This is a genomic window from Candidatus Bathyarchaeia archaeon, assembly GCA_035935655.1.
GTDB lineage: Archaea > Thermoproteota > Bathyarchaeia > 40CM-2-53-6 > 40CM-2-53-6 > 40CM-2-53-6.
On record DASYWW010000015.1, the window covers coordinates 57672 to 115342 of the forward strand.

The 57671-nt window shown below is 51.6% G+C and carries 63 protein-coding genes (2 of these 63 cut by a window edge); 25 read left to right on the forward strand and 38 right to left on the reverse strand.

What is annotated here, in order from left to right; translation table 11 throughout:
- Positions 1–907, reverse strand: partial view of a hypothetical protein gene (locus VGS11_03515; protein HEV2119165.1) — the 5' portion only. The gene continues 215 nt to the left of window position 1, outside the view; only the first 907 of its 1122 coding nucleotides appear in the window; it begins with the start codon at positions 905–907; the stop codon falls past the left edge of the window.
- Positions 908–1013: 106 nt separating this feature from the next.
- On the reverse strand, positions 1014–1949 hold the full coding sequence (locus VGS11_03520; protein ID HEV2119166.1) for an LLM class flavin-dependent oxidoreductase: 936 nt from the start codon (positions 1947–1949) through the stop codon (positions 1014–1016).
- A 166-nt stretch (positions 1950–2115) separates the two neighbouring features.
- Between VGS11_03520 and VGS11_03525 the strand changes: the two genes are divergently transcribed.
- Together VGS11_03525 and VGS11_03530 are read left to right on the forward strand one after the other, a co-directional pair.
- Entirely contained in the window at positions 2116–3228 is a 1113-nt protein-coding gene (locus VGS11_03525) for a hypothetical protein (GenBank protein HEV2119167.1), read from the forward strand.
- Between the two features lie 412 nt (positions 3229–3640).
- A complete protein-coding gene (locus VGS11_03530; GenBank protein ID HEV2119168.1) occupies positions 3641–3982 on the forward strand; it encodes a hypothetical protein in 342 nt (113 codons plus the stop codon).
- Positions 3983–4048: 66 nt separating this feature from the next.
- On the opposite strand, the gene VGS11_03535 is transcribed toward VGS11_03530, so the two are convergent.
- On the reverse strand, positions 4049–4915 hold the full coding sequence (locus VGS11_03535; GenBank protein HEV2119169.1) for a sugar phosphate nucleotidyltransferase: 867 nt from the start codon (positions 4913–4915) through the stop codon (positions 4049–4051).
- 174 nt (positions 4916–5089) lie between these two features.
- Between VGS11_03535 and VGS11_03540 the strand changes: the two genes are divergently transcribed.
- Positions 5090–6859 carry an ABC transporter ATP-binding protein gene (locus VGS11_03540; GenBank protein ID HEV2119170.1) on the forward strand — a complete coding sequence of 590 codons (1770 nt, stop codon included), beginning with the start codon at positions 5090–5092 and terminating at the stop codon, positions 6857–6859.
- Positions 6860–6909: 50 nt separating this feature from the next.
- Here VGS11_03540 and VGS11_03545 read toward each other — a convergent pair whose 3' ends face one another.
- Both VGS11_03545 and VGS11_03550 read right to left on the reverse strand, forming a co-directional pair.
- Positions 6910–7959, reverse strand: a complete 1050-nt coding sequence (locus VGS11_03545; protein HEV2119171.1) for a serine hydrolase domain-containing protein — start codon at positions 7957–7959, stop codon at positions 6910–6912.
- Positions 7960–8000: 41 nt separating this feature from the next.
- Positions 8001–8213, reverse strand: a complete 213-nt coding sequence (locus VGS11_03550; GenBank protein HEV2119172.1) for an AbrB/MazE/SpoVT family DNA-binding domain-containing protein — start codon at positions 8211–8213, stop codon at positions 8001–8003.
- A gap of 281 nt (positions 8214–8494) precedes the next feature.
- Here VGS11_03550 and VGS11_03555 point away from each other — a divergent pair, with 281 nt between their 5' ends.
- The 4 genes from VGS11_03555 (at position 8495) to VGS11_03570 (ending at position 10906) form a co-directional block, all read left to right on the forward strand.
- Positions 8495–9844 carry a UDP-glucose/GDP-mannose dehydrogenase family protein gene (locus tag VGS11_03555; protein HEV2119173.1) on the forward strand — a complete coding sequence of 450 codons (1350 nt, stop codon included), beginning with the start codon at positions 8495–8497 and terminating at the stop codon, positions 9842–9844.
- Positions 9845–10101: 257 nt separating this feature from the next.
- On the forward strand, positions 10102–10251 hold the full coding sequence (locus tag VGS11_03560; GenBank protein HEV2119174.1) for a hypothetical protein: 150 nt from the start codon (positions 10102–10104) through the stop codon (positions 10249–10251).
- A complete protein-coding gene (locus VGS11_03565; GenBank protein HEV2119175.1) occupies positions 10238–10366 on the forward strand; it encodes a hypothetical protein in 129 nt (42 codons plus the stop codon). The genes VGS11_03560 and VGS11_03565 overlap by 14 nt, the downstream gene beginning before the upstream one ends.
- Before the next feature lie 201 nt (positions 10367–10567).
- Positions 10568–10906: a hypothetical protein gene (locus VGS11_03570; GenBank protein HEV2119176.1), complete on the forward strand. Its 339-nt coding sequence runs from the start codon at positions 10568–10570 to the stop codon at positions 10904–10906.
- A 53-nt stretch (positions 10907–10959) separates the two neighbouring features.
- On the opposite strand, the gene VGS11_03575 is transcribed toward VGS11_03570, so the two are convergent.
- Positions 10960–11610, reverse strand: a complete 651-nt coding sequence (locus tag VGS11_03575; protein HEV2119177.1) for a hypothetical protein — start codon at positions 11608–11610, stop codon at positions 10960–10962.
- Between the two features lie 294 nt (positions 11611–11904).
- On the opposite strand from VGS11_03575, the gene VGS11_03580 reads away from it, so the two are divergent.
- The gene (locus tag VGS11_03580; protein HEV2119178.1) at positions 11905–12108 is read left to right on the forward strand and encodes a hypothetical protein; all 204 of its coding nucleotides are present in this window, start codon (positions 11905–11907) and stop codon (positions 12106–12108) included.
- 9 nt (positions 12109–12117) lie between these two features.
- Here the strand turns inward: VGS11_03580 and VGS11_03585 are convergent, their stop codons facing one another.
- Positions 12118–12546 (reverse strand): hypothetical protein, encoded by a 429-nt coding sequence (locus VGS11_03585; GenBank protein ID HEV2119179.1) that lies wholly within the window; start codon positions 12544–12546, stop codon positions 12118–12120.
- A gap of 382 nt (positions 12547–12928) precedes the next feature.
- Here VGS11_03585 and VGS11_03590 point away from each other — a divergent pair, with 382 nt between their 5' ends.
- Positions 12929–13141: a hypothetical protein gene (locus VGS11_03590; GenBank protein HEV2119180.1), complete on the forward strand. Its 213-nt coding sequence runs from the start codon at positions 12929–12931 to the stop codon at positions 13139–13141.
- Positions 13142–13546: 405 nt separating this feature from the next.
- Positions 13547–17437, forward strand: a complete 3891-nt coding sequence (locus VGS11_03595; GenBank protein HEV2119181.1) for a PKD domain-containing protein — start codon at positions 13547–13549, stop codon at positions 17435–17437.
- 138 nt (positions 17438–17575) lie between these two features.
- Here the strand turns inward: VGS11_03595 and VGS11_03600 are convergent, their stop codons facing one another.
- Positions 17576–17905 (reverse strand): hypothetical protein, encoded by a 330-nt coding sequence (locus VGS11_03600; GenBank protein HEV2119182.1) that lies wholly within the window; start codon positions 17903–17905, stop codon positions 17576–17578.
- 280 nt (positions 17906–18185) lie between these two features.
- Here VGS11_03600 and VGS11_03605 point away from each other — a divergent pair, with 280 nt between their 5' ends.
- Positions 18186–18542, forward strand: a complete 357-nt coding sequence (locus VGS11_03605; GenBank protein HEV2119183.1) for a nitroreductase/quinone reductase family protein — start codon at positions 18186–18188, stop codon at positions 18540–18542.
- 103 nt (positions 18543–18645) lie between these two features.
- Here the strand turns inward: VGS11_03605 and VGS11_03610 are convergent, their stop codons facing one another.
- Positions 18646–18768, reverse strand: a complete 123-nt coding sequence (locus VGS11_03610; GenBank protein ID HEV2119184.1) for a hypothetical protein — start codon at positions 18766–18768, stop codon at positions 18646–18648.
- A gap of 107 nt (positions 18769–18875) precedes the next feature.
- On the opposite strand from VGS11_03610, the gene VGS11_03615 reads away from it, so the two are divergent.
- Together VGS11_03615 and VGS11_03620 are read left to right on the forward strand one after the other, a co-directional pair.
- Positions 18876–19571 (forward strand): DedA family protein, encoded by a 696-nt coding sequence (locus VGS11_03615; GenBank protein HEV2119185.1) that lies wholly within the window; start codon positions 18876–18878, stop codon positions 19569–19571.
- A 420-nt stretch (positions 19572–19991) separates the two neighbouring features.
- Positions 19992–21116: a hypothetical protein gene (locus VGS11_03620; GenBank protein ID HEV2119186.1), complete on the forward strand. Its 1125-nt coding sequence runs from the start codon at positions 19992–19994 to the stop codon at positions 21114–21116.
- Positions 21117–21171: 55 nt separating this feature from the next.
- Here the strand turns inward: VGS11_03620 and VGS11_03625 are convergent, their stop codons facing one another.
- Positions 21172–21414 carry a hypothetical protein gene (locus VGS11_03625; GenBank protein HEV2119187.1) on the reverse strand — a complete coding sequence of 81 codons (243 nt, stop codon included), beginning with the start codon at positions 21412–21414 and terminating at the stop codon, positions 21172–21174.
- Positions 21415–22266: 852 nt separating this feature from the next.
- On the opposite strand from VGS11_03625, the gene VGS11_03630 reads away from it, so the two are divergent.
- Positions 22267–23196 carry a hypothetical protein gene (locus VGS11_03630; GenBank protein ID HEV2119188.1) on the forward strand — a complete coding sequence of 310 codons (930 nt, stop codon included), beginning with the start codon at positions 22267–22269 and terminating at the stop codon, positions 23194–23196.
- Positions 23197–23265: 69 nt separating this feature from the next.
- On the opposite strand, the gene VGS11_03635 is transcribed toward VGS11_03630, so the two are convergent.
- Complete coding sequence (locus tag VGS11_03635; protein HEV2119189.1) at positions 23266–25521, reverse strand: hypothetical protein; 2256 nt, start codon at positions 25519–25521, stop codon at positions 23266–23268.
- A gap of 394 nt (positions 25522–25915) precedes the next feature.
- Between VGS11_03635 and VGS11_03640 the strand changes: the two genes are divergently transcribed.
- From VGS11_03640 to VGS11_03650, 3 genes are all read left to right on the forward strand, one after another.
- Positions 25916–26899 carry an NAD-dependent epimerase/dehydratase family protein gene (locus tag VGS11_03640; protein ID HEV2119190.1) on the forward strand — a complete coding sequence of 328 codons (984 nt, stop codon included), beginning with the start codon at positions 25916–25918 and terminating at the stop codon, positions 26897–26899.
- A gap of 74 nt (positions 26900–26973) precedes the next feature.
- Positions 26974–27660 (forward strand): metal-dependent hydrolase, encoded by a 687-nt coding sequence (locus tag VGS11_03645; GenBank protein HEV2119191.1) that lies wholly within the window; start codon positions 26974–26976, stop codon positions 27658–27660.
- Between the two features lie 90 nt (positions 27661–27750).
- On the forward strand, positions 27751–28206 hold the full coding sequence (locus VGS11_03650) for a hypothetical protein (GenBank protein HEV2119192.1): 456 nt from the start codon (positions 27751–27753) through the stop codon (positions 28204–28206).
- A gap of 100 nt (positions 28207–28306) precedes the next feature.
- On the opposite strand, the gene VGS11_03655 is transcribed toward VGS11_03650, so the two are convergent.
- Positions 28307–29347, reverse strand: a complete 1041-nt coding sequence (locus VGS11_03655) for an NAD-dependent epimerase/dehydratase family protein (protein HEV2119193.1) — start codon at positions 29345–29347, stop codon at positions 28307–28309.
- Between the two features lie 354 nt (positions 29348–29701).
- Here VGS11_03655 and VGS11_03660 point away from each other — a divergent pair, with 354 nt between their 5' ends.
- From VGS11_03660 to VGS11_03670, 3 genes are all read left to right on the forward strand, one after another.
- Positions 29702–30919, forward strand: coding sequence for a hypothetical protein (locus VGS11_03660; protein HEV2119194.1), 1218 nt, complete (start codon positions 29702–29704; stop codon positions 30917–30919).
- A gap of 119 nt (positions 30920–31038) precedes the next feature.
- Positions 31039–33240 carry a hypothetical protein gene (locus tag VGS11_03665; protein ID HEV2119195.1) on the forward strand — a complete coding sequence of 734 codons (2202 nt, stop codon included), beginning with the start codon at positions 31039–31041 and terminating at the stop codon, positions 33238–33240.
- 120 nt (positions 33241–33360) lie between these two features.
- Complete coding sequence (locus tag VGS11_03670; protein ID HEV2119196.1) at positions 33361–34164, forward strand: FkbM family methyltransferase; 804 nt, start codon at positions 33361–33363, stop codon at positions 34162–34164.
- A 64-nt stretch (positions 34165–34228) separates the two neighbouring features.
- On the opposite strand, the gene VGS11_03675 is transcribed toward VGS11_03670, so the two are convergent.
- The 25 genes from VGS11_03675 to rplV all read right to left on the reverse strand — a co-directional run bounded on the left by VGS11_03675 (position 34229) and on the right by rplV (position 51815).
- Positions 34229–34846, reverse strand: coding sequence for an FkbM family methyltransferase (locus tag VGS11_03675; GenBank protein HEV2119197.1), 618 nt, complete (start codon positions 34844–34846; stop codon positions 34229–34231).
- A 456-nt stretch (positions 34847–35302) separates the two neighbouring features.
- Entirely contained in the window at positions 35303–36532 is a 1230-nt protein-coding gene (locus VGS11_03680) for a glycosyltransferase (GenBank protein HEV2119198.1), read from the reverse strand.
- A gap of 28 nt (positions 36533–36560) precedes the next feature.
- Positions 36561–37649 (reverse strand): glycosyltransferase family 4 protein, encoded by a 1089-nt coding sequence (locus VGS11_03685; GenBank protein HEV2119199.1) that lies wholly within the window; start codon positions 37647–37649, stop codon positions 36561–36563.
- Positions 37650–37694: 45 nt separating this feature from the next.
- On the reverse strand, positions 37695–39614 hold the full coding sequence (locus VGS11_03690; protein HEV2119200.1) for a hypothetical protein: 1920 nt from the start codon (positions 39612–39614) through the stop codon (positions 37695–37697).
- Between the two features lie 12 nt (positions 39615–39626).
- On the reverse strand, positions 39627–40658 hold the full coding sequence (locus VGS11_03695; protein ID HEV2119201.1) for a glycosyltransferase: 1032 nt from the start codon (positions 40656–40658) through the stop codon (positions 39627–39629).
- 5 nt (positions 40659–40663) lie between these two features.
- Positions 40664–41353, reverse strand: coding sequence for a glycosyltransferase family 2 protein (locus VGS11_03700; protein HEV2119202.1), 690 nt, complete (start codon positions 41351–41353; stop codon positions 40664–40666).
- 273 nt (positions 41354–41626) lie between these two features.
- On the reverse strand, positions 41627–43108 hold the full coding sequence (locus VGS11_03705) for a glycosyltransferase family 2 protein (protein HEV2119203.1): 1482 nt from the start codon (positions 43106–43108) through the stop codon (positions 41627–41629).
- 134 nt (positions 43109–43242) lie between these two features.
- A complete protein-coding gene (hsp20, locus tag VGS11_03710) occupies positions 43243–43779 on the reverse strand; it encodes an archaeal heat shock protein Hsp20 (GenBank protein ID HEV2119204.1) in 537 nt (178 codons plus the stop codon).
- Positions 43780–43839: 60 nt separating this feature from the next.
- Entirely contained in the window at positions 43840–44334 is a 495-nt protein-coding gene (locus VGS11_03715) for a 50S ribosomal protein L30 (protein ID HEV2119205.1), read from the reverse strand.
- A gap of 2 nt (positions 44335–44336) precedes the next feature.
- Positions 44337–44993: a 30S ribosomal protein S5 gene (locus VGS11_03720; protein ID HEV2119206.1), complete on the reverse strand. Its 657-nt coding sequence runs from the start codon at positions 44991–44993 to the stop codon at positions 44337–44339.
- On the reverse strand, positions 44990–45589 hold the full coding sequence (locus VGS11_03725) for a 50S ribosomal protein L18 (protein HEV2119207.1): 600 nt from the start codon (positions 45587–45589) through the stop codon (positions 44990–44992). The genes VGS11_03720 and VGS11_03725 overlap by 4 nt, the downstream gene beginning before the upstream one ends.
- Before the next feature lie 3 nt (positions 45590–45592).
- On the reverse strand, positions 45593–46021 hold the full coding sequence (locus VGS11_03730) for a 50S ribosomal protein L19e (GenBank protein ID HEV2119208.1): 429 nt from the start codon (positions 46019–46021) through the stop codon (positions 45593–45595).
- Positions 46018–46536 carry a 50S ribosomal protein L32e gene (locus VGS11_03735; protein ID HEV2119209.1) on the reverse strand — a complete coding sequence of 173 codons (519 nt, stop codon included), beginning with the start codon at positions 46534–46536 and terminating at the stop codon, positions 46018–46020. Before VGS11_03735 ends, VGS11_03730 begins: the two co-directional genes overlap by 4 nt.
- Before the next feature lies 1 nt (position 46537).
- A complete protein-coding gene (locus VGS11_03740; protein HEV2119210.1) occupies positions 46538–47116 on the reverse strand; it encodes a 50S ribosomal protein L6 in 579 nt (192 codons plus the stop codon).
- A 9-nt stretch (positions 47117–47125) separates the two neighbouring features.
- Positions 47126–47509 (reverse strand): 30S ribosomal protein S8, encoded by a 384-nt coding sequence (locus VGS11_03745; GenBank protein ID HEV2119211.1) that lies wholly within the window; start codon positions 47507–47509, stop codon positions 47126–47128.
- A gap of 7 nt (positions 47510–47516) precedes the next feature.
- Entirely contained in the window at positions 47517–47681 is a 165-nt protein-coding gene (locus VGS11_03750; protein HEV2119212.1) for a 30S ribosomal protein S14, read from the reverse strand.
- A 7-nt stretch (positions 47682–47688) separates the two neighbouring features.
- Entirely contained in the window at positions 47689–48225 is a 537-nt protein-coding gene (locus tag VGS11_03755) for a 50S ribosomal protein L5 (GenBank protein ID HEV2119213.1), read from the reverse strand.
- Between the two features lie 5 nt (positions 48226–48230).
- A complete protein-coding gene (locus VGS11_03760; protein ID HEV2119214.1) occupies positions 48231–48974 on the reverse strand; it encodes a 30S ribosomal protein S4e in 744 nt (247 codons plus the stop codon).
- 3 nt (positions 48975–48977) lie between these two features.
- Positions 48978–49349: a 50S ribosomal protein L24 gene (gene rplX, locus VGS11_03765; GenBank protein HEV2119215.1), complete on the reverse strand. Its 372-nt coding sequence runs from the start codon at positions 49347–49349 to the stop codon at positions 48978–48980.
- A 1-nt stretch (position 49350) separates the two neighbouring features.
- Positions 49351–49749 carry a 50S ribosomal protein L14 gene (locus VGS11_03770; protein ID HEV2119216.1) on the reverse strand — a complete coding sequence of 133 codons (399 nt, stop codon included), beginning with the start codon at positions 49747–49749 and terminating at the stop codon, positions 49351–49353.
- Between the two features lie 38 nt (positions 49750–49787).
- A complete protein-coding gene (locus VGS11_03775) occupies positions 49788–50123 on the reverse strand; it encodes a 30S ribosomal protein S17 (protein ID HEV2119217.1) in 336 nt (111 codons plus the stop codon).
- Positions 50117–50392 (reverse strand): ribonuclease P protein subunit, encoded by a 276-nt coding sequence (locus VGS11_03780; protein ID HEV2119218.1) that lies wholly within the window; start codon positions 50390–50392, stop codon positions 50117–50119. Before VGS11_03780 ends, VGS11_03775 begins: the two co-directional genes overlap by 7 nt.
- A 3-nt stretch (positions 50393–50395) precedes the next feature.
- Complete coding sequence (rpmC, locus tag VGS11_03785) at positions 50396–50614, reverse strand: 50S ribosomal protein L29 (GenBank protein HEV2119219.1); 219 nt, start codon at positions 50612–50614, stop codon at positions 50396–50398.
- Positions 50592–51344, reverse strand: coding sequence for a 30S ribosomal protein S3 (locus VGS11_03790; protein HEV2119220.1), 753 nt, complete (start codon positions 51342–51344; stop codon positions 50592–50594). The genes rpmC and VGS11_03790 overlap by 23 nt, the downstream gene beginning before the upstream one ends.
- Positions 51345–51347: 3 nt before the next feature.
- Entirely contained in the window at positions 51348–51815 is a 468-nt protein-coding gene (gene rplV / locus VGS11_03795; GenBank protein HEV2119221.1) for a 50S ribosomal protein L22, read from the reverse strand.
- Between the two features lie 947 nt (positions 51816–52762).
- On the opposite strand from rplV, the gene VGS11_03800 reads away from it, so the two are divergent.
- The 4 genes from VGS11_03800 (at position 52763) to VGS11_03815 (ending at position 56800) form a co-directional block, all read left to right on the forward strand.
- On the forward strand, positions 52763–53566 hold the full coding sequence (locus VGS11_03800) for an ATPase domain-containing protein (protein HEV2119222.1): 804 nt from the start codon (positions 52763–52765) through the stop codon (positions 53564–53566).
- A 180-nt stretch (positions 53567–53746) separates the two neighbouring features.
- The gene (locus tag VGS11_03805; GenBank protein HEV2119223.1) at positions 53747–54457 is read left to right on the forward strand and encodes an RAD55 family ATPase; all 711 of its coding nucleotides are present in this window, start codon (positions 53747–53749) and stop codon (positions 54455–54457) included.
- A gap of 4 nt (positions 54458–54461) precedes the next feature.
- Positions 54462–54914 (forward strand): hypothetical protein, encoded by a 453-nt coding sequence (locus VGS11_03810; GenBank protein HEV2119224.1) that lies wholly within the window; start codon positions 54462–54464, stop codon positions 54912–54914.
- Positions 54915–55510: 596 nt separating this feature from the next.
- Positions 55511–56800, forward strand: coding sequence for a hypothetical protein (locus tag VGS11_03815; protein HEV2119225.1), 1290 nt, complete (start codon positions 55511–55513; stop codon positions 56798–56800).
- 43 nt (positions 56801–56843) lie between these two features.
- On the opposite strand, the gene VGS11_03820 is transcribed toward VGS11_03815, so the two are convergent.
- Positions 56844–57131 carry a 4a-hydroxytetrahydrobiopterin dehydratase gene (locus VGS11_03820; GenBank protein ID HEV2119226.1) on the reverse strand — a complete coding sequence of 96 codons (288 nt, stop codon included), beginning with the start codon at positions 57129–57131 and terminating at the stop codon, positions 56844–56846.
- A 192-nt stretch (positions 57132–57323) separates the two neighbouring features.
- On the opposite strand from VGS11_03820, the gene VGS11_03825 reads away from it, so the two are divergent.
- Positions 57324–57671 carry the 5' portion of a hypothetical protein gene (locus VGS11_03825; protein ID HEV2119227.1) on the forward strand. The gene runs 339 nt beyond the window's last position, so the window shows 348 of its 687 coding nt (coding positions 1–348); it begins with the start codon at positions 57324–57326; its stop codon lies beyond the right edge, outside the window.

The window sequence follows — 57671 nt, forward strand, 5'->3', positions numbered from 1 at the left end:
TGGGGGTAAAACTAACGGCCTTGACTAAACCCCCGTCGAGACCGTACTTCCGAACGAAACCTAAAGTTGACCATTGTGTCGAGCCGGTAACATAGACAGCCTGTCCACCTCCTGAGACGCCGGTAGACTCGTCAATCCCCGCTATGCCCGCGAACTCGTCCGTCCTAACTGGGTTCCCATTTTCATCGTACGCTACCATGAAACCATCACTTGTTCCATGAAGGGTTTGACCGGGCAGATTTTCCACGACCCATCCAACAAGATAGACACCGGACGATCCGGCATAGACTGCCTTGACTACGCCTGACGAGTTCGCGAACGTGTGACTCCAGACGAGGGTCCCCCTAGAATCGTATTTCTCGACAAACATTCTGCTGGGATTGTTCTGTTGTGCAGTGCCTGCGACGTAGACTCCTCCGGTTCCAGCTGATATCGCTGCCGGCGTCGAATTTGCGTGCGGCACGAGAATCGTCCACATCCTTTGGCCCTGGAGGTCAAACTTGATAATCTGGGTGCCCCCCTTTGCGGCAGCCGTAAAGTACAGTCCGTCCGTTCCCACAGTTATCGCAGGCCTGTTGGGCGTGTAATTGGTCGAGAGAGAAGAGTCTCCAAAAAACTCGGTCCAAGCCTGATGCCCGGTCTGGTCATACGCCCTCAGGAAGAACTCTGACGCAGGAGGCCCAGAGACAGTTGGGACAGACGCGGCATATCCCGTTGCAAACAGTCCTGTAGTCGAAGCTGCCACCGATGTTACCATGTTTGCTTGCCCACCCCCAAACTGGTCTGTCCACAAGGGCACGGGCTTCCAAGCCACGCCACCCGAGAGAGCAGCACCCACTATGCCCAAGAGCAGGAACGGCACGAGCCCCATCAGGACAATCAAACCGATCGGGCCTAGGTTACTCATCTCATGACTAGTTGGGGTCTAAGACAGATATTGTTTCCTCCAAGGACATCTCTACCAGACGCAGTGATAAAGCGTTACGACGAAAGCAGGGAAATGGCACAGGTATCTATTCGACCACTGACTTGTTTGCCGGCTTCATGCCGCGATAGAGTCTGAGCGCCTCGGTCAGCCGCCTGATCGATTCTTGAGTATAGGGCTCGCATTGAAACATAATGTGCTGCACGCCGAGGTCTGCATAACCGCGCATCGCTTCTGCGATCTCCTCAACTGTGCCGGTTAGGGGATTGTCGATATTGTCGAAGAAGCTCGGTCTCTTCGGCTGTAGATCAGGGAACCAGAGCGCGATGAACGCTGTGACCCCGAGCGTCTGGGGGTCGCGCCTGACCTCGCGACACGCCGCCTCGATCTTAGCGAACCGCCCGGTCATGGTTTCAGGCTTACCCATGTAGCCGGTGTTCCAGAGGTCAGCATACCCTGCTGTCAATTTGAGCAAACGTGGACCCTCGCCTCCCACCAGCAACGGCGGCCCGTCTGACCGCGGACCACGCGGCACGATTTCGCAGTTACGCGCCTCGTAATACCGTCCCGCGAAATCGACATGCCCCTCACGCAGCAGCGGCTTGAGAATCTGCAAAGCTTCTTCGAACCGATCCACGCGATGATCGAAGGGCAACCCGAACGCTTGATACTCCGGCTCGTTCCAGCCCGCGCCAACCCCGAGAATCAATCTCCCGTGACTCACCTCGTCTAGGGTCGTCGCCATTTTCGCTAGTATCGCGGGGTTACGGAAGGAATTGCACGTCACTAGCGTGCCTAGCTCTACGCGCCGTGTCGCCTCTGCCAATGCCGCCAGCATGGTCCAGCATTCCCAGATTCCCCGGGTCGGCTGACCAGGATATCGATAGAAGAGATGGTCAGGGAGCCAGATGCTGTCGAAGCCATCCTTCTCCGCTTGCCGCGCGACCGCACGAATCGAGTCATAAGTACGCTTGGAGTAGTTTTCGCGGTCGTTCGCGATAAAGACCAGAAGCCCAATCTTCACTGCTTGTTCACGCGCCTCTCTCCTACAATATCGAGTATCTCTCAGAGTGAATAGTGAAACTAATCAAAGCTTACCTCTACGAGAAATCGGTTAACGGACAAGAGACGCTCCCCGTATTCCCAGATTCTATATATCCCACGATCTGACGGCGATCGGGACCGTCACTTTGAACCGGCCATCCCTCGTCCATCTCCTAGTTTCGATCCTCTTTCTCGCCCTCTTGTCGCCATTCTTTCTCTCCGTTTATGCAACGCCCCCTTACACCGTTGGCATCGCCGAGGGTCAGTGGGCCATCTACGCTCCAGTCAACGTGACCTATCATGAAATCGGTGTGCAAAATCATCCTGAACCCGAGTCCATCAAGGACCTGAACCTAACAGACCATATCACAGCAACCGTCCAACACCTCTACTCCCCAAAAAACGTCACAATACAATCAGTCTCGACCTACAAGAACTCCACAACCCGGACCATATTCTATAACGGCGACGTGTCAACCGGAAATGGAAATCTGACCTTCGGACTCATCGCGGGAGGATTATCAGCTGGGGACCATATATGGACCGGAGCCTATTCCGTGTATACCCCAACGATAAACCAGACCATCCTAATGTCGTATCTCGGCTTAACGAGACCGGTGAATATTCTCAATTTTACACAGCGACCCTACGGGAACCTAGTCGTCAATCTCGTCTACGTCTGGGACCAGGCGAGTGGGATAACTCTCGAATCCAAGATTCTAGCTGTCCTCCATAATTCAAGCGGCGACGGCGCATACCTGCAGTATACTGATGTCAAGATCCAATCCACAAACATCTTCTCCAACCCGAGCACTCCAGACTTCGCACTCACCGTAGCAAGTCCTCCCTCCGTAGCGAGCGGCGTCATAGCCACTTTCACGATAACGATAGCACCGTTCAACGGGTTCACCGACACAGTTACCTTAACCGACACTGTTCCCGCGGGTCTATCCTGCGACACGATCAGTCCCAATACAATATCAGGCTCGAGAGTAGTATACTTGAGCTGCTATTCAGCACTCCGCGGCACCTACAACGTAACTATAACGGGATCCAGCGGCCTCAATACCCACACCAGGACAGCGACGATCAAGGTGACTGCTGCTCCAAGTCAGACACCACCTGCCCCTGCAACGATCCTAGGACTGGCACCAACAATATTCTTCGCGATAATCGCGGTCATACTCGCCATTGCAGGAACCGGCGGCCATCTAATCCTGAGATCCAGATCACAAACGAGACAAACAGCCACTAACTAGATTTTCCCAAAGATCCAGGCGCCGAGAAACCCCTGAACCGCCAGAGACTAAGACCCTCTTTCCCTGAAACGGAATATGATCAATGGACTCCTTGATCTCTTCTATGTATTCCTCGATCATCGCGTCCATCAATTCTAGCACGAGACCTATCTTATCCCTAGACTAGGATACCTGTTCGTGCGAATAGTATTTGTGCAATGAGCTTCGAGCCTGCACTCATTTATCTTGGTCATCCTAACCATAGCGTAACCAAGTTACCGGGCAGGAACTCCATTGTTCAAATACCAACGAAAGCGCCTGACTAATTCAAGAGAGAACGATGAGCTGCTGCGACTATTGCGACGAAGGATGCGCCTGCGAATGCTGCACAATAGAGGGACCTCGGGCCGAACAAGGAAAGCGATGACCACCATTGCTTAGTCCCGAGAGCGATCAAGAGAAAGGAGAGGTATCTCCGTTTTATTGCGATCTTTCAGCCCTAGACCAGGAACAGAGAAAACGACACAGCATCCTGGCAAAGGATCTATTCCCGACGCACCTCGAAATCAAAGAACTACCCGACGGCTATGGAATCCGGTTTCCGAACAAACCCCTTCTTTTCAAAGGATTATCGGAGTGGGCTACTCTGGAGCAACTCTGCTGCCCATTCCTAACACTCACCCTAGAGCTGCAACGTGATCACGGACCCATATGGTTGAAGGCAACAGGACAAAACGGCGTCAAGGATTTCCTTCGAGCAGAACTCGGGATCTAGTCGAGACCTACAGTCAGTGCATGCCAAGGACGCAGAGCCAGATCCGAAAACTGGAGCCCTTCCAATTCAGTTGGAGGGCTCTTGGGAATAGTGTTTGTGCGATAGGTTCTGTGCCTGCCAGTATAGGTCAGGTGAGCCTATGTCCAGCCAGATCTCATCTGATTCCACTTTTGTCGTGTACACATTGAGGTTCCAGTCGACCATCTGCTGAATCCCATCGGTCAGTTGCAGCTCGCCTGCGAACCCTGCCTGCGTCGCCTCCAAGGCCGTGAAAATATTCGAATCAAACACATACACAGGCATAATCGCCAGTTTCGACGCCGGCTTCGACGGCTTCTCAACCAGCCTCTTCACCCTCACAAGCCCACTCTCAACCATCTCACCCTCTACAATCCCAAACCGCTTCGGATCGTCAACCTCCATCGAGAGAAAGAGAGCGTTGGCCTTGGACCCCTCACTCATCCGCATCACTCTCCGCAAGTGATCCGCGTTTCTAGAAATGAAATGACTATCCCCCGCATGTACCATGAACTTATCCGATCCAGCAAACGATTTCGCCTTCAACACCGCATCGCCAAAACCCCGCGGCTCAGGCTGGTTAACCCAAGAAACAGTAGAGCCCTCGATCATCTTGTAGAAATTCTCCAGATCCGCTGCGGGACCATCTTTCCCCTTGCTGTCAAGCATGGAGACGAAAGAGAGATCAGGAGTAAAGTGGTCCTCTATAGCTCTCTTCCCCCTTCCCACAATAAAGCAGAACTCTCTGAAGCCAACCTGGTACAATTGCTCGAAGACAAGTTGTACTATCGGTTTCAGGCAAAGGTCTCCATTTTTTCCTTTGGCGAAGACCGGTAGCATTTCTTTCGGTTGCTCTTTCGTTACTGATAAGAGTCTTGTTCCCAGCCCCGCAGCAGGGATAACCGCCTTCTTCAACAACTATAGAATCCGCTACCTTGAGAGAGAGTGGAGTTGTTTAGAGCTTATAATTACTAGCTCCGATAGCAGAGGATATTCGAGTAATACAGAAACGGAACCGGCCTTCCTTTGATCAGTAGAACGAGGAACGACCGTGATTCCGAGGGTTTATTCGAGAGATCTGCCATTATCATGGGTAGTATGTTGGGGTCCCGTGTTGCGAAGCGAGCCTTTGAGGATCTTCGTCCGTATCTTTGGCCGATCGTTGCTATTCTGACAATATCGCTGCTAGCTGTGCCAATAACCCTCATTGTTCCTCTGCCCATCAAACTCCTAGTTGACAGTGTTCTCGGATCTCAGCCGTTGCCCGGATATCTCACGGTCTTTACAGGATCCCAAGTTTCCAAGAGTATCGCGTTAGGGCTAGCGATCAGTCTACTCATGGGAACCGCAGTTGTCACATACCTCCAGAACCTGTTGAACGTCTGGTACAGCAACAAGATCGGAAACCGGATGACACTCGACGTCCGAGCTCGCCTATTCCGACAGATGCAACGCCTATCCATCGCCTACCACGACACCATGGGCGCTGCTGACTCAGCTTACCGTACACTCAACGATGCCCCAATGCTTCGGTCGTTCGGAATCGACAGCGTCATCCCACTCACAACTTCCATCCTGACTCTCGCCGCAATGATCCTTGTCATGGTCTACCTCGACTGGCAGCTCGCCCTAGTAGCGCTGCTAGTATCTCCCCTGATGTTCCTCCTTACATTCGTATTCCGGCCGCGAATCCGTGCCGGATGGCGAAAGTACCGAGCCTCAGAGAGCGCTGCCATGGCAGTGGCACAAGAGAGCCTGGGCGCCTCCAGACTCGTCAAATCGTATGGTCAGGAAGAACGAAAAAACCAGCAGCTAATCTCACACTACGACGCAAGTCAGACCGCAGCCCTCAAAGTACAAGTAGACAGCGCAGTCTACAGCCTACTCGTCGGAATCGTAACAGCAGCCGGTCTGGCCGCTGTCCTCTACATAGGAATCGGCCACGTACAAGCAGGCATACTGACCCTTGGCAGCCTTCTGGTCGTGAACTACTATGTGACCCAGCTCTACACCCCCCTCCGAAACGTAGGCCAGTCAATACTCGACATCCAAATGTCATTGACGGGAGTCGAGAGGTATCGTGCTGTTCTCGACGAAAAACCCGACGTCCCCGAATCACCAAACGCGCTCCCCCTAGCCAGAGCCAAGGGCAAGATCGCCTTTCAGAAAGTCTCTTTCGAATACACGAAAGGCCACCCAGTACTCCAAGATGTATCATTCGAGCTACCAGCAGCCAATTGTCTTGGCGTAGTCGGTCCGACCGGCTCAGGCAAGACCACGCTCTCAACCCTCCTCCTACGCCTCTTTGACCCCACCCGAGGCGTAATAACTTTGGACGATGTCGATCTGAAAGACTACAAGCTCGCCGACCTCCGAAACCAATATGCAGTCGTCCACCAGGAGACAGTACTTTTTTCGACGAGCGTAGCCGAGAACATTCGCTTCGCCCGCCCCAATGCATCGATGGGGGAAATTATCGCAGCAGCAACTGCAGCGAAAGCGCACGAGTTCATTACAGGTCTACCAAACGGATATGACACGTTGGTCGGCGATCGAGGAATGAAGCTCTCCGGCGGAGAGCGTCAGCGCATATCACTGGCCCGCGCATTTCTAAAGAACGCACCCATCCTCATACTCGACGAGCCCACCAGCTCACTAGATGTTCATACCGAATCCGCGATTCTCGAGACGATTCAGGAGCTGATGAAGGGCAGGACGACCATGATGATCGCGCACCGCGCAAGCACATTGAGAAACTGTAACATGATTCTCGTGATAGAGGAAGGCAGAGTAGCTCAGATGACAGATGAAGTAGAGTCGATAATCTCTGGCATGCAGGCTACAACTGTACAATCCTGATCCATAGTCAGTCGTCTCGGGATTTGAGCACTCTCGATACGTGATCGGTCTTAGGCATCGATAGCTCCGAGGGTTTCGAGTACATGATTCAGGATGGTTGTTGCGGACGGTGGGCTCAAGTTCGACAGCACGACTATCGTGTGGTCTCCGTTCGGCTCGAATCGGAACTCAGCGTTGACGCCAGGCGCTCCACCTCCATTGCCGACGAAGCGTCGTCTCCCAACGACTTGTTCGCGAAGCGCGTACCCATGCTTGGGCCGCTCTGCGCCTGAAAAAGTACCGTTTAGGAGATGATCGGTCATACCTTGGCCGAGAAGCTTACCTGTTGTTAGCCCCTGCGCAAACGCCACAAGGTCTGCCACCGTTGAATAGCCCCCGCCAGCGGGGTTCCCACGATCCAGCAGCCTCGTGTTTTCGTTCATCTCAGATGTTCCTGATGCCGCTGGGACACGCTCTCGAGACATAGCTGGGAGCCCGTCCGGCCCAACCGACACATACCCAGTTGCAACACCTTCTGTACGACCTTGCTCGAATCCCGTCTGTAACATGCCGGCCGGATCGTAGATGTGTGCTCTCACATATTTTTCGTAAGGCGTTCCGGTCACCATTTCGATGAGGCGTCCGAGCAAAACATATCCGGAATTATTGTACTCCTGACGAGTGCCAGGCTCGAATAGCAGTGGCTTGGAGGCGAAAACCTGAACCAGATCATCGAGAGTAGAGATACTAGATCGCTCGCGCACGTAGTCCGGGCTCATGTATTCCGGAAGACCCGCTCGATGCGTCAGCAGATAGTGGAGTGTGATTTTCTGTGCAGCGTCACGATTCGGATAGTCAGGTAGATAATTCGCAATCGGCGCGTCGAAATTCAACTGTCCAGCCTCCACGAGCTGTGCGATGGCAATGGAAGTGAATGTTTTGTTGATGGACCCAATGTTGAATCGTGTGTCGATTGTGTTTGAAACATTCCGAGCACGATTGGCGAGGCCAACCGCCTGCTGGAAGACAGCTCTAACCCCTTGGGTAACCGTCACGACCCCTGAAAAGAAGCCTGTCGCGTATTGTTGATTCAACATTGCGCTAATGGACCCATCGTCCACTGTATTCGATTTCTTCGCCAGCGTTGCCCAGTCCTACTCGGCTAACTGGAGGGTTTCTTGCCCCGGCTCTTCTGTAGGAATGGAATGTCCACTTTCAGCTCCCCTTTTCCCACGAAAAAGGGTCCATCCCCTTGTCTCGAGAACACCATGATACCTCCCGGCTGAATTCCGAGAAGCTCTAGAATCCTCTTCGGGATGGTCGTCCTTCCCCGTTCGTCAATGTGAACCGCCAGCAGTACCTTCTTCTCCTTCAAACACCCAATTACCCCACCACCCACATTGGGTAATCAGGTATTAACCGTTTCTGGGATCGAACCGAAATCTGAATCAAACCGATGGGTCTGAAGTTGCTCAACTTATGACGAGTAGAGCTACGAGAGAGAGATTCTTGTCGCCCAGCCATGCGATCCTGATAGCGTATTTGGCCACCATCGAGAGTCTCCTACTTCGTCAGGCAAGCGGATTGAACACGGTGGGAAGATGAGGCGGGAGAATCGCCAGATTTTATAGTTCCTCGTAAATACTGCCCGGCAACTTGAAGAGCACATCAGCCATCTCGATCGTCGGAATGGGATACGTCGGTCTGTGCACTGCGGCAACTTTCGCATCCCGCGGTATCAAGACGATTGGAATCGACATTGATGAGGCGAGAATAGAACAGATCCAAAGAGGAAAAGCTCCACTTCATGAGCCGCAGCTCGAAGGGATGCTCAAGAGAGCTGTCAAACAAAAACTCCTAGGCGCTACTAACCACATTTCCGGGGCTGGGGAGACAGATACAACGTTTTTGACAGTTGGAACTCCAAGTCAAGAGAACGGATCAATCGACCTCTCCTACATAAAAAACGCAACCGAGGACCTAGGGAACGTTCTCCGGGAAAAGCCGGGATACCACCTTGTCGTTGTCAAGAGCACCGTCATTCCCGGCACCACCAACGGCACGGTAAAACGGTTCTTAGAACAGTCGAGCGGCAAGAAGATAGGACCCGAGCTTGGATTATGTGCAAATCCCGAGTTCTTGAAAGAGGGAACCGCGATCAACGACGCCCTTCACCCGGATAAGATAGTTATCGGATCTAACGAGAAGAAATCAGCGAGCGAACTTACTAGGCTTTACCGGCGATTCTATGGATCCGAGCTTCCACCGATTATCTCGACTTCTCCTGAGGCAGCTGAGCTTGTCAAATATGCTAGCAACGCTTTCCTAGCGACCAAGGTGAGCTTCATCAATACCATTGCGAATATCGCCCAGCAGATACCAGGCGTAGATGTTAGCACAATAGCAGAGGCTATAGGTCACGATCCTAGAATCGGAAAACTATTCCTGAAAGCCGGCCCCGGATATGGAGGAAGCTGCTTCCACAAAGACCTCCAAGCTCTAATCAACTACAGCAAGAACAACGGATACAATCCCCACCTATTCCAGGCCACCGAAGATACCAACGAACACCAAGCCAACAGAGTGGTTAGCATGGCGGAGACACTCCTCGGATCACTGTCGAACAAGCGAGTCGCAGTCCTAGGTCTCGCGTTCAAGAAGGACACAGACGATATCCGGGAAGCAGCATCACTACGCACCATCGAGAGTCTCATGAAAAAAGGTGCGAGCATTGTCGCCTACGATCCCATGGCCATAGCCAACACGAAGAAGCAGCTGGCAGACCAAATTGAGTACGCAGAGAATCCTCGGGCCGCTCTCAAGGAAGCTGACTGCGCCATCATAATGACCGAATGGGATGAACTTCGAAAGCTCGAAGCCAAAGATTTCAAAGCCCAAATGAAAACGCCAAACCTTGTAGACGCAAGGCGAATCTACGATCCTGGCGCCTTCAGCGATCTAAACTATGTCGCGATCGGGGTTGGACCAAAAAGGATCCCGCACTAGAAGTCCGCCAAGAAGACAGAGGAGAGGTTGACCAATCTCCAACGGTCGGGGCGATCGACCATTATGGAATGATGAGTATCGATTGTTTTATATTCTTTAGCGGGTTTTAGCCGGATCTCCGGAGAATAACCTCGAAATATATTCTCCTACTTGACGCCTCAAAGTATCTTCTCCTACTCGCGCTATTCGGTGGCGCGCTCTTCCTAACAGTACCATTCTGGACCAACAGATACACCGCAATCGCACTCGTAGCGTTCATGCTGCTCGCAGGCGCCATAGTTGGCTGGAAAAACTCGACCAGCTATGCAGAAGACGGCGCACGAGTCAACAAGAAGCAGATGCGGCACGGTTTCGAAGAATACGTAAAAATGGTCGGGGAGGTGAAAGACAAATATGTGGAAGATTAGATTCGTCTCGGCTCTACCGAAGATCGCCATATTCACAAGCTTCGCCCTAGCTATCGTGCTGCCTCTATCAGGAGGCTATGGCTGTGGAACAGAAGGCGACGTCTGCCGGTTGTAAGCCCTCGACCTCTGTTCATCCGAGGATATGTCGCAGGAAAACCGGTCCCTGACAGGAAGGTCTCGATGGCCGGCTGCGCGAGCTATCGCCAGTTCGAGAGCTCCCGAGGCATCCTTGAACTCGGAAGGATGGTAACAATGGCTTAGAAAACCCCTCCCAGGCCGATTGCATAGAAGTGATTACGATGGGTCTTGGAAACCATTGAGACCTGATATTTTCATTCTCGGAATAATAATGGTTGTCCTGGGTCCCGTTTTGACAGCCGCAGCGGCCAGCTCGTGCCTACTGACGATACTCTCAGGCAACGTGTTCGCCTGCGCAAATGATTTGCCCATATTCATTGGTGGAGGAGCTCTGTTTGTCGCCGGAATAATCACTTGCTTGGTTGGAGTGATAATGCCCGAACCTCAACCTCGCCCTCGCGCCCCTTCAAGCACAGCGAACACGCTCCAAACCGGTCAGCATGTATGCAAGAAATGCGGACGCGTCAACGCGTACGGCTTGTTCGCGTGTCCATTTTGTGGCCAAACGGCCGCGTGAACATGATTCACTAAACCAAGTGCGACAACTGATCACGAGATAACTTTCGAATCTTATTGCTGAGAGTTCTGGCCTCTATTCTGGTCAGGATTTACTCTCTTCAAAACCGGCATGGTCCCGGTTATCACAGTGGAAGGAGTACCCATCTGAGTTCTCTCCGGCGGCGTGGTTGGCCGGGGCATTACAGGTGGGGGCGGTGGGGTCTCTCTAATCTCTACTTGCGGAATAGGTTCCATTGAAGCCTGGTGGGCCATGTCTGCCTTGAGGGCGGCCACCATCGGGTGAAGGTCCACAGCTTGCTTCGGAGTTGACATTACCGGAGACATTGTGGGAACTCGCGGCCCATTGGCCAGAGCTCCAATCTGCTGGTGTGTTGATTTTAGAACTTTGAAAAGCCCCAGGGCCAAGCCCAGCACGCCAACGAAGACTAGAATCGCGATGAGCGAGCCGTCAGTCTGGATTATGTCGCCGACGTACGCCTGGAAATAGATATTGTTCAAGTATTCCTCGACAAGCCAGAAGGCGAAAAAGACGATCACCAGCGACTGTAACGCCATTACGATCTTGGCGTAGCCTGGAGTCAACCTCTTTCCCGGAAAATCGGCACTCTGAGTCATAAACTGAAAACCCTGCCAGTTCTCCCTTGTTTCCGAAGAAGGCTCTGGGCCTATGTCAAAGTGGTGAAACAAGAGCAGCCTAGTCATGGTACTTATTTTTCACGAATAGCATGGCGGGACAGCCACGAGCGCAACGCCTCTGCACATGCCAACTCTTCGGTGAGGCTTTGAAAAAATCGAAACGAAGGTTCCGAGCGAAATTCAGAGCGTCGATCACACCCGCTTGCTCCAAGGGCGCTTGAGTCAAGTTTTTTGCCCGACTCGGGAACACTCTAGAACCTCGCGCTTTGAAGCGATTCTCGATTAGGCTCAGGGGGTTAAATATTGAAATGCAATGCCGAAATTCTCGGTTGCTACGACTTGCCAAATCCTAGGAAGCTGATGCAGCTTCAAGATACGATAAACGAGGACTTGCTGAAGGCGAGACTTCCGGAGATCAGAATAGACGGGTTCAAGCTTCCAGACCAAGCACTAGAGATCACTTTTGAACGGGAAACGGTGACCGGGGAAAACAAAGATAGACTTTGGGAGATCATAAACACTCATTACAAGAAATTACTAAGAGAGCTTGAACTCAAGGAGTAGCTCTCGGGCTTATTCTTCGTAGTTTGAGCGCTTTTTCCATCTCTGCATAGAACCGTGCAATTGGCCAATCTCATCCCTAGTCTCGGGGCGCGCAATTTTGAGAACTGGCATTGGGGATGACTCTTGCACGCCTACTGTTTTCATGTCGGACCCGGCCTCGACCTTTTCTGAAAGGTGTTCAATTTCTCCGAGAATATTCCCCGCTTTGAGAAGGATCCCGATCAGTGCCGTTCCAACCAGGCCTCCAAAGCCTACAATCGCAAGCATGGACTCTCTTCCAGCGAGAAGGCCATACATGTACACCTGAAGATACTGATTGTTTAGGTACTCATTGTAGACCCAGCCCGCAAGGCCGACGATAACGATTGCTTGAACGGCTAAGAGAATCCTTGCAAATCCGGGAACGCTCGACCAGTAACGCCGAATAGCCTGAGCCACGACTCGTCCTCTGTTCCTCTGATGGTTTGGTCGATTATGTCAAAATACTGGAACACTTGTTCCTAATGCCTGGTACTCACCGGGCCCCGGGAAAAAGCCAATTTTCCGTTCACTTCAACCTCGATCTCCCCTAACCGAAGTATCCTCTCGACCTAAGAGGCATCGTGGGACATCGTCTAAGATCACTCGCTCAAACAATCCCCCGGGGGCTAGCCTCAAAGCAACGACACACGCATTGTTTGAGTTGGCTACGGCATTTTGTCGCATCTGTCCGAGGGCTACTCCGGTTGCACCGGGACAGCTATCGCTATACGAAGAGCGCTGACCAGCCACTGTACCATACATGTTATAAACAAAGATCAGCCACTGCACAGTTGGAGCGATGGAGTCGTTAGTAGTTCCTCCAACCGCTGAGCCTCGAGGCTCTTCGATCGCTGGGGACGAGTTCTTTTTCCTGAAACTCTTCCTACGATACACGATAGACTCAGCCTCGCGGGTCGAAGCGGCCCCCATTGAAACAATACTCTACGGAGTAGAGACGCGAGCAGAAAGACTGGGCTTCTATTCCGGCCCTGCTGTTTCTCCGGTACTTTAGTCTAGAGCCCTTCCGCGAACTAAGCGGCCATGTCATTCCGAAAAGAGAGCGTAGCTCAAGCAATAGCTCAGGCTGCGTTGGCAACGCTCAACGCCAATCCAACCTCGCATGGACTCTTGCAAAGTCCACGCAAGATTACAGTGGTAACTGGGCACATGAACTCGAACCACGGCCGAAAAGTTCGACATTACCTATAGCGGAAATGGGTACTATACTAGTTTCTTGCCGAAGAACTCGCTCACAACAAAGAGTCTGGTTCTACCTCGGCAATGCGAGCAGGCCGTTCGGCTCGGGCCATAACCATCACGCCCGAGATCGTGAAGGAATGTTGAGAATGAAAACAGCAATCGTATCATTAGATTCGTACCCGCAGCTCTCCGTAGCTGAGGTCAAACTTGGAGGACCATGATGTTGAGAGTTCACCTACTAGCGAGCATCCTGATCATAGGAATAATCGCATCTTCGGTTCTTGCCATCCCGCAGGCACAAGCGGCAACTGGAACCAACTTCGACAACATAGTCATAATTGCTATGGAAAACACAGGATATCAGGACGTTATTGGTTCCTCTTCGCAGGCCCCGTTCATAAACGGTCAACTCGTTCCTGTGAGCGCTAATTTGGCGCACTATCAGGGTTATGGAGCGGCTGGTAGAAGTGTAAACGGATGTTCTGCGGGATGCTACACCGCACTAATTGGAGCCGACAACAGCATCTCTGACGGTTATTCCTGCTGTTTGCCTGGTCCTACGATCGTTGATCGAATGGCAGCTGCCGGCCTGACATGGCAAGCATACTGTGAGAGTGGATGCCCAAGAGGGAACGATCACTTCCCATTCACAGGATTCGCGACCACAAGTAGCAGTCCAAACATATTCACAAGCAGTAGCGTCTCAACCGCGAATTTCATCGCCGCGGCCAACTCCGCGAGTCCTCCCAACTTACTCTGGTACACTCCCACCGACGGCCACAACATGCACGATAATTCTGTGGCTTCTGGAGACACCTATGTGCAAAACTTCCTCGTTGGGAGCGGAACAGTTTCAAGTCCTTCAGCAGGATCACTTTTTGCAAGCAACCTATTCACTTCTGGAAAGAGAGTTCTTCTCTTACTCTGGTGGGACGAATGCGGGGCAAGCAATGGCGGTTCAGGATGCAACTCGAACGGTGACACGCCAAACGTTTGGTACGGACCACACGCTGGAATAAACGCAGGATTCACCTCACAAGTCAACAATGCCTACGACGAATATTCCATCCTGCATCTGATCGAAAACAACTGGGCTCTCCCAACTATAAACACGATCGATGCTGCAGCCCAAACAATGACGGATGTCTTCGGAAGCTCGACCCCTCCACCACTGGCGACAAGCTTCACAATCTCTCCCTTGACTCCGATAGTAAACGTCCCCGTCACATTCACAGCGACAACAACCGGCGGAACATCGCCCTACACAATTACCTGGAACTTCGGAGATAGCACAACAGGAACGGGAGCGTCACTGACGCACATCTTCACAAGTCTCCAATCCCACACCATCACTGAAACAGCAAAGGACTCGTCATCACCCTCGCAGAGTGCTACAAGCTCCAAGACGGTGACAGTTACAAATCCACCGCCTTTGACGACCAGCTATACCTACCTACCATCAAGCCCAGCCGTTAACTCGCCTGTCACCTTCACCGCCCTACCGACAGGAGGAACAGCCCCATACACGGTAAACTGGAACTTTGGTGATGGAGCAACTGGAACAGGACTTACGCCCACCCATACGTACGCGACAGCCCAGTCGTTCACCGTTGTCGAGACAGCCACAGACGCCTCAACACCGACACAGACGGCGACCAGCACACAAGCGATCCCAGTCCTAGCTTCACTCCCACTTTCGACGAGCTTTACGTTCCTTCCAGCAAACCCCACAGTCAATTCCCCTGTATCCTTCACTGCAATTACTACGGGCGGGACCCTACCCTACACAGTCAGCTGGAATTTCGGTGATGGCGCGACTACAACAGGCGCGACAGCAACTCACACATACACTACAGCCCAATCGTTCACCGTCACAGAGACCGTGACCGATTCGTCCTCACCCCAGCAGACGGCAACAGCCACTCACACCGCAGTCGTATCATCATCGATCACAGGAAATTTCGACAATACTTGGTTCATCAACAACTGCCCGGGCGGAACGGAGACGATTTCGAACGGAGTATTGCAAACCCGGCAATCGACACCCGGAGGCGGATCGAACAGCTATGGCTACTGCACCGGCCAACGGGGAACCTTTCCCTGGCACTCGACAGTGGGCACCGCACTCCCACCAGGAATAACCAGTGTGACGGTGTCGTTCAACTTTCTTAGCAGAAGTCTTCTCTCCGGTTCTAGATATCACCTCTACATTGCACTCTACTATCAGATTCCCACCTCCACATCCGGGAGCACGACTTACTCGTGGTTGGACACCCAGTCTCGCGTTGAAAACATCGGCGGCACGGACAGTCCGATAGGAAGTATAGCGACATACGACCCCGGAGATTCTTTCGGCTGGGACATTGTAACTCTGCAAGTGAACCCTGGACAGACTGGAACACTCACTGCCGATGCTACGCAGCTTTGTCAAGGAGACCTTGCCGCATGGGGACTTCCATCGAACACTCAGTGTACACTACAGGGCATTGAGATTGGAACGGAAGGTTACCTCCTCAACGCTGTCAACGTTGACTGGTACAACTTGGGCCTCAACGCTGGTCCAATTCCACTCTCGACAAGCTTCACCGTCTCACCCGGCAACCCACTTGTGAACAAACCCGTGACTTTCACAAGCACAACAACTGGCGGAACTTCTCCTTACACCATTAGCTGGAGCTTCGGAGATGGCTCAACGGGAACGGGAGCTTCAACAGCTCACACCTATTCCACTGTTCAATCTTTCACTGTAACTGAAACAGTTACCGATTCCTCTTCCCCATCGCAAACCGCCACAAGCTCAAAGACGGTAACGGTCTCGACGCCACCCGCACCCTCAACTAGCTTTGCATACCAACCAACAAGCCCGACTGTAAACTCCCCCGTGACATTTACAGCTACAACGACCGGAGGAACTGCCCCATACTCGGTAAACTGGAACTTCGGCGACGGAGGAACTGGCACTGGAGCTTCCATTGTTCACACATTTACCAGCGCCCAAGCATTCACCGTGACCGAGACCGCTACTGACTCATCCACACCATCCCAGACGGCCACCAGCTCCAAGACTGTGACCGTAACACCACCCCCACCGTTGTCGACCAGATTTACATTCCTCCCCTCAACTCCTCTTGTCAACACACCAGTCACCTTTACCGCCGTAACAACAAGCGGCACGTCACCGTACACGATCAGCTGGACCTTCGGGGACGGATCAACAGGCACCGGAAGCACAGTAATCCATGCATTCACTACCGCCCAAACGTTCACAGTAGCAGAAACCACAACTGACTCGTCATCTCCCGCGCAAACCGCCACAAGCTCACAATCTGTAACTGTCTACACAACCCTCCCACTCTCTGCTACCGTCAGAGCCTCTCTCTCCTCTCCACAAGTAGGCCAACCGGTAATCTTCACCGCGTCGGCAATAGGAGGAGTCGCGCCCTACAGCTACTCGTTCTCGTTCGGCGATGGTGCCACCGGAACAGGAAGGTCCCCAAGCCACGCATATTCAGCCGCAGGATCTTACGCAGTCACGCTGACAATTACGGACTCCGCCTCACCCCAAGCGAACAGCTTGGCAACAACAACCGTCAACGTACAAGCTCCGAGCCCCCTTACTCTCGCACTCCCAAGAAACCAAACAGTGACTTCGGGGACATGGATCAACTTCACGGTTACCGCAACAAGCTCCAATCCCGCAAGAATAGTCACTCTGTCAGCATCACAGCTACCCCCGGGCGCGGCATTCGACTCATCAACTGGGCTCTTCTCATGGAAACCCAGTCCCAGCCAGACAGGATACTACGCGATCACCTTCGTTGCCACTGATGACAGCACCCCTCCGGTGACAACCACCCATGCTATGGGCATCCAAGTAGACAGAGCAGCAACTGCTCCGCCGGGTGGAGGGTCACCTGGAAGCTCGGGTGGAAGCTCGAGCGGCGGCTGTCTCTTGTGCGGCATTCCTGCAATCTCCAACAGCATGTGGCTGCTTTTGATAGGCGGCCTTCTTGGTCTGGTCACATCGCTTGCTCTCTTGACTATCAAAGCGCGCGCAAGTTTGGAGCACACGAAGAGGAGAATGAAGAGATTAACTCGGCAAGACTAGTCTTGGTCAACGTAAAGTCGTGAACCGGTTCTCGGTCGCGCATTTGAGGCCGAAGCCTGGGCCCTGAAAGTCGCCCGGAAGTACGGGGCGTTTCTCCGAGTCTTGCTTGAACCGCTACGAAGTTCCAAGCCGTCTCAACTAGAGGACCCGAACAGCTACCCTGCAGCCTTGACAGTACTGGTAGATGGCGAGGAGATCTCCAGGCACGCGTTTGACAGCCTCGGTCTGGACTAGAACATTAGCTAGAAGTTTTCCACAGACTAGGTGGGGGATCCCCTCGACGGTAAGGACGTCAATTCCCTGGCCGGTGATCTCAAGCTCTTTCACCAACTCATCGAGGGTAGCGACCGGAAACTCGTGAAAGGGCCGGTGGTTTGATGGAACCGATGTCAACTTAGACTCCTGCATCGAGAGATCCGTAACGCCCGAACGAATTGCGATCCGTCGCAAGGCCGTCACTAAGGTCAACCAACGACGGCCTAGCTTAAGCGTAAAGTTACCAGGCACACGCTGATCCCAGTTATCCGTTCAGGTCGAGGTTTTGGGCCTAGACGGACAGGGCTCAGGAAGGACCTGTCTGGAATTTGACCTGGCTGGCGTATGTGACTAGTCTGAATCCATGATGGGAGAAGGATTGAAACTTTCTAGTCAACGTCAGGGCGAAGCGGCTTGCCACCGAGTTACCGCGACTTCCATGGATCAACGGAGCCTTTTTCATTCAGAGATGGAGTCGACATATGCTCCCAAGTTGAAATCGGAAGCCATACTCGCCAAGTTGAAGAAAGAGAAGGAGATAGAGCTGACCGTTAGGGGTAGAAAGAGTGGGAAGTCTCTTCCTCGTCCCGTTTGGTTCGTCCTAAGGGGATCTGATGTGTTGCTACTCCCTGTTACGGGTACAGATTCGCAATGGTACAAGAACATAGTCCGGAACCCCCAGGTGAAGATCCGCGCGGACCGACAGACCTTCGAGGGCAAACTTTCAGTGCTAACCGAGAAAAGACAGGTTAACGAAGTCATCGAGTTGTTTAACACGAAGTACGGAGCTTCCGACATCAAGAAATACTATCCGAATCCGAACGTAGCCACTGCCCTACGACTCGGTTGAAACCACGAAGTCACTTATGATTGCCCTCTCCTGGGAGAATGCCTCTTCGGTCTACTCAATCTTCTGCTCAAGATTGAGCGGACTTCCCCCCTGAGCTCGAATTTCAAGCCCCGAACCGCAATCCGAGCATTGGTCCCAGAACCAAGACAATCAACATGAAGATCGCTGGGAAAACTCCGAGCACTAGGAATAGTATGACCTTGCCGGAAGTGCCTTCCTCATGCACACGGTGAGTCATCGTTGGACAAACCTTCGATCGAACTCTAAAACAGTTACCTTAGGATCTCAGTGAGAAGCACTGTCCATCTCGAGTTGATCCTAGAGGTTGCTCGGATGGAGCCTAAAGGATTTGAAAGGCCCCTGTTTCGCGGATGGCAGAGCACTTTGAGCCTGAACGTCACGATATTCAATATCGCCCTGAACTTGCTCTCTCAATGGAGCTATACGGGAGTATTCTTTCTAATGACACTTGAGGGCGCAACGCTTCCAGTTCCCAGCGAGGTCGTTCTACCGCTGACCGGCTTCCTGGTATACCAAGGCCGCCTCGAGTTTTGGGCCGCCGTTGCCGCAGCGACTCTCGGAAGCCTCGTAGGAACAATAGTCGACTTTGGGATTGGATACTATCTGGGCAGATCTGCCGTACTCCGGTACGGGAAGAAGATCAAGCTAAGCGAACGACATCTCTTGATAGCTGAGAGATGGTTCGCGAAACACGGTAGCGCGGCGGTCTTACTTGCAAGATTTGTCCCACTTCTTCGAACGCTCATAGCGTTCCCAGCTGGCGTGGCCAAGATGAGAATCGGCCGATTCCTAGCGTTCTCGACGGTCGGCATAGTCATATGGGATATCATCCTCATCTATCTAGGTGTTCTCGCGGGCCAGAATTATGCTTCAATTGTTAGCAGTTTGGATGCGACTCTGCCTTTGATTGGTTACGCAGCCCTAGGGGGAATCGTTCTGGCCCTGTTGTTTCTCCTGAGAAGAAGCCGCAAAGAGGAGAATCCGAACACAGGCACTTTCGCAACCTAGACGTCTCTATTTCGGCATTTCGAAAAATCGAGAACCTGGTACTGGAACTGCTTTGTACGCAACCGCTACATCAAAGAATGACGTTCCAGGCGGATAGACCTAACTACAATATCTTAACAAACCGGACTCTGGACTACCCCAATGGAAAAAAGTAGAAGCGCTGAAGAGTTGCTGCAATGCGACTCCATCTGCTCAAAACACGACGAACGGTGCGAACTCAAAGGGTATCAACAGGCCGCCTATCGCTACCACGGCCACAAAGACGCCGACGGCAAAATGTGTGTTTGGCCGAAGACCGTAATAGGATGAGCCGCGAGCGTGAGCCGAACGCCCACGTGAGAGCCGTGTCTAGAAGCAGTGCCTCAGCTGTCTGGTTACAGGAGCCGTATAGTGGCGATCTGACCATACATAGCACAAGGGTTGAGCTCGGAGGAATGCACCACGACTCTATCCAAGAAGCGGGTCCCAGTCAAAGCACTAGTCCTGCTTCTAATCTTCACGTTCGGCTCATTCTCGGTTAGCGGAACCGTTCTGCCCTTCGCTTTCAGCGACGCCCGAAGAGCTACCGGGAGCTTCGTGCTGACAATCAGCCCTTCTTCAGTTATGGTTCACCAAAGTATGAATGTAACTTCAACGGTTTCGATCGTAAGCATTCAAGGCTATTCCGGAACTGTTTCGCTTGCAGCACAGTCGCCTGGAGGAGGTTTGAAGGTCACATTCAGCCAAGGCAATGTCATTGTGCCTGCCAGAGGAACAGCGACTTCTACAATTACGATCCAAGCCGCAAAGAATGCTTCGATTGGAACATACACCATAATCATTACAGGGATCTCTGCGGTTGGGAGAAGGGTGGTTTCCAGCTCAACGATTTTGACCGTTGTCGTGAATTTACTGGCTGATTTCGATCTTTACGCCTACCCCTACTCCATTAATGTTGTAGCAGGAATGACCAATTCTACAAATATTATCCTCGACAGCAAAAACGGTTTCGGTGGATCAGTAACTCTCTCTGCGACCATGCCCTTCGGATTTCTGGGGGTGATGGGAGGTCAGAATCCGATGACACTTACGCCCGGAGGGACGTCCTATACAACCTTGCAAGTATCAGCCACCACTTCGACTCTGTTGGGAAAATACAATATTACGGTAACTGGTGTGAACGGAAATGTCAGTCACACATGTGTATTGGTCGTAAATGTTGTAGACCCTGTTCCCGAGTCTTTGACACTGTCCGGGTTTTCCGTCCTTTCACCCACTGGTCTGACATTGTTTCTACGCAATAATGGTAATACCCCGATAACGCTCCAAGCGTATACCATATCAGATGGTAATGGAGCATCGTGGGCACTTGCCAATTGGACAGGGACCACCGTACTTCCTGGAAGCTCTACTCCTGCAACGATCTTCATCGGGGTCAGCTGCGAATCATGCACCTATAGTGGAATACCCTTCGCGTTCCAACAATTCATCAGCGGTCACACCTACACCGTTACTGTCACAACGAAACTGAACAGCCAATTCACATTCCTTGTCCGTATTCCCTAGGCAAGTGACAGAAAACGGTGTTCTCCGAGTTTGACTGACTAGCCACTTTTCTAGCTTAGTTAGTCCCGCTTGTCTTTGCTACCCGGGAAAGAGAGGCAGGCGAATGTTGCCGAAGATAAAGAAGCTGCGAGCGCGCGCCGGTGAGGAGTAGCTTTCGGATAAAGTCAGCCTTAGAAATAACTCCCTCGCGATTGCGATAGTCCTCGTAAAGCGCATCGACCACTGCCCAATCACTTTCGTCCAGTCTGATCTGCTTGGAGAAGGGGACCCAGTCTTTGCTAGCCTTCGTCTCGGGCATTGCTGACAGCGTCAGTGGTCAGAAATAGGCTCTTTAGCCTATAGTTACCGAACACTTCTCGGAAAGAATACCAATTAGAGACAAAGAAGTTCCAAGCACGAATATTTGGTCATTCAACCAACCGCGCAAACATTACTCCGTTGCTGTTTGGTGTCACAGCTATTCGTGGCTAGAACGAGCTATTGTTTCTTTTTCGACTTTGGCGTCATCGCAATGGGAACGGGGGTCTTGGCCCGCGACCTGGAAACCAGTTTTCGATGCCTTGACGACTGACCCTCCCCTCCATTATGCATTTCCGTCGTCTTTAGCCAATCCGGTATTACAATAGCTCTGATCAGTTCTTGCACCGTGATATCCCTCTCATTAGCAATCTTTCGCAACTTTGTGTACGCGGAGTCTCCGAGAGATTGCATAAACTTAGACGACTTTATCGTCTCCACTGAGGGGGCCTTTTTCCTTCTCCAAGAACCTCGCTTCGACACCCGTATGGATGGCGCGATATAAGTTCGACCACTTGTATCGGTGACGGACTAACCTTTTGCGATACCGCGATTCCTGGAGATACAAAATTCAACCTAGGTTATGGCTCAGTTGATCGCGATCAAGTCGCCTATCCTAGATCATGAGCCCCTCCGCAGGCTAACTCGACGGCCGGCTCTAGGACATTTGATGAATCCAAGCATTCCACCGAGATCATCATTCACTGTCTAATCATGAATTGTGTCGACACGGCGAATTGTGCTTTCGTAGCTTACCACTTTCAACTCATGCCCGGTGGGCGTTCCCAATGATCCCAATCCAATGGAACAGAACTCCAAAGAGCCCTAAACAGAGAATGTCGAACCAGATCACTTGTCATTCGAGATTATCAGAATTGTACGAAGAGCGAAACGGCTCAGGCTAGTTCTGACTCTGAAGAGGATCCAGAGACCGTTTGCCCTATGGCCGTTAATTGCCGCGCTAGCCCGCCCTTTTAGGGCACTAGTTCGATTCGGGAAGAGCGGCGCAGTCAAAGTAGACCAATTGAAGCGGCCCATCCCAGTATACACTCTGTTACTAGTTCTCCTCATCGGAATAGCTGGCGGCGCGTATGCCTCCTCGTCCTTGATTCACGGTGCCTCGTATGCTGGTCCAAACGCCCCCGACTTTAGCGTCGCGCTGACTCCACCTTCCCTCACGCTGAGCCGTGGGTCAGTCGCCACTTTTGCGATCAAGCTCTCCAGCACCTACGGATTTGCGGGAAGTGTGAACCTGAATGCCACACCACCAGCTACGACTACGATATCCGCGGCTGCGAACCCGAACTCTGTCTCACTGCTCACGGGAACCAGCAGCTCGACGCTGACAGTGTACGTTCCAACATCCACCCCAACGGGAACCTTCACAATGAACTTGACAGGGTATAGTGGAAAACTATCGCACTCGGTCCAAGCATTCTTGCTGGTTGCATCTCCGCCTCCGCAGGACTTTACCATTACAGGGAATTCGACCTCCATAACCGTTTCACAGGGATCCTCCGCAACGTCAGCCCTGACCCTATCAAGCGTGAGCGGTTTTTCAGGAGCGGTGAACCTCACTGCAACGGTTTCACCAATCGTCGGGAACGGTCCTACGGCGACGCTGAATCCGACGATGGTTACTCTAACATCCGGCGGGACAGCAAGTTTACTACTTACTGTGTCAACGTCAGGCTTGACGCCTCGGAGAGGTTACACGATATTTGCCCTAGCTACCAGCGGTACATTTTCCCATTCGTTCTCAATTAGCCTGACCGTTCAATAATCGGGTAACGCTTCTAGGGTTGCGGTTGGGACCACAACTGCTGGAAAGTAGGATTAGGAAATCTGCGGGTTACTTTGCAGAGGACTCGTATGTTACTTCTCGAATGTTAGCTGAGTAGAGACCTACACTGCCGGCTTGAAGAAATATGGTGAAGGTCACCAGGTTAGGAACGGTCCAGCCTTGAGCCTCCCAAGCCTGGTTTGCATCTATGGAAATCGAGGTCCAGGTAGACGCCGCGATTGGAATTAGGGATGTCGCGTTGTATCCGGAGGGGGCAAACGTAGGCTTTGCCGTGCTATTGGAAAAGATGTAGGAAAGCTGGTGAGCGCCGTCAGTCACTGTTACTCCGATAGCTGCTCGGCTGCCAATGCTTGATGTTGCAGGATCGAATAGTGTTAGGTTCACGGTTGTAGCGTTGAGAAGAATCTTCTGAGAGAGCATCATCTTCTCAAGGTTGGTTGCTGAACTTGTATAGTTGAGTTGAAGTGTTACCCCTGTCGTCTGGTTGTGATCTAGGCCTCGTATCTCTGATGTCAATGAGTCTGTGTTGGTCTTGGTCAGCTTCCAGCCGAACGGGACCTTGACGCCTGCACCTATGTCGAGTGTCCACCATCGGAAGTGAGAGTTCGCTACGGGTGGAAGAGGAGTATCCGCACGCACGGGGGCGGACTCACCTACAAGGCTTCCCGTACTTGCATCGTAGAGGTAGACCCTGAAGCTCGTCAACCGTGGCACAGCTCCCACTCCATCGGTTGATGCCACAAGGTACGAGGCAGTGGAAAATGGTCGGAGGATCATTGTAGAGTTCGAAGACCACAGAAATGGTAGATACAACCAATAGACAAAGAAGGAGGGAGTAACGGGTTTCGGGGTCTGGTTGTCGAGCGTTATGTTCAAGAGAGTCGCGGCGCCTATTCCGTCCGGGTCCGAAACGGAGTTTATTCGAACTTCAACCCGAGGGGGGGGTGAGTTTGAGACATAGACCCCGTAAGCACTGACGAACACCGTGCTGAGGAGAAGCCCTGTAAGAAGGGGAATCCTCAACCTTCCGGGCAGGGAACGTAAACGCCCACCAATCGCCGGGTGCCAAGGGATGCTGGAGAAGGAAGAGATGTGCCAGATCGGGCGAGCGGGCCTGTTTCTGAAGAATTCAAACCCTAGTGGAAAGACCCAGTAGAAGATGTAGTTCGGAAACGATCGATAGTAGAAGAACATCACGACGACTGGGAAGATCCAGACGTAGAACCTTGACCCAGAATATCGCGTCGCATACAGAAATAGTGATCCCATGCCAGCGAGGCCCATCAGGACGACGAAGAAAAGCGGCGGAGGCGCCAATCCCAGTTGGAGGAGAATCCCGGACAGCCCAATTCCTCCTGGAACCTCAACGGAACCACCTGGGAGGTAAGGGGCAATTGTTGCGAGCCACCATTGCGAAGGCGATGAAAGTATGAAGGGAATGTTTGGGCCCAAAAAACCCGCTAATAACGCGAGGCTGCCAATTGCTGTATTTTTCAGCCTTGAGGTACCTCCTTCTTGAAATAGACGGATAAGCAGAAACGGCGCTGCGACAAGAGCAATTTGCTTGGTTGCGCCCGCCAGCCCTACCATCAAGAGGCCCATGCTACGGTTTCGATACCATAGAACAGTGCTAGCGAGCAGAAAGAATGCCCAGATGCTATCAGTGTAGCTTGATGCAATAAACGGAGGGAAGAAGACGAAGGGAGCCAGACTCAGCGCCTTCTGGCGAGAAGGAACCAGCCCAAAAATCAGAAGGATCGACAAGACGTGGAATACGAACACACCGTCACGCAAATCATGGAGTCCCGCAGCATAGAACGGAAGTAGCGAAAGAAAGTTTAGCGCGGGGTAGTTCAGATGAAACTCAAACGAGCCGTCCACCCTAGGCGTATAGAAGGATGGAGAAAAGTTGAACCGGTCGAGAAAGGGTTTGATCGAGTATCCGTAAGGGTTTTGCAATGCCATGACTTTCAAGACCCCCATGTATGACGCTACTATGCTGTCTGTCACATAGGAGACCCAGAGAATTCTAGTAAAGAGCAAGTAGAGGACAACTGTTGCACAGAGATGGCCTGAAAGCGCGAGCAGATTTGACCTGCCAAGAGACAACGCCTTCCTCCTTGAATTCGTCAGGTTGTACGCTCCAAACAAAAGAATGGGAATTGCGAGGACGACGAAAAGGCTGGAGATGAGAATGACGAGTAGCCCAACAGATACGAGGAAGACTCCTGAGAGCACCAGCCCTAGTCTCGGTCCCTTTCCCACGCCTGCAGAGGGCCCCTCGGTCAGCCCAAGGAAATGCACCGCACGTGTCCTCAGGAGGTGAAAAATGCGACTAACCGGAATAATCATTGATAAGACCTTAGAGGTACACGTGACTCAAGACTAGTTGTAAATCGGCAAGTTGCTGCTTTAAGAGTTATGTGAAAAAGCAGAACAGCATTAGTCGACTTTTGCATGAGCTTCTGCACGGGCCTATTACGGAGGGGCATCCTTTTCAGCTCTATTTTACCCTGGTGTTACATGGAAGAACTGTCATCCACGGGAGTGGACAGTAAGGATATACTATTGGAGACCAGTCGACATCATGTTCCGGGCCCGTGCTGGCGCGGTCACCTCTTCGGAACGTAGTGGGCCGATCTGAGGCGTGAAGGAATGTGCTTTTTAGGGTGATGAATTTGCGACTGGGATAGTTCCGATGAAAAGAATCTTGGTCACTGGGGGCTTCGGTTTCATCGGGAGCAATTTTATTGATGATGTGATCTCGAAAGCCGAAGTTACAGTACTAGACGATCTTTCCTCCGGTCTACTTGGCAACGTCAGTCAACAAATGAATAATCCAAGATTCAGATTCGTGAGAGGCAGTGTTCTTGACCATGACAAGATTGAAGAGGCTCTTGAAGGTGTTGACGCCGTCGTTCATCTGGCTGCCGTTGTCAGCGTCGCACGATCAAGGGAGGATCCCTACCTAGTCCATAGAGTCAATGTCGAAGGGACTTTGAACGTACTGGAGGCCTGCTTGAAACACTCCATAGACAAATTGATCTTTGCGTCATCTGCCGCCGTTTATGGAAACGAGCTGAGGTTTCCTTCGGAAGAAGAATTGGGATCAAATCCCTCTAATCTTTACGGAGCCACCAAAGCGGCGGGAGAAGCCTATGTAAGAGCATACAATCAAACGCACGGTTTGAAAACGGTTATTCTACGCCTTATGAATGTCTACGGACCTCGAAGGTCCCCGGGACCTTACGCTGGTGTTATGGCACAATTCGCAGAAGCCATTAGACTCGGCAAACCTTTGACGGTATACGGAGATGGAGAGCAAACAAGGGACTTCGTCTACGTCTCCGATGTTACCGATGCAATGGCAAGCGTCCTGCGCAACGACCGCGCAATAGGTCACACGTTCAACATTGGAACTGGAAGTCCCTCAACGATAAACATGCTTGCAACCATCTTCTCCAAGATGAGGAAGCCAAACTCCCCCATACATCACGAACCTCCAAGGCCAGGCGAGGTCAGAGCAAGCTGCGCAAACATCGAGAAAGCCAGAAAGGTTCTAGGATACAGCCCCAAGGTGTCCCTCAAACAAGGGATTCAATTATTCATGGATTGGCGTAAGAGCGAACAGGGAAAAATTCTCGAAAAGTCAATAGAGAATGAGAGCCCCAGCTCCATCTAGGAACATTAGAGGATCGCTGTCTCCGCGAGCTGAGCATCGGATTGAGGCAAACTTGGAAAAGTGGAGCAGAGTGAGTGTTGTTTCTCCTCGGACACAGCTGCTGGAGCTATATCTTCGCCAAGCTTACTGGAAGGCGAGCCAAGGCAAACCCCGCGGCTTACATGGCTCTTCTGGCGGGGATGCTGCCTGACTTCGACATCTACTTCAAACCGCTAATCCAACACCACACGTACACTCACTCATTGATCATTCTCATGCCCATTTGCGCAGTTCTCGTCTTTAGGTTCAAGAATCTCGGATTAGCATTCTCAGCTGGGATCCTTTCTCATCTCGTAGCTGACTCAATCGTTGGAACTACTCCTCCACTCTATCCAATTTCGGATTTCCAATTTGGAATAAGCTTGGGGCTACCCGGTCCGGCGGACACTGCTCTTGAAATTGGCGCGTTAGGGCTCGTTCTAGTCCTAGCATTGGTGAATGGAGACTTCAAGCTCGTGACAGGGCCGCACAGAGAATCTGTCTACTTGGCTATCCCAATGGTTGCCGTGGTTACCTTGACGCTTCTGTTTGCTGGCGACAACAACGTTCCCCTCGCGGCCTTCGCATTTTCAAGAAGAGCTCTTACGCTGATAAGCTTGGGCCATATAGTCCTTGTCGGAATCCTTGGTCTAGGTGTACTTGAAGGACTTAGGGCGGTCATGTCCGACCGCAAGCTAGCCGGCAGAACCTCAAACCGTTCGTCTCCTGGCCTTCAACAATAAAGCGTCTCTCCGGGGGAGTAACACCTCGCCTTAATCCCAGCTCGCGGAGAATTCTAATGAGACTTTCCGGAGGTCTCAAAAATCGGCTACTTGACTTGGTGGAACTTCCCGAAGAAGGCTTGGCTCATCATTATCGTAGAGCTATTAGTAATCATTTCCCTGTCCATCTCTCTCTACACAACATACCTGAACAATATCTACTTCCAAACTTACGTAGACAGTCTCTCACCAATACTGGTTCCAGTTCTCAGCGTCGCCTTTGGGATCTCATCTGCATCAATCGCCACATATCTTTACCTTGGGATGAAAAGAATACGGACATCACAGGAACCACAAGTTCAGGTCAAGAATAGAACGCACTCACGAAAGACAACAACGAGGCATCCTCCGCACCCGTCGGCCTCACAACTGAGAATTGTTGATCCACCCCCAGCTACTCCAGCGAAACTCAAACCAATAGTTCCGCCTCAGAGCCACGTTCAAACACAGAAGGCACAGTTGAAAGAGAGAGACGACCATGCCCCGAATCCTGAGAACAGAAAATAGTTCTGCCTCTAGCAGGAGCAATATTCGATCAATTAACTAGAGAGATTCGAAAACCCTTGTCCCTAAAATGGGAACGGAGGTCTCCCATCGCACTTGTATCTCATATGACGGCGGAAACTTCGCGCGTGTTACTTTTGACCCAGTTCAGAGTCCTGTCCACTCCCTGCTTCCAAGGAACGGTTGGCGTCCAGCCCATTAGCGCCCTTGCCTTCTTGCAGTTAGTGTAGTAACACTTGTTGTCTCCTGGCCTCCAGTCCTTGAATGTCAAATGCATCTTCGTGTTTGTGAGAGACTCGAGATAGGCTATCGTCTCGAGGAGGGAGGCTACGTTTTCTTTGCCGCCTCCAAGGTTGATCGCTTCGCCCTTTACTTTGTCAATGTTTCTTGTGGCAAGATCGAAAGCGTTGACGACATCGTCGATGTAGAGTAGGTCGCGAACTTGTTTGCCATCTCCGTAGATACTTAATGGCTTTCCGAGCGCTGCTGCTATGCAGAACCATGCGACCCAGCCCTGCTCCTCTTTCCCGTATTGGTGGGGTCCGAACATGCAGCTACATCGGAAAGAGACAGTCTTCAATCCGTATTGTTCAGAATAGGCGTGAAGATACAGGTCTCCGGCTGACTTGCTCACCCCGTACGGCTCTTCTCCCTTGATAGGAAATGCCTCATCCACTCCGTCGGGTAGATCTTCGAAATCGTATCGAAGCTTTAGTTCTTGCAAAGGGGCGTTTGGAATACCGTAGACCTTGTTGCTAGAAGTGTACAAGATGGCAGGGTCAGTATCCGATCTTCTAGCCGCTTCTAGAACATTCAACGTACCATGAGCGTTAGACTCAAAGTCCAACCTAGGCTTAGAAACGGATCTAGGGACGGACACCTGGGCTGCCGCGTGAACAATTAGATTACAGCCCTTAGCGGCCTTGGCCAAGGATTCGGCATCTTGCACGTTGTCTTTGACAACGCTGAGGTTCTTGGAATTAGCATGCGACTTAAGCCATTCAAGATTTTGAACACAGCCTGAACCTCGCGAAAAATCATCATAAACGACCACTTCGGATCCTGCCTGAAGAAGATGGGAAGAGTAATTTGAGCCGACGAAACCTGCTCCACCGGTAACTATCGCCTTCAAAGTCGATGCCAAACCAAGCCGTTGTTTGGGAGGTTATAACGTTCCTATATGACTTTTGACTCTAAATCAAGTCTAGAACGATGGCAAGGATTTCTAGATAGACACGTAGTCAGCCTCCCAACTCAGTTGGGCTGGATTGGCCATTAGAGCCAACGCCACCCTAGAATAGGAGAGCCGAGTGGACGGACAAAATGGCCCAAAGGAAATTCGACCCCAACGGTTTACTGGTCCACAACCGAATTCCGATGTTGGGGGAATAAGAACCGCCAAAGCATTTTATCTACAGCCCAGTTAGCCTAAATCGTTGAGATTCCAAAATATGGCCCAGCTACGGAGCGTAAACAATAGTCGACGTGTAGTGGCTCCTTGACACCCAGGAACCTACTCATCGTGACAGGCTCCGAAACCTACGCGTTTGACATGGGCACCATAGCCAGCCGTTTCACCACGGTCGCCGTGATAAGGTGGACGTCGATGGGTCAGTTTTCAGGGTCTCTTTTTGAGCTGTACACTATCCGGGAAGAACAGGCTAAGAAAATCTCATCGATGAAGCTTCCGCTAAGATTGCGTAACAGGGCGGAGTGGTATGCAAGTCGGCTTCCCATGTTCTTGCTCAATACTTGCTTAACGCTTTCATTCGCGATCAAAGCCAGAAGACTTCTGGGAGGCCGGAACGCTCGGATTTCGGGCTTAGGAATTGGCTGGGGAGGTGGGCTGATCACTTTGTTATTGAAAAAACTCAAGTTGCTCGATTCCTTTGCGTACTACAGGGTAGACTGGTTCATTGGTCGACCCCGCCACTTCTATGATTCCCTAGTAGTAAACGTGTACTTCAGATCTGTAGATAGATTACTATCCCGAGCGTCCGACTACATCTGGAACATAACAGAAGAAGTAAAGGCGGCTGCAAGTCGGACTCACAACTTTCTCAATCCAAAGGAAATAGTCGTCCGGCCTCCTGTAGCAAGCAGAATTCCCAATGTAGAGTTCCCTAAGACGGTGGACCCTTACCTCGTTTATTGCGGGGAAGTGAAACCGGGGTGCGGCCTGCCTCTGGTTCTGAGCGCGATCAGAACTTTGGGAACCCAAAACAAAACAATGAGGCTCAAGATTCTTGGGCGGGCCCGAATAGAGTATCTTGCAAGCCTGCAACAGGAGTTCGGGGACGTCTTCGAGAAAGGCGGCTGCGAATATCTTGGAGGGTTTGATATGATCAACGATGTCGACAGAGACCGGGTCGACCAAATCATTGCTGGCGCTTATGCGGGTTTAGCAATATTTCCCAGCGGTTCGAGCAACACCTCCAATTACGTGATCCCGAATCGAATCTTACTCTACTTGGCTAACCATACCCCGGTGCTAATCAACGACGACGCAGCTGCAGCCGGATGGCTTTGCTCTGCCGGTGTGGCCGTTGGAACGTCAACCGTTCCGGAAAGCATAGCCAAGAACGTTCTCATGCTTAGAGATTCATCGGAGTATAGGTCATGGCTCAAGTCAAACATAGCGCCCTTTATGGAGAATATGGGAAGGAGGGCCGAAAGCGTCAAAGCTCTAGGAGAATTGACGGGGAATTTGCTTTAGACTTCGGAAGCGAACTTCAATTTTCAATACGTGTGCTATCGATCTCGGCCGCGATACACTGTGCCAGGCGATTATTTTGCTTCATAATTATTGAACATCCCCAGTGAGCTTTGTTCACTTTGAGCGAGAGCGTAATCGATCTCATGCTTAGAGTCACCGCGGGCCTCATCTTTGCCGGGGAATTTCTATTTTTAGGATACCCTTTGACGCGCAAATATCTCCGGAATGAGAGCTTCTTTCCTCAACTGTTCTATACGCACCTCCTTAGCGCAAGTATCATGATCGTGACCCTATGGGCTGCCTACACTACCTTCAGGAGTATTGTACCATTGGAAGCAACCTCGGTAGTCCTAGGCACGGTAGCGATCGTGGGAACAACTATTTTCATCTATGATTTTGCAAAGCGGAGAAGACCGTCCTCTCGCGAATGGTGGGGCCTTGCCTTCTTGTTTTTCTTCGTTGTTCTTCTAACAATTTCTTCGGCAATGACGCTGCCGTTCATTGCACAGGGAGATGCATATGGGTACTACGTGCCACTAGGCAGATTTTTGAACCAAAACCCGGGTGCCTATGTCAGCAGCGCTTATCGTTTCTCTATGTCCCGCAACTTCGCCTACTATGCGGTTTATGCTCATGCAGACATGCTGGGCGGCCTAATTCAAAGCTATCTAGTATTGCCGATACCTTTCATTGTGGGCACCCTCCTCGGAGTGGTAACACTGACGAAAAGATTGACCCGTAGAGACGAAGCTCCGCTAGTGGCGGCCGCCCTCTACGTCTTTTCTGTTTACTTCGGGACGCTCTTGAAATATGACATGTTCTATCTGGGAAATCTTTTCATGTCCACTGTTGCCCTGTACTACTGCTATTTTCTACTTACAGGTGCGAGGCGTCTTCTCGAAACGGCTGCACTTCCATTTTCCACATTCGCCGTCCTCTTGCTATATGACTTCGCTCTCTTGCTGATTGTTCCACTCTCCCTTGGATACTTAGCGCTACGAAAACCAAGAATTACAATCTACGTTGTCGCTGGCCTAGCGCTCCCTCTGGCTCTTGCTCTTTCCCTTCAAGACATTTCCCTCGGACTTGTGCAAGTCCAAAGATTCGACTCCGCGTCCTCTCTCGCATTCTTAGGGCTGATCATCATTGTTTTAGCCGGGATCGGAAGGGGAGTCTCAGGATCAGGCAATGCCTCGCCCCGCGCCTATCAAACGTCGCTAGCATGTCTTGCTGCGGGTGCCTCTGTGATGTTGCAGAGAATCGTGGACTTTTGGATGTATGGTTTCCAGTCCCTCGATAACATCCATCTAAGCAGCCCGGTTGTTGCCTACATGCAGCGAAACTACTGGTTCTATTCAACTCCGCCAAACATTCCGCAAACACTAATGTCAATTTTTTTTTCCGACATGTTCTTCGGCTGGGGGCTACTCTTCACCGCCTACGGCCTGTTCTTGAGCCGAGATAAGCCAGTAACCACGTTCTTTCTCACGACTTTGCCGTTAATGGTGTTAGTGGAAACTATAAACAAAGACTACTCCAGATTTGGACTCTTCATTGCGCCTCTAATCGTGGTATTTCTCGCAACCGGACTACCCGCCTTAACGCGTCGGAACGCGCTTCTAATCGGCGCTTCCCTTTCTCTTGCAATACTAATTGGAAAAGCAGTCACCGTCTTTCCAAACCTTGACTATGAGCACAGAGCGCTAGCTGACCCAGTCAGCATAAGTCTGTTCATCGCGACCTCTCTCCTAGCAACAGCGTTCTTGATCGGACGAAGGCAACCATTTCGTCAGTTTATCCTGCCAAGGGTGGGCGCAAGATTTCGATCCTCGACCTCGAAGGCAGGAATTCGCAAGTTCTTACGTGTCCGTCGAATCGCAGCCATCCTTCTCATTGCCCTTTGCATACCAGTCTTAACATACAACGTCCTGTCTCCGAAATACACGTCTCAGATATACGATAGCGACGTTACTCTTCTGCAGCAGCAGGTTCTTCCCCTCGTCCAAGAGAAATCAATTGTACTGACCGTGGAACTCGTGCACCCCAACTTCGAATTCTACAGAGACGCAACAGTCATACAAATGGCGCAACCTTGGATTCTGGAGAGCTTTCTGAACCTGCATCTCGCCAATGTTACTGCCTTGGTAAACTGGCTTGGCACTAGCGGCGTCCGCTACGTATTCCTGGACAGAGGATTAACGTCTGAGAACACTGACGTGTTCTTGCTTTTCGATCAGCTTTCAGTTTCGTGTCAACAGTATGGCCAGTGTAGGGTTCAGTTTGACAATGGACGGTTCGCGCTGTTCGAAATCAGATTCTAGAAACTGTCTAACGACCTACGTTAACCGATAGATTCGATAAACTCAACAACCTCCTGTTCAGGCCCACCAATGGTTAGCTTGAATTAGCCATGCGGTTTTACCAACAATGAGGCTGACGTCATGCATAACCAACAGAAGCACTTCCTGCCTTCCTGGAAATACGCCCGTCCGACATCCGCCAATACGTCATCAGCATCGCTCGGGCGAAGAGATTATCTGTCGAATTTGATTTGGCTCTTCATTGCCTCTGGAACACTTGTGCATGAGGTCGAGAATTGGCCAACGGTGATACGCTACTACCTATCTCCTAGCAACAGCCAATTCGTTGCAATTCGATTTCGAAATCGTGATGTTTTGCTAGCCCCGAGGGGCTACATATTCGAAGCTATAGCCGGGACACTCTTATCGAATACCTACCGCTTCGGCGGCGCTCCTTCCGTTGTTGTTGACGTTGGAGCCAGTATTGGCGACTTCTCACTTTTGGCTTCCCGAAAAAAGGAAACCCGTGTCTACTCCTACGAGAAAGATTCCGGATACTGCGATTATTTGCGGAAAAACATGGAGCTGAACATGCGACACTCTGTTCGCATCTTTCAGGAGATGGCCGATCGATACACTCTCCGATCGATCATTGAACATGGTGAGGAGACGATAGACTTCCTAAAAATGGATTGCGAGGGCTGCGAGTACGACATGTTGTTACATTGTGCGCCTACAGTCTTGGCTAGAGTTAGAACAATCGCGCTGGAAATTCACGAACGACCGCCGTACACGAAGGCCGGCCTCATCGATCACCTGAAGCGTTGTGGCTTCCAGGTTTCCGAGAGCGAAACATTCTGGCGGGGTCATTACGTCTACGCGTCTCATGAAACCACTAGCTCTGATGTGCACACTCTTGTCGAGGGAGACCAAAAGCCTCGATAGATGATGAAAATAGAGGTCCGGCTCGGGAAAGGCGAAACAGTCCGCCTTGAACGCTCACTGGGAATCAGGCACGGAGCTGAATTGGAATGTCTTTAAGCTCTAAATTCAAGGAGGTTTTCACCGCGATGACTCTATGGGACTCGGACAGAATCCCCCACCGTCTAACTTGTACAGCAAACCCGCTCGCTACTAGAAGGTCTCGTATGGGCGCAACTTCAGCGACATGATGCACTTCGATGTCCAACTTTCCAATCCTTCCTGTAAGAGCGGGAAAACAGGACTGCAATACCTCAAGCTCCAGACCTTCAATATCGAGCTTGACCAAGTCTACATGACTTAATTCGAGTTTCTCGAGAACATCTGGTAGCGTGTAGCACCGTACGTCTGGGGATGAATTGGCACTTAGATCATTATTCGTCAGCTTGTAGTGTGTCGATATCCCATCGTGAGCCTGCATATGAGTTGTCCCCGTAGAGTTTGCTATCGCGAAATTATGTGCCTCGGCATTCGTAAGTCGGTTGAGTTCGATGTTGTTCTTTAGCGCGCCGTAATTTGCCGGATGTGCCTCAATGGCAATTACTCGCAACGAGCGTGGAAGCATGGAAGCGATTCGTGCAGACACCAGCCCGTAGTGAGCACCGACATCCAAGAAGACTTTGTCTTGAGGCGATACAAGACCCAAGCTTTCGCCTCGAAGGAACTCAGTAGCAATATGATAGACGCTGTCTAGGTCGCAATAGAACCGAAGGTTCCCAAAAGGCTGGGTAGCAATGATTCTCAACCCAAAAGACCCGTAAATCGCACGCCGTATCCGGAGTACGACATCACCTACGGAGCGAAATGGTGAGAAATGACTGTCGACGATATAAGACATGAGATAGACCGGTAACACGGGTGCCCAGCGCGGGAAATTTACCAGAAGCAGCGACTCGCACGTAACAAGCTCCCTAAGTCGTCTGCCCAAAAGCGAGAACGTTTCTGGAATCGAAAAACGCGGCGACATCTCCGCTTCAATCGACCACTCTGGGACTTAATTAAGAACAGGGCCATGTCATCGAGGCAATAGGTCCTGCAACTGCGCATATCTCTCGCAATTTCGCGTTCTGGCTGGAGGCCTTCGAAGTGATTACTCAGTAGGCTAACTTAGAGCCCTGTTAAGCAAGTGGCCTAGTTCCTTATTTCGCCTGCTTATGTCGAACGGACTATTCACAAAGGAGTTACCGGTCTTTGTTCGTAGAGAGCGAAGGAGGTTCTCGTCCTCAAGCATGTATGACAAGGCATTGAGATGCCTTACTAAATACTCAGTATCTAGTGACGTTTTCAGAGATTGGGTAAAACCGGGCCTGTACCATAGTGGGGTCAAACAACGATTAGAATACCGAACATCCTTCGGTGGCTCGACCAAGAAACCCGTCTTCCCATCGAACAAGTATTCGGAATTAGCCCATACGTCGTTTGCAATAACGGGGAGACTCTTGGACATCGCTTCGATGAAAGCCATAGTCGGGGTTGAGTGGCAAGGTAGAAGCGCCAGATCTGAGCTAGCCAAGTGGGCAAGTGCGTCGGCCCGGGTGAGTGGGTGTTCAATCATTTCGATCTTAATCCCAAGCGCTCTAAGTTTGGCTACATAAGCCGGGGGACACCATGCCCTAATGACGACAATTATCTTTCTTGCCAACCTAGGTGAGTCTCGCGATAGGCGTTTCAGAATCAGCAAGACGTCTCGCGTACCCTTTACGTAGAAGTTGGACAAATTTTCGAGATGGGAACTTCTATGGGTAGTCATATGGAGGATCCTAACAAAGCCATCAGAGTTGGGTCGCTCTCGTGAATTTCCGGCCCAGATGGTCGCTGGGTAAACGACATGAGACTTATCAGCGGGGAAGAGTTTGCCAAGAACTTTTTTGGAGTTCTCCCTAGCTTTGTTGGACCAACAAAATAGTCCCATACACGAACGGACTTGAAGTCGATTCCCAAGCCATGTCGCCATCGAGCCCGGATCATAGTATCCAGTCAGCGCTGCGACATGTTCGCAGTCTGCTATCCATTTCTTCGATCTCGTTTGAACATGGTTCGCGCAATAAACGATGTCGGCGTATCGCTCAAGCTGGTCCGGACGACTAGTATAGCGGAATGCAAGCTTTTCGATTACAGGTGCAAACGAGTTTGATAGATTCCAGAAAGTCGAGGATGTCTGAATTGCCACATGAAATTGTCTCAGGATGCCCGGTCCTCGGCGGTTGCTGCTCCGTGGAGTAAGTATTCGCCATCCGAGAGGGGGATACGACCCGAAATCCGTATAGTATGAGTGAAGGTTAAACCCTGGTTGTCGAGCCTTAAGATAGAGTAGACTATCGGGGAGCGACAAACACTCACTCTCTAGGTGTCAGCGTCTCTTAAGCGCGTCCTCCGCGAGAAGACAAGGTTTCCTCATAAATTTGAACGTAGGATTTTACCATCGAGTCGAGCCTGAAGTAGTCGTCAATTCTTCTTCGGCCCTCCCGACCAAGTTTCTCCCTCAGTTTCGGATCATCGATAAGTAGAGTCAATTTGTTAGCCAGATCTACTTCGTCTCCGGTCCGGAATGAGACCCCAGCGGAGCCTGCAACTTCGTGGGTTGCGCCAGAGTCCGAAAAAATGAGAGGTAGGGAGTGATCCATAGCCTCGAGTAGAACTATCCCAAAGGCTTCGTTCACAGACGGGAAGCAGAATACGTCAGCTGCAGCATATACAGGGTGCAGGGAGGGCAGATATTTCCAACTGTACACTTGTCGTTCTAGGCAGAGGCTGCGGACGTCTCTATGAAACGACTGGGCAAGAGGCCCACCGCCAACGACAAGAAGCTTTACCTTCCTGCCACGTCTGGCCAATATTTCCAACGCCCTCAATAGGGTCATCGGATCCTTTGCAGGATGGAGACGGCCAACAAAAAGCAAGACAATCGTGTCTTCGTCGATGTTAAGCAGATTCCTCGATTCTTCTCGGGTAAGATCCGAATCTGGACAATGAGCAATCCCATTGTATACGACCGTAGACTCTATTCCGAGGACCTGCTGAAGTGTGGAGCGAACGAAATTCGACACCGAAGCTCTCGAAGACGAGAGTTTGGCCATGATTCGAACCGCTCCAAATTCTGTCGTATAGGCGACCTTGTCCATTATCCTTGGCTCAAGCCACCATTGAGGAAATCCGTGGAAAGTCTCGACGATTGGGATTCGACTCATCTCTCGTCTAACAACGGGTATTATCCCAAGGCTTGCGATATTACAATGAATCAAATCGTATCGTGCAGTTAACAATCGAGCTAGAGCTGAGACACCCCGGTAGACAGCGGGGCCAGTAACCACCTGGCGAGAACCTGCTATCTCGAGACTTGCCGGACAGAGAACATCCACCTCGAAGCCATTCTTCTGCAATCCTTCACAAAGCGTTGTGGCAAACTGCCTCAAGCCTCCTCGAAAGTTCGAAACCAATCCGATTCGCATTATTCTCTCCAGGCGAATTTGACAAAAACTACCGTGATTGGCTAGTCACCGTTCGATCGAGACGTAGTCTAGACTAACGTACTGGGGGAGTGACGGTCGATTATCAATAGAGAGAGTGAGGGTATGGACACCCCTAGCTAAGGCGCCTGTGAAGACTGTCGCATTCACCGCTGTGTAAGTGCCTTGGTACGATAGTTGGGTGGAATTTTTTCCGTCCAGCAATATCGATATTGAATTGGATGGAGCTCCATCCCATAGTCGAAGCACAACTTTGTAAGTTGCATTTTGAGGAGCTGCAAAAGCCACCGATGCGGTGGCCATTTGACCTGGACGAGTCGAGTTCAACTCAAGACTGCTCCCGGAGCGGGTCCAATTATGAGCAGTCCAATACCAGCCTCCGCTCGATGAAAAGACGCTAGAGTAGGCAGGGATTATTGTCAGATTGGAATTCCAGGCCGCCCGGTTAACCTCGTACACATTCTTGCCAAGAGGCTGCAGGAACGTCAGGAAGGCTTTGGGCAACGGAGCTGGAGAATTGAAATCCTCAACGTAAACGATTGTCATGTTGGGCACCTTGCTGGTTGGAAGGCCCTCAAAGAAAATCCGTGAAACCTGTGATGACTGGTCGTCAGCGAATGGAGTTTCAAATCCTGCCATCAGAAAGTCGAGTCTCCCGAGATACGTGTAATGGTCCCCAAGGTATGCGCCTACCCAGAAGCTATTGTGCTCACCAATCCCCGGTTGGCCAGGAGGGTCGCTGACGATGAAGATCGAATTCTTGACATCGATCGCCCCAGACGATAGAAGGTAGCGCAGTGAGGCAGAGGCAGATTCAGAAATGTAGCTGCTGTAGAATCCATGCCCGATATCAGCGTAGTAGACTGTGCTCCCTGAGATGATGATCAGCGATATCACAGCAATTCCTTTCAATTCGCCGGTCACCTTCCTAAGAGTTCCCAACCGAGGGATTGTTATTGCTGCGAGAAATGGTGTGGGCATGAGAATGATCGCCCGCTCAGAGAAGGGCGTGATCGCCGGATTTGCGTACTGAATTAAACCAATTGCAAGAGAGAGTACTAGCCACGAGACGATTAGCGCGATCATTGGAGATGAAATGCGCAAGGGCTTAAGGAAGAAAACCATCGAGACGGCGACAAGCGCAACGAGACCAACTGGCCCCAAATAGAGAAGCCAAGCGATCAAGGGCATTGTTGAGATAACGGGAAGCCTCCCCTGCAAAGGGCTTGCAATCCATTGTTGCTGAAGCGAAAAGATGATCACCCCCGGCATAACGCTGAGGGAGATTGTAACTAGAATCGCTGCGAACTTCCGAATACTGACTAGCCTTCTCCAAGAGCTTAGGATAAGCGCCAGAACCAGTGTAACCGAGAGGAAGATGGCCGTTTCGACGTGCGCAAGAGTCGAGAGAATCGTGAACCCTGCGAGTCCCAATATCTTTAGGGCGAATAGTCGTGGCCTCGCCTCTATTTGTGCCTGTAGGAACAACCACGTACCGCACAGCATTAGGACCAGGCCCAAAAGGTTCGCGTGGAGGTCTGAACTAAGCCGGAAGAATCCGAACCATGTAGAACCTGCCGCCAATGCAATCAAAGAGGTCCTGGTGTCATTCATCTCTCTTCTGACTATGGCCACAATCAATACGGTCCCCACTATCCATAGCAAAAGAGGGACGATGGTTTCAACCCAAAACGCATCGATTCCGGCGGTTGTAATCCAGCCGCCAATAGTCGGATAGAGAAAATTGTAGTAGCGCAGGCCAAACACCAACGACTCTGTCCCGGAAGTAGCCGCGGCGTGGATTCTCCAGATGTAGTATGGGGTATCCCAACCGAGTGGTAAGCCGTCAGTCGAGTATCTGACGTAGAATAGGATCCAAAGTCCAATTATTGCGGCAAACGAGATAAAAGCCCAAATGAGGAGATATCGTCTCAAAACTTCCGTCAACCAAATTCTGTTTCAAATGTGGGGAACCGAGGACGGGTAGGTCAAATCCCCCCGTCTTCGCCGAACTAGTCCTCTGGTAAGCCCAGCAAGATACGAAAAATGGATCAAAGGGTAGGAAGCTGCATAGAAGAGCGTTTCTTCTTGCGGTTTCCTTGTCTTGGCAAGCGAGGCTGCAATGTCAATCGCTAAGTACAGTGCCAACATTGACATCAGTAGTACGTCGAGAGGAAGCACCCGCCAAATTGCTAGAGCAAGGATGGCCAGTGATACTGGTACGATCAAGAGGGTGGGAAAAGTGATCGCCCCACGATCTCTTTTCATGGCGACTCCTCTTCCCGTTCCATAGTCGAACATCCACCGCACGAATTGGCCGATTGAGTTTCGGTGCCTATGATGTACGACTGCTGTTGGAGTGTATGTGAGCCTCAATCCCCCACGACGGATGCGCGCGTTGAGGCATGAATCTTCACAGTATCTTAGTGTTTCATCGAAACCGCCCGATTGTCTGAAAACCTTCGATGAGTACATGGCGTTGCAGGAGGGCAGGCTCTTAGCATTGACAGGCCGGTCGCCCTCGAAGAACTCGATCGATCCTGCACTCCCTAACCGAGTTCCAAGTGCGCCATGCAAGGCGCTTAGCATACCTCTCTCGTTGGGAATGTCGGTAAAGACTGTCTTTCCTCCTACTGCACCCACGTTTTCTTTCCAGTTCTCGGGATTGACAAGGGCGCTTATCCAGTTGGGTTCGGCGATACAATCAGAGTCTGTAAAAGCAAGAAAATCGCCGCGAGCAGCGTTCGCGCCGACGTTTCGGCCTCTGGCCGGTGTCGAGGCAGATTTGTCTACTATTAGTTTGAAATTGCCGCGGTTGCCTGAAGCCTTTAACGCTTGCGACGTGGTTCCGTCCGTTGATCCAGCATCAACGAGGATCACTTCGATGTTGGGGTAGTTTTGTGAGGTTAGAGATCGAATGCATTCACCAATAGTCTCTGCTGCATTGAGACATGTTACTATGATTGATATCCGAAGATTAGTTGACTCCAACTTGGTTAGGGCGCTTCCAGGTTCCGGACTGATCGGACACCTGGGAAACGTCTGAGCATTAGAGTAACGTGCTTTGCGAAGTCTTGAACTTCCTTGAGATGGCTTCGTTTCGTCGCCATCTGTTCAACTTGAACGGGAAGGATCGAGATCCCCTTTTCCTTAAGCTCAATGAGCAGTTCTGTCGTGAACTGCATTCCATCCTCGGTCAACTTCAACATGGAAAGAGCGTTCCGATGGATTGCTCTGAATCCACATTGAACATCGCTTAGGCGTTCTTTGTAGAGGGTATTGAAGAATCTGGCTAGCAGTACGTTTCCTAGAAATCGCCTTATTCTCATCCCGTGAGGATAACTATGGATTCGAACTCCGAGAGCGGCCAAGTGAGATCCAACGTCAACCGGTCGCACCATTTTGGGAAGATCTCCGGGCCAATGGCCACCGTCCGCATCCATTGTGACAACGATGTCTCCCTTCGCTTCCGAGAGGCCCTTTCGAGTGGCTACCCCGTATCCTTTGTGAGGCTCAAAGATTACTCGCGCGCCTTTGTTAACGGCTACCTTGGCTGTGCCATCGTGCGACCCATTATCAACAACAATTACCTCGGTTTCTGGCAATCGATCAAAGGGAATCTGGTCCAATACTCTGCCAATGCTTTCCTCTTCATTAAGCGCCGGAATGACTATTGAGACCCTCACCTAGATTACCCCACAGCCCTGCTGTGTCGCGGGGGCCCGGGCCCTATTATTTGGTTGGTTGGAACCCGATATATGGGGGCCGGACAACCGGTCGTCTAAAATAACACGGGAATGGTTCTGTCGATGATTCTTTCGAGGCTCGCTATGCTGAGGACTGAGTATTGTCGAAACCTGGCTCCTGGATTCAATTGATCAGATTCTTTGACGTAGTGGAGGATCTAAGCCAACCACGGGGCGTAGATACAGTACTGTTCCAGCTTCCATGACCTACGGTTAATCGCCTTTTTTTTCAGAACTTGCTCTGAGGCTCCTTGAGAGGTTCATCGATTTCAGCGTGAGGACTCCGAATCCAGCCAATGAGAGAAAGAGCACCCAGACACCCTCCAGCAGCACTATTACGCTAATGCCTATCGCAAGAATCGCCAAGACTGCCTCGGCAATTGCGATTCTATCATGTTGGACATCTCGAAAATACTGTCTGCTTATTTCGCCACTCTCGACTCCGCTTTTTGGTGTTCGGAAGAAGAAGCCTGTTCTTCCCCTGATTCCTTGCAGGAAGCCGATACAGATAGCTGTGGTCATGGACGAGCTTGCGTAGGAAAGAAGCGGGAGGAGAAGTAGATTTTTCGGGGTCATTATCTTTTGCACGTGGAGCGCGTAGGCTCCCGAGAGAAAGAAGGCGGCCAATGGCAACGTGACTATAGCAACGTAGGCAGGGCTTGTGAATATCGAGTTTGCAGGCGCGCTGAATCCGAGGACAAGTCCAATCGCGGAGACAAAGGTGACAACTATCCAACTGAGCGCTGAGAATGGTCCGAGAAGGAATAGCAGCAAGGCAATCCTTCTCCAAGGAGTGAGGTGGATGGATCCAAGGATCTTCCGGAAGTTTGACCTAGCACACTTGGTCCAGCCCTGCGCCACTCTTGCAGTCTGTTTCTTCCAAACCTCCAGGCTCGGAGGGTCTTCACCAAAGACCTTCACATTGCTCAGATAGATGCCTCGCCATCCTGCAGCGTATATCCTGCATGATAGGTCTGCGTCGTCCACTATCGAGTCGTTGGTCCAAAACCCGACCTGGCGGAGAACGGCTAGCGATATCAATGTAAAGCCTCCTTGAAATGAGAACGGAGCGTTGAGAGCGTATGAGCCCATTTTGACAACCGTGTCCCCTTGGTCTAGAGAGATAGCAAACAATCTAGTGATCACGTTCTGTTCTCGGTTATAGTGCCCCACACGGAACGAGACGAATGCTATCCCGGGGTCAAGTCGGAAAGCCCCTAGTCCTCTCGACAGAGTTCCAGGTGTGACCGTCGAATCCGCATCCAAGAGAAGCACGTATTCGCCTCTCAACAGAGGAGCAGCATGGTTCAGCGCGGCGCTCTTGAACCCCTCCCTATTGGTTCGTCTTGACACGAGACCGGAAATGCCAGAAGAATTCAGCTCTTCTAGCTTCTTGTCTATCAAGCTACCTGTCTCGTCTGTCGAGTCGTCAGCGACGATGACCAGAAGCTTTCCCGCGGGATAGTCCAGGCTCTTGATTGCATCAAGGGTTCGCCCAATCACGAACTTCTCGTTGTACGAAGCGATCAGAACGGAAACGAGAGGAAAGCTCTCAATCGAAGAGCTAAGATCTTGCAAGAATCCTGGATATCGAAGCGAGCTGATGAATAGGATCATTGTGTAGTAAGACGACAACAGAACTGGAATGCTGAAAGCCAGCGAAATCGCCGCGACTATGACCCAAGGCTCCAGCACGGACTATCTGCCGAGAACCCGGGGTTAGGTGATTTTATGGGTTGGCAAAGGATCTCAAATGAGTATTTTCTTCATCAAGTTCTATCGACGATGCACGACGCACAATAGGAGGCGATATTTGGGGAACGCCTTGCCTATTCGACTTGAATAGCTCTCGTAGGTTTTTTTTCGTCGCTCTTTTTGAATCGAACTTCTAGAACCCCGTTCTTGTACGTTGCCTTTGCGGTTCTTGGATCAACTAGGTGGGGTAGTTCGAGCTCCTTGAAATAGCGTCTCTTGGCTGATTCTACTGCTATCTTCAGCGCCCTGTCTGTCGACTCGAGCTTGATGTGCTCCTTCTCTACTCCCGGCAGTTCCGTCACAACGACCACTTCGTTACCTTCCTGCAATACATCCACGAGTGGTTCTCGTTCTTCCTTTAGAAGCGGCCCTCGAGAGGTGGGCTCCACATTTCCAAACTCTCTGATTACTGGCTTACCATCTTCTCCAACAGACATTGAGAAGCCGTATACGAAGGGCTGGGGTCCCTCACTCGCCTTGGGCATTTCTACCGCTTTCCTCATCATCTCGTCCATCAGACGATCCATTCGGTCCATTTCCTCGAAGATGTCGAACCACCATCCAGACCGCCGGGTCCGTTTCTTTCTGGTCGAGTCTCTACTGTGAGCCATAGTAAGCCGATCGAGAATGTTCCGGGAACTATATTGGAGTTTGCGCTCACTTGGGTCGGGCTAGATCATTCGCCGGACGAGACGATTGATGTCTTCGCCTCTATAGCCAAGCTCTCCCCCATCAGTCGCGGCTCGCCTAGTGCTCCGTTTGAACCCTCCTTTTGGAGGGTGAAGTCTGAATCTTGGTTTCACGCCTGAGCGCGTGAGGTCTTTGATTCCGATCTCTCCGGCGACAATCGACTTGGCAAGGTCCGCAATGCTTTCTTTTTTGAAGAACACCTTGGCAAATTCATCGTCGAATTCCATGTTCCCGTCTCTCTCGGCCCTTTTCCGCAACAAGACCTCCAATACCTCTGGGTTAACCTGTCCCCACGCGACCAAGTTCTTGGCTGTGCGCAACATGCCCAGGGTCGAGGGGCTGCTCTCTAGAAGACGCGCACGGAATGTGCTCTCCAATTGCAAGGTTTCCATCGTTTTCCGAATGTCGGGGTTATCGGTTGCTGTTCCGCGGATGCGGACCGCGAGGATAACGGGTTGCTTCGCCGGCTCTGCCACTCTTATGCCACCCAGTCCTGCTGGGTCACAACATTGTAGGTTTGCACCAAGGCATCGAACACTGCGAGCGCGGAAGAGGTGAGAGTCGAAGTGGACCCGTATGTTCGGGTCCAGCAGTCCTTGACCCCCGCGAGTCTCAGGACCTGCTTCGGTATCTCTCCGGCTACAAGTCCTAGTCCTCTAGGACTCGGGAGAACTTCCACTCGTACGCTTCCACACTTCCCGACAACGGTGAATGGTACCGTGTGATTTCTGCCGCAACGACATTCCCAGCTTCCACATCCGCGGCGTACCGGGACAACGTTCAGCTTTGCCTGTATCGTTCCCTTGTCGATGGCGGTGCGAACCTGCCGAGCCTTTCCTTCTCCAACGCCGATGTAACCGTCTCCGTTTCCGACTGCTACTATGGCTCGGAATCTAGACCTTTCGCCGGCGTCGGTCTGTTTCTGGACGAAACCAATACCCAAGACCTCCTGCTGGATGTTAGGTAGCAGGGTATCGACGATTTCAGGCTCTTTGATCCTCATTCCCTGCGTGAATATCTCCTCCATTGAAACGATCTCGCCTGCCTGTACGAGCTTTCCAAGCTTTGTCTTTGGAACCCATCCGACTTCCTGGCCCGGTCGCTGACCACCTCCCTGGTATGGTCGCTGGCTCATGCGTTCGCCTCCGTCGCGGCGGTTTGGATTTGTTGTCTTACCTGTTCGAAGTGGTTGGAGAGTTCTTCAGGCCTCAGACCGCGCTTCAGATAGCCGCTGAACGTTTTGCGGTAGAGGTCTGTTTCACCGGAAAGCTTCTTTGCATATTCGGAAATGTGAGCCCCTCCAATCCTTTCCTTTGCAGGTAGAGGACCATCGGAGTGTGGAACTTCGAGGCCTCCGTCCGAGAGACCCTTCAAAACGGCAAACAACTTAGAACCTTTCGTCGAAGACTTCAAGCCGATGTCAAGCACGGCTTCCTTGACACCTTTCGCCAAGGCCCGACGCGCCGCTAGCGCACCTGTGAGGTAGGCTGACGGAATATTTCCTGTCGCTCCTTTCCATCCCATCTTGGCGAGTTCCTTGGAGGATGCGGCGGCTCGGACGACATCCCCGCGGAGCTCGGCATCTGTTATCTGGACGTAAACATATTTGTTGGTTACCCGAACAACAGCTCTCGGTTTTCCTGACCGGACGAGGGCCCTTCGGAGCTTGTAGTCTGTTCTACCTTCTCGTCTGCGCCTGAACGGAACTGAATATCTCGGGCCGTCAGCCATGTTCTAGCGATTCCTCTGAAGCTGATGGGCCTTTACATACTCATCGACGTGCGAGCGGCTTCGGAACGCCCCTCCTTTGGACATTCCCAGCAGGAGCTTGTAGCTGGCAGGGGCCAACTGTCTCTTGTCCCTCAAGAATCGAAGATGCCGTCGGATTGCCCTTATCTTGAGGACCCAAGCTTCCTTGCCTGGCTTCTGCCCACCCTTTCGGCTACCAGCTTTCTTCCGTCGGCCCGATTTCATTCGGTGGCGGCCTCTGCTAACCCCTTTCTTCTGAAGCAATTGTATTCTGCCGCTATCGATGAGCGACTTGACCTCCTGACGCGTGATTGCAGATTCAACCCTGGTCGTTTCTTCAGGGTCTATCCAGATTCTGGTCTGGCCAGAGCCGAGAAGACTTGCCGCGAGCCGTCTCTGACTTTTGAGGCTCACTTGTCTTCCTCCTCCTGGCTAGCGTCTCGCTTCATTGACGCTTTCTTCGTCCCCGGCAGAGGATCTTCCTCGGCGGCTTCCTCTGCCTCTGTTTGTGCGGAGGGGATTTGAATTTGTTCCGAACTTGAAGCCTCTTCGATCGGCTCTTCAGCTGTGACGGGTTTCTCTTCTTCCTTGCCCGGGTTGGCGATGTGGAAGTTTCGATGTCGTATCTCGTCCAGCAAAACTAGTCTCTTCCGTTCTCCGATTCGAGCTGAGAGTCTGATGATGTGGATCTTCGGGTCTAGTCCCTCGAGCTCTGACATTTGATGGATAAGGCGTTCCTTTAGGCCGCGCGGGTGCAGACCTCTGGTTGCTGCTGCCGTCCCGTAGCCTACCTTGACCTTGGCAGGCCAGCCTGCTTCTTCCTTTCGGATCTTGCTTGTGACTCCGCGGGCTCGCCTCCATGCAGGCTTGACTCGCTTGTACCGCCAGCTTTCTTGCCGGTTGAACGCGGGCTTGCTATTATTCGCCATTTTACTTGACCTTCGCTGGTCCGGCAGGTGTCTCGAGACTGGTCTTTGTGTCGATGTAAATTCCGTCTAGGAAGACTCGGAGATCCTTCTTCTTGATCTTTGTCGAGTTCTGTATGTTAGCGGCGGTCTGACTTACGGCTTTGATGTCGATTCCATCCACTGTAATATCGTCTCCCTTGACCGAAACCTTGACGCCGTCCAGTATCTGAGCTGATCGCGGTGTCTTTTCTCCAGTGAAATTCTCGACTTTGAGCGCTCTGGCCTTTTCGTCTACCTTAACGGTGACTGGAAAGTGAGCGTACACGGTTCTGAGATTGTACCGATATCCCTTCGTGACGCCTCTGATCATGTTTCGGATGTGGGCCGCTGCCGTTCCAAGCATGCCAATCTCTCGCTTACGAGGCCAGGTGACCGAAACCTGGATCTCTCGACCAGTCTGGGTGATCGCTACTGGCAGATGGGATAGATCCTCTTGGAGAGTCCCGAGAGGACCCTTGACCTTCACGGTTTTCCCGTTAACTTCCGTTGTAACTCCGTCCGGAACCTGAATCGTGCGTTGTAGGGTTTCGAAACGCGCCATATTATCCACCTAGTAAACGTATCCGAGGAGTAGGCCTCCGGATGCCATCTCCCTTGCTTCCTTGTGTGCGACAACACCCTTCGGGGTCGTTACGATCAGGATTCCGACATCTCTCGAGGGGAGGTATCGTTTTCCCCATTTCTCGTATTCTGTTACCGTGGAAGAGAATCTGGGTCGAACGCTACCGCAGTTGTTTACCCTGCCTAGGAGCTGGATCTTGAACTTTCCGCCGCGACCGTCATCTACAAACTCGAATTCGCCCACGTAGCCGTATTTCTGCATCACACGCAGCACTTGTCCCATGAGTTTCGAGGCGGGGTATACGATGCAGTCGTGTTTGTGCCTCCGCTCGTTGTTGAGTATGGCTGAGAACATGTTTGAAATTGGTTCCATTGTGTGATCACATGTACTTCTTGAATCCGAGGCCGACTGCGACTTCTCTAAAGCACTGTCGGCAGAAGTTTAGCCCGTACTTTCTAACTATGGGCCCATATTGACCGCAGCGTTTGCACGGTCGAGCGCCTTTTCCATATTTTCGGACTTTCTTCGGTTTTATCTTAGCCATCTAATTATCAACTTCCTACCTGTGTTCTGAAGTTTTCCTGGATGAACTGGATCGCTTCCTTCTTTGAGACATAATGATTCTTCCCAATTTTCGCTGGTCGGATCGAGCGCCGTCTCAACCTGTAGCCTGGTCGTTCTAGGGTCACGTGGACGGTGGCGCCAAAGATACCCAGCTCCGGCACATATCTAGTACCTGGTATTTCGATGTGTTCTTTGATTCCAAACGAAAAATTACCGTAGTCGTCAAAGCAGGAATCGTTGACTTTGTTCGAAACTGCATCAAGGGCTCGCGTGAGAAATTGGCCGGCCTCTTCCCGCCGGAGTGTTACAACAGTGGCTATGGGTTCGCCTTTGCGTATTCCCCAGTCCTTGATTGCCTTCTTCGCAAGTTTGGTGGTTGGGGTCTTATTTGTCAATTGGTTGAGCACTTTCTTTGCCTTCTCCAATGGCTCTCCGGATTTTCCTGTGGCGATGTTGATCGTGACTTTTTCGATTCTGATGTTCAAGAGCGGATTTGTCTTAGTAACGGTCTCAGCAGCTTGCATTGCACTCACTTCTCCAAGGTGACGAGAGGTGAGTCAGTTCCGATCGGTATTACGTACTCAGCTGGGGTTTCGAAGCCTTCCGCTCCCGTCTCTATTCTTACGATTTTCCGGCGCGCGTAGGTCCCGGGGGTGATTGAGGTAATCTTTCCGTAATATCCTTGGTTTCTTCCATCGATGACAAGTCCGAGGGCTCCGACTTGGAATGGAACATACTTTACAATTTTTTGTACTGGAAAGCTCAGCTGGATGGCGCCTCCTACTGCGAGTTCCTCAGCACCGGGCCTCATGTCTTTCGCCGAAGAAAGCAGAGTCCTTCCGTCGTGGAGACTGTATTGCAATTTTCCACCCGGCACGTTCTGTTTTCCGACTATCTTGCAGATCTTGTACGCAACTTCCTTGTCCTGGGCCGGGGATAGGACAAGTCCTCTGTTCGGCTTCGGTAGCGCCCTGTAAATCTGTGGGATGCCTTCGATCTGGACAATATCCATCAGCCCTACGGGGAAACGGCGATCACGCCGGACGACGCCGTCGACCTTGACTTTACCCTCACTTATGATCTTGATGGCCTCCTTGGCGATATTTGCAAGCCCAAGGGACTCACGAACGATTACTATCAGGGGTAGACTTTTTTCGCGCGCGTGGGGTCCCGGTTTCGTTCTGGGAGCCCACGTGTATTCTTTCCGGTGGATTGGCCAGAAGCCTGGTGAGGGTTCTCGTTTTAGCTGTCTGGGCCCGAATTTTCTAGCCATCTCTTATTCCTCTCGGGATTTTCCTCTTTCAGCTAGCAGTCCGCTGCGCCACTTGTCTGAGAGATTGAGGTTTGTTATACGGACTTTCGTGACATGAACTGGTAACTGGGATGAGACGCCTGCGGATTTCTCTCGGGCCATTCCTTCAACGAAGATTCTGCCGTTTGAATAGTCTACTCGCTGGACTTTTCCTTCAAGCCCTGCGAAGTCTCCTCTCATGACGCGGACGCTATCGCCACTTCTCACAGGTAATCGTCGGACCCTATGGTTCTTGGTGAGATCGTCGGAGAGGCGGGCGGAGAGCATTCTTCGTCTGCGATGGTGGGGAGCGTTATAGAATCTCTTCCTTTGCTTGGACGGTTTGGATGTAACCATTCTAGATCACGGTGCTCGCTAGATTCGCGACTCTTGGCCATCGCTCAGCAGCCTCCTTCGCCACGGGCCCCCGGATCTCTGTGCCCTTGAGCTCCCCCTCAGGAGTCATGATGACTGCGGCATTATCTTCAAAACTTAAGCGCGTCCCGTCTGGTCGCCGAATCGCTCTTGCCTGCCGTACGACGACAGCGGGAAAGACTTGTTTTCTGAGGGTGGGTGAGCCTTTCATTACAGTGATCATAACCATGTCTCCAACGCAGGCGGCGGGGACGCGTCTAAGTCTTCCGTGATAGCCTCGGACGTTAATGAGCTTCAATTCCTTGGCGCCTGTGTTGTCAGCGCATGTCATCCGTGAGCCAACCGGCAGACCTCGCGCGACCTTAGGCCGATATTCTATCATTCCCCGCGCGCTGACTGCTCGAGTCTTTGGCGCAGGCGTTAGGCTACGCCTCCAGTCTTTTCAACGACAACGAAGGTGACCTCTTTGCTCAGAGGCCTGCATTCTGCAATGGTGACCTTGTCTCCTTCTGCAGCCGAGATGCAAGGCGGATTGTGGGCGAGTGTTTTGCTTCTTCGTCTTTCGTATCTGCTGTATTTTGTATAGTAGTGTAGGTAAGCTCGTTCGACCGAGACTGTCTTGGGGGATCGTGAGCCCGCGACTGTCCCTTCGAAGACTCTTCCTCTGACCGAGAGGTGTCCGTGGAACGGACACAGTGGATCGTTGCATCCCGTTTTCGGAGGCTTGACGTCGAGCCCGGTATTTCTGACTACCATTTCCGCAGCCCCTTCTTCACTCTATCCTCAGGCCGAAATCTCAGGAGAGATCCATCGATTTCCACCTTCTCGGTAGGCAGCTCAGCTCGGAAGGTTGTTTTTTGTTTCTGGACCTGTCGGATTTTTCCCTTGGATTCTATGGTGAATGTGTTCATCGTCTCGTCTCGCACAACGCCCTCTAGTCCTTGGATGGTTGGGTCCGTGGATTTTGCAATTTTGACCTTGAGCCCGATCCATTCGTGGGCAGTAATATTCTGAGGTGTGATCACGATTTACGCCGCCTCCGGTGATGGTTTCGTGGGCGAGTTTTCAGCTGTCAACAAGCGCGCGATCGTCTTGCGGAGCTCGCGTATTCGCGCCGGGTTGTCGACTGTTCCACCTGACTTCACCGATGTGCGAATGTTCGTCAGCTCTGCTCGCAACTCCGTTACCTTCTTTCGCCGCTCTTCGGGGAGCATCTGATTGAGCTCACGCTTTCTCAGAATCGCCAGTTTCCTTTTCCTCCTTGTCCTCTACGACAACGGCAACATCCCCGGCCGTGGTCTTCTCCTCGACCACAACTTCTGGGGCGACTGTCGGTTCGATTTGCTTCGCTGGCGTGGCGGGTTGGGGCGTTGTCTCTGCAGGTGGTGTCAGCATGATCGGCTTGTCGATGTAGTTCATCTGTGGGGGTAGGATGCGAACGTTGATTCCGAAAAGGCCCTGTTTCAACTGAACATCGGCGACCGCCGTCTTCACACTCTTCAGCACGGGATCTCCGACTCTGGGAAGGTAGCCGGCCTTAAACTTCTCGAACCGTGATCGTTCTGTTGTTAGCTTTCCTCGGATGGTGATCTCGACCCCGAGTGCTTGTGATTCCATTACTCTCTGAATGGCCCAGTAGGCTGCGCGACGGAAGTGTACGCCTCGCTGGAGAGCCTGGGAAACCTGGGACGCGACGACCTTGGGGTCCTGTTCTGGAACGTCAATATTCGCGACAGAAAGCTGGGGATTTTCAATATGGAATTTTTCTTCGAGAACTTTTGTCAAATCTCGAATACTCTGGCCTCTTCGGCCAATGACCATTCCGGGTTTAGCGGCGTATATGACGACTCTCGTGCCGACTGGGCTCTTTGTCAGCTCGACGTGGCTGTACCCGGCGCGTTTCAATTCCAGCGCGAGGTGCTCGTCAATTTCGAGGCGTCGAGAAACGTCTTTGACAAAATACTTGGTAACTGACAAGAATTATTCCAGCTCGTAGCCGACAAGTTCGATGTGCGTCATCGTTCCCTGCAAAAGATCGGATCGACCGAAGGCTCGCGGGTTTCTCTTGGGAACCTTTGTCGCCCGCTGCGCGGCCGCATGAATTATCTTGAGCCTTTCCGTATCAAGATTACGGTACTCGGCGTTCGCCTCCAATTCCTCTAAGAGTTTGAAGAGTCGGCCGGCGGCTTTCTGCGGAAAACGGCCTGCATAGAAATGCTCGTTCAGCTGTCGCCGGTGAGGGACTTCTTTGTGAAATCGACGGTAGGCGACTGCCTGTTTCAACTCGACGACGCGTTCAAGAAGCCTTTTCGCATCAGGAAGCTTCATTCCCCTAATCGTTCGACAGAGCTCTACGGATGCTTTCGGAGATATTCGAAGTTGACGGCCAGAACACTTCACAGTACGGTCTGGGTCCAAGCCCGTAACTGAGTATCCTCGTCCCGGCACTCTTTTTCACCGAAAGCTTCGAGGAGCCCCAGCCCTCAAGCTAAAAACCCTTTGGGGAACCGAGAAGGAAATTACTTGTTTCCCGGAGGAGGAAAAGTCAAAGAGTCATCAGCATCATCCTCTTCATGGCGTCCTAATTCAAAGCCGGCCAGCAGGCCAGGGCTTCGAGACGCAGGTTTCGGAGAGTTGCAGACTCCTTTCTCTAGTCGGTTGACCGTGCGTGAAGATCCAGTTTTCTTCGATAGCTGGCAATCTGGCGAGACAATGGGCTCGGGGCCGATCTCACGAAGGAAGACTGTACAGGGACCGACCATTCAACGTGGCTTCCCAGGCGTTTTCACGAAGGGCGGAGCGCGGGAAAAACAGACCCCCTGGTGGGATCGAGGGCTTTCTTGTTGATCGCGTTGAGAAACGTATGGATATGTCGTTGTCGGACGTTTAACGTCTTTGCGATGCCTATCGGTTCCGGGGGTTGGACGTTTTTCTACCTTGAACCAAAACCGGCGGATGAAAAACTGCTCCTTAAACCGGCTTAACTGCTACGTCCGGCCTCGTTATCTAGAGATCATGGTTGCCATTTCTCCCCCCCGTGAAGAGCGCGGACGGGAAAAACCGACCCGCCCCAGCGAAATCGCATAATGCTTAGGAGAAAAAATAGTTGAGCGGAAAAGAAAAGTTGCACGAAAAGAATTGCTGGAGAAAAGCAAGCTTACTTAGAAGTCCAGTCTTAGACTTGGGAACTCTGCGCGCGGCTGCATGCCCTTGCTATTCCGCCCTGAGAGCGCATTCGGCCAATCCCTTATGATTGACCGCGCGGGCGGCCTGTTAAACGCCTGACCCTCGTTCAGGGGTCTCGTCGAGAAATGATCTGTGGTGTAACCTGTGGATTGGCCACAGGGTTACTGTAGCCTTATGGTAGCTCACAACCGCCCTAGCCTCGGTCCATTATGGAAACCGCGATCGAAAGAGTCCATACTGGGATACCAGGCCTGGACCACGTTCTCGAAGGCGGCTTCCCCAAAGGCGCCCGAGTCCTTCTAGCGGGAGGAGCGGGATGCGGGAAGACAATATGCTGCGGACAATACCTCTACAAAGGAGCCACAAAGTTCAGCGAACCAGGAGTCTACGTCAGCACCGAAGAACCACCCTCCGAATTCAAAGCCAACATGCTACGCTTCGGATGGGACTTCAAGAAACTAGAAAACGAGAAAAAAATCGGCATGGTAGACGCCGTCTACCAACGCGTCGAATCAGAAGTCACAGAACAAGAAAGCCTCCAATCAATCCTCTACAACCTACGATCAAAACTCTCCGAGGTCAAAATACTAGTCGAACAACTAGGAGCAACAAGACTAGTTGTTGACTCTCTTCCAGGATTCGGCTTCCGCGTAACCGACCTGAACACTCTACGAGAAATATTCCTCGAAGTAGGACTCCTACTGAAAGACGTTGGATGCACAACACTGATGACCACTGAAATCGTCGAGGGGTCCGGACTGATCAGTCGCTATGGTATCGAGGAATTCCTCGCTACCGGAGTGATGGTCTTGTCGCTCGTCCGCCAGAGCTCGCCAATTCGGAAGCTGTTCGTCCGGAAGATGCGGGGAACAAGCCACAGCCTGAACGATTACGCCTTCGCTATCGGACCTGATGGCATAGTCATCAAGGGACCGGTCGGTGTTCGAAGCGTCAGCCACGGCCGCAGGCGCCTCCACAGCAATAGCGGGAGAAAGCGCCGAAGCCGGCGGTAGTACGAGCTCCGAAGAAGTCGTGACAGGTAACATCCCAGTATCCCAAGCGGCAGGGGTAGTGGAACAAGGGGTTCAAGTGGAACAATCAGCCCCCGACCAATCAGGATACCAGCAAGGGTACCCGGACCAGTACCGGAACAGACAGGACCAACAGGGGCACCATTCAGGGTAGAAAAAAAGATGGCGAATATTAGAAGCGGTATCGGAGCATTCGACGAGTCGATCGGCGGCCTACCTTCAGGCAGCATAATCACGTTCCTCGGCGAAGCCGATTCTGGAATGACCACCTGCGCCGAGCAGATTCTCTACCAAGGCCTGAGAGAAGGAAGGCCGGCAGTCTATTTCACAACAGGTAGATCATGGGAGGATGTTGTCGCCGAGATGACGGTATTCGGCTGGAACCTTGACAGTTACTTCGAGAAGAGAAAAATGTGGTTCATCGACAGCTTCAGCATGAAGAAAGAAAAGATCTCAGGAGAGGTCTCCTGGGACATTGGCCCAGCTAACCTACTGGCCAAAGAGTTTCCACGGGTCATCACTCCTCTAGGCACCACGACTGTAGTGATTGATAGTCTGAGCGACATCATCCGTTCTGCACCCTTTCCAGCAGTGGAGCAGACATTGAAGATCTTGCAGAATCACGTTAGATCCACCGGTGGGCTCGCGTTGTTGCTAGCGTCTAAGGGGATTCACACCGAACATATTGAGAACACCGTTCAGCACTTGAGCGATGGCGTTGTTGACTTGTCAACGGAACCATTCGGCGGCGAAGATTATGCAAGAAAGATGCGAGTATTGAAAATGCCCGGAGCACTGGGCGACATGAAAGTCTACGCCTACCGGGTGGGTCCAGCAGGAATAGAGATGGCAGCACTGCACAGAGTGAGATAGAAAAATGATAGTGACATTACAATTCGAAGATATCACCGGGCTTCTTGTAAACACAACTTTTCTCTGGTCGCTACTTGCCGCGACGTGGGGAGCAATCGGCTACAGAGTTATCCGACGCAGAAGACACGGGCCGAAAACCGGGCCATCACAAGCGTCCGGAGCGGTCAGCTTCAGCTTGACAAAACCCCGCTTGTCAGAAGAAGAAATCTTCAGGATACTCACAACAACCGAAGTGAACATTCAGATCGTCAGAATCTGTGAGACCCCGAAGAGTGCGAAGGAGGTCGCGAAGGCGCTCGGCGATGTCTACCCGGGACACAAAGAGAAAGGATTCCCTGCAGAGAAACTCGGGGAACATCTAGCCAATCTTGAGAGGCTAGGAGCGGTCAAGTTCAATGGCGAAAAATGGGCCGCTAGCGACGTCGGGGTCAAGATGGTCCGCAAATACTTTGGGTAGCTGTCTCCACGCGGCACGTCTACTGGTTGTTTCTAACGATCCGAACAGAAACTATCAAAAGCCTCTAGCAGACAAGGGAGGATCAAATGGAACCCAGACGACCGTTTGACCCGCTTCATCCTACGCCGATTGAACCGATCCCATCACCCCTGAGGCCCTCGAACCAGTATGTACCGAGAAACGACGACAGCATTCGAACCCTAAAGGAAATCTTGGACCGTCTCACAGCCATCGAAAACCGACTCAAGGCTGTAGAAGAAGCCCTGAAGACGCGAAGATAGGCGCAAAGGGATCGTGCCTTGAGCCGTTCCTACAGATACCCGCCACTCCAATGATAGGAATGGGTTATCGGAAACCGTATTGCAATTGACTTGCTTGGCGACGACCCGACCGCGGTTTTGGAAAAGTCTCCAGCACCAAACATGCCCAGATATCACGGGATTCCCTACGGTTGGAATCTACCCCGCGAGGTATATTTTCACCGAACACTTCTATCCTAGTTTTCGGAAGGCTTTAATCCGCTATAGACTTACGAACTGTTGGCCGGTCGGCCTATGAGAAAATTCGAGATTACGTCCATAATAGTTTCTGTTTTCTTGATTACGCTAGTGCTGCCATTCCTGATTCCTCATGCAAGCTCCTCTGGAGCTTCTGGAGCGGTCAAGTTCGTATCAGATACGAGTTGGCAGGTCTATAACGCCGACCCGGCTTCAGGATCGGCGACATCTCTTGGTTTTGCTCAGCTAGTGTGTTTGACAACCTCTATCCCTTCACCCTGCCCCATTGGAGCAACGATCTATGGACACACCACCGGTGGATGGACTGCAGACCTATCCTCCGTTCAGGGCGCGCATTGGATGTGGGCACCCGACATAAACGGAACGACAACACCAGCAGAATTCAACCAGTTCTTCTTCTCCAAAACCTTTCAATTGAACGGAACCAAAGTGTTTGGATCGATTTCGATTTCAGCTGATGATTTTGCAGAGGTAAGCGTCAACGGGCACGTCGTTGGGAACATAGGAAGCATATCAGATTATTCGGCAGCCGTGCTGGCTCAGAGCTCCTTGACAGCTTTCGATCTATCGCCGTTCCTGAAGACCGGAACTAATATCCTAACAGTTCGCGCAGAAAACGGACCTTTCGGACTCTGCTGCCCGAGCAACTATGCCGGGAACCCTGCAGGAGTGGTTTTCGGCGGGTTCTTCATCGTTTCCTCAATCCACCTAAATCCAGGCAGCGGGCCGATTGGAACACAAGTCCTAGTGCAAGGGTCTGGGATCCCGTCCATTCAGGTTGAGGTGACATTCGACGATGTATTTCTAGGGATTGCAAGTCCCACAAACGGATCCTTCAGTTTCACCTTCAATGTCCCTGAGGCTCAACCTGGACCTCACCTAGTCAAGACGGTTGACCCATTCAGCAAGATCTCGGTTATCGCAAATTTCACCGTCACTCGCATCGACACATTGTCGATCAACGTAGATGTGGGGACGCTCTATTTTCCAGGGGACACCGCCTCAATATACACACTAGCCACCATCAGCGGGGCTCCCCTCAACTTCACAACCCTTCGATTGCAACTTACGCTAACGAGACCCGATGGATCCAATGTCTCCCTCACAGCTACCTATATCGGCAGCGGAATGTTCCGTTCTTCATATAGGATTCCAACGAATGGAGCTGTCGGAACGTATGCTGTCGTTGCAAGAGCTCACGTATCAAATGTGCAAGACGCGTCGGCACTGACGACTTTTGAGGTGAAACCAACTTGGCTGAGTGCTCAAGGACCGGCCTTGACCACCACCGCGGTCGCCCTAACCGGAGCCCTTGCAGTTGGGGTGGTTGTGTGGAAAAGGGGCATCTTCAGAAGCAAGATCGACTGAAGAACAGAACACTGTTCGACAGAGATACGGAGCAACCCACGCCTCAACCGAGGCCAAACTCTCGGTATTTTAGTTCGGATTTTGCAGCCACTATGAAGTCATTTTCACTCAGTCCTTTGACAGAGTGAGTAGACAACGTTAGCTTCACCCGTCTCCATTTGATCAGAATGTCGGGATGATGATCTTGTTCCTCAGCTATCTTTCCTACGGAATAGGCAAAATCCAAACCTCGTAAATAGGACTTGAAGGTGAATTCCTTCTCTATGGAACTCTCAATCATGATCCACCCAGGGAGGTCAAGCAAGTATCTTCCAACTTCATCCTTCGTCATCGGCGGAACCCCTTTTCGTTCATGAGAGGTCTTCTTCGCGAGATCCTCTAAAGTCAACAACCAGACCTTTCAGGGATATCCAATGGAGAGACTAATAATCTTCTACCCATGGCCTTCGATATAAGTCGCTCTCAAGGAAGAATAGCAGGATCACGAAGCGAAACAAACGTTACTTGAATGTGAAACGGCTAGATGCAAGAAACTCTGACTGCGGTATGCATAAGCAAACAAATAGAACGCTGGGGGATCTCATCAGTACCATTCTTCTGTTACACGGATAATTGGAAGCCTTTTGGCAGGGAGAAAACCCGCGAGAGAGTGCAGTATCTCGCATCTCGACGAAACGATGCTGTCAGGGGTGCACTAGAGACGTTCCCCGCGACAGAACACGTGCTCATGATTGACAGTTACTACCTTCGATTCTTGGATCAAGCAAAGCAGCTCATTTCCGATTATACATCTGCTAGTCAGAAAGACCCCTGCATCATGGGAGCTTCCACCTGGGCTCTGAACAAGACAAGAATTCGCCCTTTCGTTCAC

Bases quoted from the DNA above. Each gene is read 5' to 3' on its own strand.
- hsp20 (HEV2119204.1), bottom strand. From the start codon at position 43,779: ATGGCTCACAGTAGAGACTCGACCAGAAAGAAACGGACCCGGCGGTCT.
- VGS11_03775 (HEV2119217.1), bottom strand. From the start codon at position 50,123: ATGGTAGTCAGAAATACCGGGCTCGACGTCAAGCCTCCGAAAACGGGA.
- VGS11_03745 (HEV2119211.1), bottom strand. From the start codon at position 47,509: ATGGAACCAATTTCAAACATGTTCTCAGCCATACTCAACAACGAGCGG.
- VGS11_03820 (HEV2119226.1), bottom strand. From the start codon at position 57,131: ATGACGAAGGATGAAGTTGGAAGATACTTGCTTGACCTCCCTGGGTGG.
- VGS11_03595 (HEV2119181.1), top strand. From the start codon at position 13,547: ATGATGTTGAGAGTTCACCTACTAGCGAGCATCCTGATCATAGGAATA.
- rplX (HEV2119215.1), bottom strand. From the start codon at position 49,349: ATGGTTACATCCAAACCGTCCAAGCAAAGGAAGAGATTCTATAACGCT.
- VGS11_03740 (HEV2119210.1), bottom strand. From the start codon at position 47,116: ATGGCGCGTTTCGAAACCCTACAACGCACGATTCAGGTTCCGGACGGA.
- VGS11_03725 (HEV2119207.1), bottom strand. From the start codon at position 45,589: ATGGCTGACGGCCCGAGATATTCAGTTCCGTTCAGGCGCAGACGAGAA.
- VGS11_03560 (HEV2119174.1), top strand. From the start codon at position 10,102: ATGCTGCTCGCAGGCGCCATAGTTGGCTGGAAAAACTCGACCAGCTAT.
- VGS11_03750 (HEV2119212.1), bottom strand. From the start codon at position 47,681: ATGGCTAAGATAAAACCGAAGAAAGTCCGAAAATATGGAAAAGGCGCT.
- VGS11_03720 (HEV2119206.1), bottom strand. From the start codon at position 44,993: ATGAGCCAGCGACCATACCAGGGAGGTGGTCAGCGACCGGGCCAGGAA.
- VGS11_03760 (HEV2119214.1), bottom strand. From the start codon at position 48,974: ATGGCTAGAAAATTCGGGCCCAGACAGCTAAAACGAGAACCCTCACCA.
- VGS11_03810 (HEV2119224.1), top strand. From the start codon at position 54,462: ATGATAGTGACATTACAATTCGAAGATATCACCGGGCTTCTTGTAAAC.
- VGS11_03735 (HEV2119209.1), bottom strand. From the start codon at position 46,536: ATGGCGAATAATAGCAAGCCCGCGTTCAACCGGCAAGAAAGCTGGCGG.
- VGS11_03625 (HEV2119187.1), bottom strand. From the start codon at position 21,414: ATGCCCGAGACGAAGGCTAGCAAAGACTGGGTCCCCTTCTCCAAGCAG.
- VGS11_03670 (HEV2119196.1), top strand. From the start codon at position 33,361: ATGCATAACCAACAGAAGCACTTCCTGCCTTCCTGGAAATACGCCCGT.
- VGS11_03755 (HEV2119213.1), bottom strand. From the start codon at position 48,225: ATGCAAGCTGCTGAGACCGTTACTAAGACAAATCCGCTCTTGAACATC.
- VGS11_03615 (HEV2119185.1), top strand. From the start codon at position 18,876: ATGGAGCCTAAAGGATTTGAAAGGCCCCTGTTTCGCGGATGGCAGAGC.
- VGS11_03575 (HEV2119177.1), bottom strand. From the start codon at position 11,610: ATGACTAGGCTGCTCTTGTTTCACCACTTTGACATAGGCCCAGAGCCT.
- VGS11_03770 (HEV2119216.1), bottom strand. From the start codon at position 49,749: ATGATAGAATATCGGCCTAAGGTCGCGCGAGGTCTGCCGGTTGGCTCA.
- VGS11_03590 (HEV2119180.1), top strand. From the start codon at position 12,929: ATGGAGTCGTTAGTAGTTCCTCCAACCGCTGAGCCTCGAGGCTCTTCG.
- VGS11_03565 (HEV2119175.1), top strand. From the start codon at position 10,238: ATGTGGAAGATTAGATTCGTCTCGGCTCTACCGAAGATCGCCATATTC.
- VGS11_03580 (HEV2119178.1), top strand. From the start codon at position 11,905: ATGCAGCTTCAAGATACGATAAACGAGGACTTGCTGAAGGCGAGACTT.
- VGS11_03800 (HEV2119222.1), top strand. From the start codon at position 52,763: ATGGAAACCGCGATCGAAAGAGTCCATACTGGGATACCAGGCCTGGAC.
- VGS11_03685 (HEV2119199.1), bottom strand. From the start codon at position 37,649: ATGCGAATCGGATTGGTTTCGAACTTTCGAGGAGGCTTGAGGCAGTTT.
- VGS11_03640 (HEV2119190.1), top strand. From the start codon at position 25,916: ATGAAAAGAATCTTGGTCACTGGGGGCTTCGGTTTCATCGGGAGCAAT.
- VGS11_03540 (HEV2119170.1), top strand. From the start codon at position 5,090: ATGGGTAGTATGTTGGGGTCCCGTGTTGCGAAGCGAGCCTTTGAGGAT.
- VGS11_03805 (HEV2119223.1), top strand. From the start codon at position 53,747: ATGGCGAATATTAGAAGCGGTATCGGAGCATTCGACGAGTCGATCGGC.